This window comes from Pandoraea bronchicola, assembly GCF_902459805.1.
Taxonomy (GTDB): domain Bacteria; phylum Pseudomonadota; class Gammaproteobacteria; order Burkholderiales; family Burkholderiaceae; genus Pandoraea; species Pandoraea bronchicola.
Genome location: NZ_CABPST010000001.1, coordinates 912,256 through 969,926, shown reverse-complemented (window position 1 = coordinate 969,926; position 57,671 = coordinate 912,256). Strand labels below are relative to the sequence as shown.

Sequence of the window (57,671 nt, the reverse complement as noted above, 5' to 3'; positions counted from 1 at the left end):
ACGGTGTCGTAAGCGTAGTGAACGCCATACGGCTGGCACTGATCGTTGGTCAGCGCATCCGAGCCCGCGCCCACGTTGATGTAGACCTTCTTCTTCTCGGCCGAGACCTTGTTCATCGCCAGACCGGTACCCGAGTTGGTACCGCCGATGAGCATGTCCACGCCGCCACGGTCGAACCATTCGCGCGCCTTCGACGCGGCAACGTCCGCCTTGTTCTGGTGATCGGCCGTGACCAGTTCGATCGGCTTGCCGAGGACCTTGCCGCCGAAGTCGGCGATGGCCATCTTGATGGCTTCCGCCCCCCCTTGCCCGTCGATGTCGGTGTACAGGCCCGACATATCGGTAATGAAACCGATCTTCACCGTATTGCCATCGGCATGGGCCTGCGAGGCCATTGCCGCAAAACCGAACGCCGCCGCAACGGCCAACGCCTTCATCCGCATCGTCATCTTCGTCTCCTTCATGGATTTGATCGCCTGGGTCCATCGCCCGGCACGCGTGCGCGCCGGGTAGCTCACCTCATACGCCCAACAACTCGTGCAGCACCGGCATCTTCGTCTCCAGCTCCTGAGCGCCGAAGCGCTCCACGATCTTGCCGTGCTCCATCACATAGAAGCGATCGGCGAGCGGAGCCGCAAAACGGAAATTCTGTTCCACCATCACGATGGTGTAGCCCCGCGCCTTGAGCGTGGTGATCATGCGCGCCAACGTCTGCACGATCACCGGCGCAAGACCTTCGGAGATTTCGTCGAGCAGCAGCAAATTGGCGCCCGTGCGCAGAATGCGCGCCACGGCCAGCATCTGCTGTTCGCCGCCCGACAAACGCGTGCCCTGACTATGGCGCCGCTCCTTCAGGTTCGGGAACATGTCGTAGATCTCGTCGAGCGACATACCGCGCCCGCCGTCATCGCGACGATTGCCGCTCATGCCGATATACGGCGGCAGCAACAGGTTCTCTTCGCACGACAGGCTCGCGAAAATGCCGCGCTCCTCCGGGCAATAGCCCACGCCGTGATGCGCAACTTTGTACGTCGGCAAGTGAATGGTTTCCTCACCGCCGATGCGAATCGATCCCTGACGCTGTCCGGTCAGGCCCATGATGGCGCGCAGTGTCGTGGTGCGTCCGGCGCCGTTGCGCCCGAGCAGCGTGACCACTTCGCCACGGCCCACCGTCAGATCGACGCCATGCAGGATGTGCGACTCGCCGTACCAGGCCTGAAGTCCCTCGACCTCCAGCGCCGGAACGCTCATGCCGCCCTTTCCATTGCTGCTCCCGCCCCCATTTCCGTACATAGCCGTCCTCACCCATGGGCTCCCTGCATTTCACCGTCCGCAGTGCCCATATAGGCTTCCATGACCTGCGGATTTTTCGAGACTTCGTGATACGGACCTTCGGCAAGCACCTCGCCGCGCTGAAGCACGGTGATGGTGTCGGAGATGCCCGCAATCACGTTCATGTTGTGCTCGACCATCAGGATCGTGCGGCCTGCCGACACCTTCTTGATCAGTGCGGTGACGCGATCGACGTCTTCGTGACCCATGCCTTGCGTTGGCTCGTCGAGCAACATTAATTCGGGCTCCATAGCAAGTGTCGTCGCGATTTCGAGCGCGCGCTTGCGGCCGTATGGCAGCTCCACGGTGAGCGTATGGGCGAATTCGGTGAGACCGACCTCGGCGAGCAACTCCATGGCGCGCGCATCGAGCCGGCGCAGTGTGCGGCTGCTGCTCCAGAAGTGAAACGCGGTGCCGAGGTTGCGTTGCAGACCGATGCGCACATTCTCGAGCACGGTGAGGTGCGGGAACACGGCGGAGATCTGGAACGAGCGGATGATGCCGCGCCGCGCAATTTGCGCCGGCGCCTCGCGGGTGATGTCATCACCGTTGAAGGTGATCGTCCCCGCGCTGGGCACCAGGAATTTGGTGAGCAGGTTGAAGCAAGTGGTCTTACCCGCGCCGTTAGGCCCGATAAGCGCATGAATGGTGCCGCGCGCGACACGCAGGTCGACCCCGTTCACGGCAGTGAAGCCGCGGAACTCTTTCGTGAGTCCGCGGGTTTCGAGAATGTAATCGTTGTTCGCCATGTCTCCTGCCACATTCCTGGTTGGCGGTGCGAGGCAGGGAAGCGCCACGGCACCATCGTCTGTGACAACCGCAAGGCAGGCCGATGACACTCTGGTGGGCGTCGTCGGCGAAATGCCTCGCGTCCCGCATGTCGCGCCGAATTCTTGGTTCGGTCGCACATAGGGAATCGTTATTGTGTGTGGTTTGCTGCAACGCGATCATTGGGATTTGCACTTAGCTTCGCACCCCCTGAAACACGCATGCTCACACGCATTGCAGACCGTTCGGTCACACGCCCCATACCTGCCGCCAGCCCTTACGGCACAAGGCTTTTGCGGCACACGCAAATACGCGCCCGATAGCTTTTTGCGATGGGTCGCGGTCGTTCGCGCAACCGACATTAGGTATTACTACGTAAGTTTCAGGGAAGGTATCCGGAAATCCGGAAAAGCGCACGGGTCGCGCCGTCCTCAGGACAGCGGCCCGCGCTTCGTTGCGATCGGGCAATCGCGGGCATGGCGATCGCGCGCCTGGCTCAACGCCCCGCTTTGCGCGCGGCGCGAATCATGTCGCTCGCGCGTTCGGCAATCATGATCGTCGGCGAGTTCGTGTTGCCCGACGTAATCACCGGCATGACAGACGCATCGACCACACGCAGGTTCTGCACGCCGCGCACGCGCAACTGCGCATCGACGACGGCATCGGGATCGTCGGCACGTCCCATGCGGCAGGTGCCGACCGGATGGAAGATCGTCGTGCCGATCTCACCCGCCGCGCGCATCAGGTCTTCGTCGCTCTGGTAGGCGGGTCCGGGCAGATACTCCTTCGGCTCGTAACGCGCAAAGGCGGGTGCGCCCACGATGCGACGCGTCAACTTGATCGCGTCCGCCGCAACGCGCAAGTCGGCTTGTGTCGACAGATAGTGTGGCGCGATGCTCGGCGCGACGCGCGCATCCGGCGATGTCAGATGCACGTTGCCGCGCGAGGTCGGTCGCAGGTTGCACACCGACGCCGTGAACGCATTGAACTTGTGCAACGGCTCGCCGAAGCGGTCCAGCGACAACGGCTGCACGTGATACTCGAGATCGGGGCGCGCCATGTCGTCGCGGCTGCGTGCGAACGCACCCAATTGCGAGGGCGCCATGCTCATCGGCCCGCGCTGCGCGAACGCGTATTGCATGCCGATCTTGAGCTTGCCGAACAGACTGTTGGCGGTGAGATTCAGGGTCGTGACGCCGCGCAGTTTGTACACCGTGCGCAATTGCAGATGGTCCTGAAGGTTCTCGCCCACACCCGGCATATCCGCGACCACGTCAATGCCGAAACCGCGCAGCCGCTCGCCATTGCCGATGCCCGAGACCTCCAGCAGATGCGGCGAATTCACCGCCCCCGCCGCGAGAATCACTTCGGCACGCGCGAGCGCCGTGAAGTCTTCATTGCCACCGCGATAGGCCACACCGGTGCAACGCGTGCCCTCGAACAACAGGCGGCTCACACTGGCCCCCGTGATGATCGTCAGATTCGGCCGCTGCGATGCAGGACGCAAGAAGCCTTTGGCCGCACTCCAGCGCACACCGCGTCGCTGGTTCACTTCGAAATAGCCGATGCCGAAGTTGTCGCCGCGATTGAAGTCGTCCGTCCTGGGAATGCCGATCTGCTCGGCCGCATCGGCAAACGAATCGAGCACACGCCACGACAGGCGCTGCTTCTCGACACGCCACTCGCCCCCGCCACCGTGAAACTCGGTGCTGCCTTTGTAGTGATCCTCACTGCGCTTGAACAGCGGCAACACGTTGTCCCAACGCCAGCCGTCGTCGCCGGTGGCGTCGGCCCACACGTCGTAATCCTCACGCTGACCGCGCATGTAGATCATGCCGTTGATCGACGAACTGCCGCCCAGCACCCGCCCGCGCGGATAGGCGAGCGAACGGCCGCCCAATCCCGCTTCCGCCTGCGTGCGATACAACCAGTCCGTGCGCGGATTGCCGATGCAATAGAGGTAGCCGACGGGGATGTGAATCCAGTGATAGTCGTCCTTGCCGCCCGCTTCGAGCAGCAGCACGTTGACGTCGGGGTCCTGCGTGAGGCGATTGGCCAGCACGCATCCGGCCGAGCCGGCCCCCACGATGATGTAGTCGAAGCTCTCCTGCTTCGCTGCCTGCTTGCTCATTCCCGCATGTCTCCGTCGATGGCGCGGCACTCGCCATGTTGCGGTGCCGGCTCTGGTGCGGCACCCGACTGGGGTGGACTGCCGCCCACCTCATCGGGTTCATTTTGTTGGCGCGGCCGGAATATCAGCATCGCTCATGTACATCGCGCCGATTCCCTCCCGCCCGCGACACGTTCGATGACACGTGCCCCGGCAAGAACCAAGCGTACTGCGGTACAGCGATGCAAGCCAATGAGAAATTATCAAAAGCAATATAAGATCCGCTTATGTTGCCCGGCGACACCCCGCCTCGGGTGCCGCCCCTTAATGGCCGTCCCATGGAACTCGCCCATCTTCGCGCCTTCGTCGCCATCGCCCACGAAGGCAACCTCACCCGCGCCGCCCAGCGGCTGCATCTGACGCAACCGGCGGTCAGCCTGCAGGTCAAAGCGCTCCAGGAAGCGCTGCGTCTGACGCTCTTCACGCGCACGGCACAGGGGTTGACCCTCACGCGCGACGCTCAGGCACTGTTGCCCCTGGCCGAGCGCATGCTCGCCGCACTGGCCGACCTTCAGCAGGCCGCCGGCGCGTTAAGGGAAACGGTGCGCGGACGACTGCGTATCGGCACGATACTCGATCCCGAATTCACCCGGCTGGGGGCGTTTCTCAAGCGTCTGGTCGAGTCGTATCCCCAGATCGAGACAGCCCTGCGCCACGGCATGTCCGGCTCGGTGCTGCAACAGTTGGGACGCGGCGAACTCGACGTCGGCTTCTATCTCGGCCGCCCCGACCCGGAGCGCTATCACGCCATCACCCTCACGCCGTTCTCCTATCAGGTGCTGGCGCCCGCCGGCTGGCGCGAGCGGGTAGCGCGGCGCGGGTGGCGCGAACTCGCCGCGCTGCCCTGGATCTGGACGCCCCCCGAGTCGGCCCACCATCGCCTGTTATCGGAACGGTTTGGCGCGCTCGGGGTGTCGCCCGCCAAGGTCGCGGAAGTGGATCAGGAACCGTCGATGCTCGATCTGGTGAAGTCGGGCATCGGATTGTCGCTCGTGCGCGACTCGATTGCGTTGCGCGAGGCCCGCGCCCACGGCCTGGTGATTGCCGATGCGGTGGCCGTGCCGACCGAGCTCACGTTCGTCGCGCTGGCCTCGCGCCGCGACGAACCGGCTATCGCCGCCGCCTTGCAGTTGGTCTCGGCCGTCTGGGCCTGAGCGGACTCTCGACGGCCCGCCCACGTCGGCATCCGGCCCCCCTGGATCGCTATTCCGGCGCATAATCCATGCCGGCTCAGGCCTTCAGTTCACGACATTCGAAATGGCCGCTCTTCCCGCAATACATTCCCACGTCATGGCACGTCACCCCCTGTGCTGCCATGCCGGATCCTTTCTAAAGCCCTAGAATTTAATTCTCTCTTCGAGGAGTCGATCATGTCTGTGAGAATGGAACGCGATACTTTTGGCGAAATTGCCGTGCCCGCCGATCGCCTGTGGGGTGCCCAAACGCAGCGCTCGCTGCAGAACTTCAAGATTTCCACCGAGAAGATGCCGCGCGAACTCGTGCGCGCGCTCGCTCGCGTGAAACGCGCCGCCGCCGAGGTCAACAAGGACCTGGGCGTGCTCGACGCGAAGAAGGCCGACGCCATCATCAAGGCCGCCGGCGAAGTCGTCGCCGGCCAGCATGACGACGAATTCCCGCTGGCCGTGTGGCAGACCGGCTCGGGCACGCAGTCGAACATGAACATGAACGAAGTGCTCGCGAACCGCGCCAGCGAACTGCTTGGCGGCGTGCGTGGCGAAGAGCGTCTCGTGCACCCCAACGACGACGTGAACAAAGGCCAGTCGTCGAACGACGTGTTCCCCACGGCCATGAGCGTGGCCGCCCTCGACGCGCTCATCAACCATCTCAAGCCCAGCGTCGGCCAACTGCGCGACACGCTCGCCGCCAAGGCCCGCGCCTATGACGACATCGTCAAGATCGGCCGCACCCACCTTCAGGACGCCACGCCGCTCACGCTCGGTCAGGAGATTTCGGGCTGGGTCGCGCAGATTGACCACGGCCTGAAGCACGTGGACGATGCCCTGCCCCACGTCGCGGAACTCGCGCTTGGCGGCACGGCCGTCGGCACGGGCCTGAACGCCCATCCGGAATTCGCGAAGCGGGTGGCCGATGCACTCGCACGCGACACGGGTCTGCCTTTCGTCACCGCCCCGAACAAGTTCGAAGCGCTCGCGGCCAACGACGCCATCGTCAACGCACACGGCACGCTCAAGACACTCGCCGCCAGCCTGATGAAGATCGCCAACGATGTGCGCTGGCTGGCCAGCGGCCCGCGTTGCGGCATTGGCGAGTTGATGATCCCGGAAAACGAACCGGGCAGCTCGATCATGCCGGGCAAGGTCAACCCGACCCAATGCGAAGCGATGACGATGCTGTGTGCTCAGGTGCTGGGCAACGACGTGGCGATCAACATTGGCGGCTCGATGGGCAACTTCGAGCTGAACGTGTTCAAGCCGATGCTCATCCACAACTTCCTGCAAAGCGTGCGCGTGCTCGCCGACGGCTCGGTGAGCTTTAACGACAATTGCGCCATCGGCATCGAACCGAATCGCCCCCGCATCGCCTCGCTGCTCGACGAGTCGCTCATGCTCGTGACCGCGCTCAACCCGCACATCGGTTACGACAAGGCCGCGCAGATCGCCAAGAAGGCGCACAAGGAAGGCACCACGCTCAAAGCGGCTGCGCTCGCCCTCGGCCACGTCACGGACGAGCAGTTCGACGCATGGGTTCGCCCCGAGCAGATGGTCGGCAAGCGCTGATCCCGCATTAGCGTCCCCCTTCGCCCCGTCACCGCGCATGCCCATCTCACCGTTGCCGCCGCTGCATTGCCTGATTGCTTTCGACGCCGCCGTGCGGCACGCGAGCTTCACGCGGGCAGCGGTGGAGCTCAATCTCACGCAAAGCGCCGTGAGCCGGCAGATCGCGCAGCTCGAAGAGTTTCTCGGGCGCGCGCTCTTCACGCGTGAACATCGCACGCTGCGGCTGACGGTGGCCGGGCAACGCTACGCCGAGCAGATTCAGCGCCTGCTCGGCGAGTGCGCCGAAGCCACCGCCGACCTGATGAAGCGGCGCGGCGACCTCGAACTCACCGTGGCTTGCTCGTCGGGCGTGGCCGTGTTGTGGATGACGCCGCAACTCATGCGCTTTCGCGCCGCGCACCCCGATATCAAGATTCGCGTGATCGTGAAAGACGGCATCGCGTCGCTTTCCGCGTCGGAGTTCGATCTCGGCGTGTATTACGTGCGTAACGACCTGCCGCCGGACTTCGCCGGCCGGCGGCTCTTCGACGAGGAAGTCTTCCCCGTCTGCTCCCCCGCCTATCTCAACGGCCGCAAGCTCACGCCCGCCGATCTCGTCAACGAGACGCTGCTGCTCATCGAAGACGGCCAGCGCAAGTGGATGTCCTGGCCCGACTGGTTCGAGCTGCAAGGCGTCAGCGCCCCGAAATTCCCTCGCATGGTGAGCGCCAATTACTATCCGCTGCTCGTTCAGATGGCCATCGAAGGCGGCGGCATGGTGATGGGCTGGCGTCACATGATCGATCCGTGTCTCGACGCAGGCTTGCTCGTGCAGGCGTGCGACGCGACCTCGAGTCTGGGCGGCGGCTACTACCTCGTGTGGCCTGCCGATCGCCACGAGCATGCCGCAGCACGAATTTTCCGCAATTGGATTTATTCGGAAACTCGTTTCCCATCATAGGGGTTACGTGATTTTTTGAAAGTTGCCATGCGCTGAACGCATGGCAACATGCAGAATTATCGTTTGGCCTGTCATTTTGTCTGCACTACTTTGTGTTTCCTCCGCGCACGTTTGTCGAAGCCGTCGGGGCGCATTAGCCCGGCGGCGGCAGACGTGATTCGACAAAAAAGCAGGCGTATTACCGGTATGACGTGAACGCAAGACACGCAACGGGCGCCACCCATCCTCCGGGAGACCCAGATGCAGGCGACCTACGCAGTGCCTCAAGACAACATGGCCCGCCAGCGCCGTCACGCGATCGTGGCGACGGTGATCGGCAACGGTCTTGAATGGTTCGACTTCACCGTCTACAGCTTCTTCGCAGCCATCATCGCGAAGCAGTTCTTCCCCACCGGCGACGATCTGTCGTCGTTTCTGCTCGCTGTGGCGACCTTCGGCGTGGGCTTCTTCATGCGTCCGGTCGGCGGTATCGTGCTCGGTATCTATTCCGACCGCGTGGGCCGCAAAGCAGCGCTCTCGCTCACCATTCTGCTCATGGCCGCCGGCACGGCAATGATCGGCCTGGCTCCGACCTACGATCAGATCGGTCTGGCCGCGCCCCTCATCATCGTGCTGGCGCGTCTGCTGCAAGGCTTCTCGGCTGGCGGTGAAATGGGCGGTGCAACGGCCTTCCTGACCGAATACGCTCCCGCCAATCAGCGCGCCTACTACTCGGCATGGATTCAATCGAGCATCGGCTTCGCCGTGCTGCTTGGCGCCGCCGTGGGCACATTCGTGACGACGGAGCTGGACAAGGCGTCGCTCGAATCGTGGGGCTGGCGTGTGCCGTTCATCGTCGGCATGCTGATCGGCCCGGTCGGCTTCTACATCCGTAACAAGATCGACGAAACGCCGACGTTCCAGACCGCAGAGAAGTCGGATACGCCGTTGCGCGACGTGTTCTCGCTGTATCCGCGCGAGACGCTGGCCAGCTTCTCGATGGTCGTGCTGTGGACGATCTGCACCTACGTGCTGCTGTTCTACATGCCGACGTATGCCCAGCGCGTGCTCAAGCTGCCCGCGTCTTTCGGCTTCACGGCGGGCATGGTCGGCGGCGCGATGATTCTCGTGTTCGCGCCGGTGGTGGGGCGTCTGGCAGATCGCTACGGCCGCCGTCCGTTCCTGTCGGGCTCGGCCCTGCTGATCCTGTTGCTCGCTTGGCCGATGTTCACGTACCTGAACGTAGCGCCGGGTCTGCCATCGCTGCTCACGTTCCAGATCGTCTTCGGCCTGCTCATCGCTTGCTATACCGGCCCGATTCTCGCGGCGTTCGCCGAGCTGTTCCCGGCCAAGGTGCTCTCGACGGGCCTGTCGGTGGCCTACAACTTCGCGGTGACGATCTTCGGCGGCTTCGCTGCGCTCATCATCACGTGGCTGATCGCCCGCACAGGCAGCAACATGGCCCCGGCCATCTACGTGATCATCGCGGCGACCATCAGCCTGATCGGCACGCGCTTCGTGAAGCCGCTGCCCAAGGCCTGAGTTTTCTCTGATCCAGGCGCGCCCTCACCGGCGCGCCTTATGCTTTCTCGCAAGGAACCCCCATGTCCGTTACCCTGCTTCGCGGCGGCAATGTGCTCGATGCGGCCGCCGGCCGTCTGCTCGAGCGTCACGACGTCGCCATCGAGGGCAATCGCATCGTCGCCGTGAGCGCCGCGCCGCTCGACATCGCGGGCGCAACGGTGATCGACGTCACCGGCAAGACCGTCATGCCAGGCATGATCGACTGCCACGTGCACGTGCTCGCCTCGCACCCCAACCTCGGCACGAACGCCAGCCAGCCGAACGTGCTCACCGTGCTCAAGTCGCTGCCGATCATGCAAGGCATGTTGAATCGCGGCTTCACGACCGTGCGCGACGCGGGCGGTGCCGACTGGGCGCTGCAACAAGCCATCGAGCAAGACGTGATCCCCGGCCCGCGTATTTTCCCGTCGGGCAAGGCACTCTCGCAGACAGGCGGTCACGGCGACTTCCGCCCGCGCAGCGATACGCTCGAGCCGTGCTCGTGTGCGTTCCGCGCAGGTGCGATCGGCCGCGTGGTCGATGGCGTCGACCCGATCCGCCTCGCCGTGCGCGAGGAAATCCAGAAGGGCGCCACGCAGATCAAGCTGATGGCCTCGGGTGGCGTGGCATCGCCGGTCGACCCCATCGCCAATACGCAGTACTCGGAAGACGAGATTCGCGCCGCCGTAGCCGAAGCCGAAGCGGCGCAAACCTACGTGATGGCTCACGCCTATACGCCGCGTGCGATCGCGCGCGCCGTGCGTTGCGGTGTGCGCACCATCGAGCACGGCAATCTGTGCGACGCCGAGACGGCGAAGCTCATGGCCGAAAAAGGTGCGTATGTCGTGCCGACGCTGGTCACGTATGACGCACTGGCCAAGGACGGCGCATCGCTGGGGCTGCCGCCGGAGTCCGTCGCCAAAGTGCAGAGCGTGCAGCGCGCCGGACGCGAGTCGCTTTCGATCTATCGCGACGCGGGCGTGAAGATGGGCTTCGGCTCGGATCTGCTCGGCGATATGCACAAGTATCAGTCCGACGAACTGACGATCCGCGCCGACGTGCTGGGCACGGCCGACACGTTGCGCTCGGCGACGGTCATCGGCGCGGAAATTCTCAATCGCGTGGGTGAGCTGGGCGTGATCGCACCGGGCGCACTGGCCGACGTGCTGGTCGTCGATGGGAATCCGCTCGAATCGATCGAGGTACTCACCGGTCAGGGCGAAGGCATCACCTGGGTCTTCAAGGACGGCAAGATCGCCAAGCAACCGTAAGCCACGCTCCCCCGCCGCAACAGCCGCATCGGTCAGCGGCACGGCCCCGCGCGTATGTGCGGCGGCGCGGCGGTTGGATTGGACCGGAAAACGCCGCCATGTCTCGCACATCGCGGCGTTTCTTTTTGTCGCGTATTCAATCGTTGTCCACGCACAGGCGACACCTCGTTTACGACAATCCGGCATTCGAATGAAAAGCATGCGCTGCCGGCGCTGCATAGACTCGGGGGAATATTGCCGAGGGAGGGTCCCCCCCAATGAAGCTCGTTCCGCAAAACTATATGCCGCTTGGCTTCGACGCCGCCGACTCGTGCTGGCCGATCGCCAAGTCCTCTGCCGCGCCTGACTGGAAGCATGTCGTGGTTCGGCAACATGCGCCGATCCTTGGCGCGCTATCGCCGCCCATCGATAGCCTTCCCACCATCGAGACACTCCGTGCGGGCATCCTCGAGAGCTTCGCCACCATCAAGCACGACTGGAATGCCGCAGCGCAAACGGTCGCCCCCGACGCGGTACGTGGAAAATTGTCTGGCGAGTACGACGTCATCGTCCGGCTGTCCGAAACCGTCTCCACTCACCGGGCTTCCGATCTCCTCAGCATCGATGCGCTGGTCGATCAGTTCGAAAACGCCGTCGAGCAAATCTGCAACGCCCGCGATATTTCCCTGACGTCGTTCAAGATCAAGAGCGTCGATGCACAACGATCGATCTCCGACCCCGAGCAACTGATGCCGAAAGCGCGGGCTGCGCTTGAAGCGCTGGGTCACTTGAAAGCAGCGCTCGACACGATGGTGTGCGCGTCATCGGCAAGGCGCCTTCTGGAAGACAAGCGGCAGGCGCTGCACGGTGCCGCCATGACGCCGGAAGCGCTCAAACAAGCCAAGGCGGAGTTGCACAAGGCGTTCGAGGTCACAGGCAACCTGCTCAGCAAGACCGAGCCGCTGATTCATCACTATCTGACGCAAGCGCAGGTCGCCATTCCGGGCGAAAAACGGCGGTGGAAGACGAAAATCGCGATCCTTGTCACGTTTCTCGTCATTACCGTATCGCTGGGTGTGGCATCGATAGCCGTTCCCGCGCTGTTGCCTGCGCTTACGGGCCTGGCCTTCGGGTTGAAGGTCGCCACGACAGGGGTCGGCGTCGCGACCGCACTCAACGGGATCTTCAACGTCTTCGCATACGCACGCAATCGCGGCTGGGGTCAGCTATCGAACGAAATCACCGCGGTGAAGAATCTGAACGACGCCATCAATCGCGGCATAGAAGCCCGGCACGGCATTCATCAATCCGGCGCGACCACGGAGATTCAAGAGCGCCTCGACAAGATCAATCTCGACGTCACACACGCCACGCGCACGCAACACTCACTCAACGAAAAACTCGAGAATCTCAACCGAAACGCCTTGAGCACCCGCCTTTGACGGCAAGTCACGGCGTTCGGAAGCGATCCATTCACCAAGAGGAGATCAAGCCATCATGCTTCCTACCAACAACGCGTTTTTCGCACCGGCGGCGAATCCGGGGCAACACTATCTGGATCTCGCCGCCACAGGCCGGATCAATGACACCATTACCGACGTCGAGAACGGACTGTCGGAACTTCTGCGAATGCAAAACGCCGCACTCGCGCGCATCGACCATCTCATTGCCCAATCGGGAACGCAACCCGCGACGCGTGCATCATCCGCCGACAATCCGCCACCGCAGCACGGAGGCGGATCGTTAAGCAAGGACATGACACGATGCCAGCCGTGCCCCAACGCGGAAACCGTCACCACAGCGCTCTGACACGGCACAAGCCCCGCGCGGCGACAAAAAAAGCAGCCCTTCGGGGCTGCTTTTTGCTTTCCTGAGAACGCCGATACGTCAGTCGGAGCGAACTGACTTCTTCCACCCCGGCGTGACGAACACCGAGCGCACATCGTCGAGCGTTTGCGAGACGGTCTCGCGCGCGCGTTCGGTACCCGCACGCAACATGTCCCACACGAAGTCGGGCTGCTTCGCGAACGCTTCGCGACGCTCACGCATCGGCCGCAACATTTCCTGCAAGCGCTCCTCGAGACGCGCCTTCACCTTCGAGTCGGCCAGGCCGCCGCGCACATAGTGATCCTTGAGCGCCTGCAAGCCTTCCTTGTCCTCGTCGAAAGCGTCGAGATAGGCAAATGCGACGTTGCCTTCGAGGTGCCCCGGATCTTCCACTTTCAGATGCAGCGGGTCCGTATAGCACTTCTTCACGGCCGCGCGGATCTCGTCCGGTGTGGACGAAATATTGATCACGTTGCCGAGCGACTTGCTCATCTTGGCCTTGCCGTCGATGCCCGGCAGACGCCCGATCGGCGGCACCAGCGCCTTCGTTTCGACCAGAATCTCGCGATCGGCCAGACGGTTCAGACGGCGCACGATTTCGTTCGTCTGCTCGATCATTGGCAACTGATCTTCGCCCACCGGCACAAGCGTTGCGCGAAACGCCGTGATATCCGCCGCCTGGCTCACCGGATACGTGAGGAAGCCGGCCGGAATGTCGCGCTCGAAGTTGCGCAGACCGATCTCCTGCTTGACGGTCGGATTGCGCTCCAGACGCGCCACGGTCACGAGGTTCAGATAGTAGAACGTGAGTTCGGTCAGCTCGGGCAGCCACGTCTGCACGCAGATCGTCGTCACGGCCGGATCGATACCGACGGCCAGATAGTCGAGCGCCACTTCTGAGACGTTGCGGTGAACCTTGCCGCGATCGTCCGTGTTGTCGGTCAACGCCTGCGCGTCGGCGACCAGGATGAACTGCTTGTACTCGTGCTGATACGCCACGCGGTTTTTCAGACTGCCGACATAGTGACCCAGGTGCAGCGGACCCGTCGGGCGGTCACCCGTGAGGATCACCTTGCGATCCGCAGGTGCCTTCGAAACACTCATTTTCCTCTCCGTAATCAAACACTTATGGCAATTCCCGATGCCTTGCCGGCGCCCGGCGGCTTCCCGTCGTCGCGCCACCTCCGGCATCCGGTTCACCCTATCGCGTCAACCGTAACCCCCGAATGGTAGCGCGTCGGCCCGATGACGGTGTAGAAACGCACCCGCAACCGTTTGGCACGTCACGCCGCGATGCGTCCACGCGCCCATGAAAAACGGGGGCCGTAGCCCCCGTTCTGTGCGTCAACGCCGGTCCGCAACCGGCACGTCATACCGCGCGACTCAGCGCGACGTGACCACCGGAATGCCCGCCAGCGACTTACCGCTGCTACGGGCGTGCGCGAGCGCTTGCCCGACGGCGTCGCCAGTCGCCGGTGTCACCCCCAGACGCGCGGCAATCGTGGCCTCGACACGCTTGGCCATCGCCAGATTCGCGAGCTTCACGTGACCGTAACCGCGAATCTTCGCCGGGGCTTCCGCCAGTGCGACCACATCGGCCAGCGTGTCAGCCGACAGGCATGCCAAAGCACGTTCCAGCGTCGTGCGATAGTCGGCGATCAACTGACGCTCCATGCGACGCTCCAACGTATAGCCGAAAACGTCGAGTGCACCGCCACGCAACCCGCGCAGCTTCGCCATGCCGCGCAGCACCGGCCACAGCCACGGTCCGATGGTCACCTTCTTCGGCACCGCGCCGTTCTTGCCGCGCGCGATAAGCGGCGGCGCCATATGGAACTCGAGGCGGAAGTCGCGGCCCGGCTTGCCTTCGAAGGTCTCACCGAGCGAATCGGCAAACGCCGTTTGCGCATACAGACGGGCCACTTCGTACTCGTCCTTGTAGGCCATCAGACGCGACAGTTGCTGCGCAACGGCACGCGACAAACGTCCCGGCGCACCCGACACACGCGTTTCCGCGTCGGCCACCTGCTTCACGAAGCCGGCAAACTGCGCCGCATAGGCTGCACTCTGGTACTGCGTGAGCAGATCCACACGGTGTGCGACGAGGGCGTCGAAGGTCATGTCATCGGCGAGCGGTGCGTGCACCGGAGCATGGGCAGCCTTGGCCGTGGTCTCCGTCAACGCCGCCGGGTCGCCAGCCGCCAGCCGCCCGATGGCAAGCGCCAACTGGTTCATCGGCACCGCCACGTTGTTCAGTTCGATGGCGCGTTGGAGTGCTTGCAGCGACACCGGTACCAGACCCAACTGCCATGCGAAGCCGAGCATGATGATGTTCGCGCCCATCGTGTCGCCGAGGAAACGCTGCGCGAGCGCTTGCGCGTCGCAGGCGTCGAGCTTGGCGTTGCCCGCGGCGTGGTGCATCTTCGCGAGCAGTGCGTCGGCGTGGAGATTCGCGTCGGGATTCTGCACGAACGTCGCGTTCGGAATCGCGTGCGTGTTGACGACCACGCGCGTGCGGTCACGACGCACGGTTTGCAGCGCGTCGGCGCTGGCGCCCACGACCATGTCGCAAGCGAGCAGCACGTCGGCTTGCTGCGTATCGATACGCACCTGATTGAGGGCCTGCGGCGTATTCGCGAAACGCACGAACGACAGCACGGCGCCGCCCTTTTGCGCGAAGCCCATGAAGTCGAGCACCGAGGCGCTCTTGCCTTCGAGGTGCGCGGCCATCGTGATGAGCGCGCCGATCGTCACCACACCGGTGCCGCCCACGCCCGTGACCATGATGTCGAACGGCGCATCGCCCGCAAGGGCGGCCGGTTGCGGCAGCGCATTCAGACGCCCTTCAAAAGCCGCCTGATCGAACGCGGCTGCCAACGCCTTCTTCAACTGCGCGCCCTTGACCGACACGAAGCTCGGGCAGAAGCCGTTCACGCAAGAGAAGTCCTTGTTACACGACGATTGATCGATGCGGCGCTTGCGTCCCAGCGCGGTTTCCACCGGCTCGACCGACAGACAGTTCGATGCCACACCGCAATCGCCGCAGCCTTCGCAGACCGCCTCGTTGATGAACAGACGGCGGTCCGGATTCGGAAATTCGTTTTTCTTGCGACGGCGACGCTTCTCGGCCGCGCACGTCTGATCGTAGATCAGCACGGTCGCGCCGGGAATCTCGCGAAGTTCGCGTTGCACGGCGTCGAGTTCGCTGCGGTGATGGAACGTCGTGCCCTTCGGGAACTGGCCTTCGTGACCGATGTACTTTTCAGGCTCGTCGCTCACCACGACAAGTTTCGCAATGCCTTCGGCTTCGACCTGACGCGCGATCTGCGGCACCGAAATCGAGCCGTCGACCGGCTGGCCGCCCGTCATTGCCACGGCATCGTTGTAGAGAATCTTGTAGGTAATGTTCGCCTTGGACGCCACTGCCTGACGAATGGCGAGCAAACCCGAGTGGAAGTACGTGCCGTCGCCCAGATTCTGGAAGACGTGCGGACGTTTGGTGAAGTGCGAATGCGCCGCCCAGTCCACCCCTTCGCCCCCCATCTGGATCAGCCCCGTGGTGTCGCGGTCCATCCACGACGCCATGAAGTGACAGCCGATGCCCGCCTGCGCAATGGAACCTTCAGGCACCTTGGTCGACGTGTTGTGCGGACACCCCGAGCAGAAATACGGCACGCGACGCACGCCGTCGGCCGCATTCGACAGGATCTCGTGCGCAACGAGATCGACCACGCGCTCGCGGCGATCCAGTGCCGGGCGATGCTTTGCCAGCCATTCGGCGAACACCGGCAGCACACGCGACGGACGCAATTCGCCCAGCGCGGAGAGCAAGGCACGGCCCTCGGCGTCGGTTTTGCCGAGCACGATCGGGCGCGTGCCCGTGGTGCGGTTGTAGAGGTACTGCTTGACCTGTTGCTCGACGACCGGGCCCTTCTCCTCGATCACGAGAATTTCCTTCAGCCCGGCGACGAAGGCGTCCAGCCGCGACATGTCGAGCGGAAACGACAGGCCCACCTTGTAAATACGCACACCTGCTGCGGCGAGATCGTCGACGGTGATGTCCAGACGGCGCAGCGTCTCCATGAGATCGAGATGCGCCTTGCCGCACGTCACGATACCGATGTCGGCGTCTGGAGCCGGGGCGATCCACTTGTCGATGCTGTTCACGCGCGAGAACGCACGCACGGCGTCGAGCTTGTCCGCCAGACGCGCTTCCAGTGCGAGGCTCGGCAGATCGGGCCAGCGATTGTGCAGGCCGCCAGCCGGCGCGACGTAATCGAGCGGCTCGGCCCAGTCCGTGCGAATCTTGTCGAGATCGACGGTACCGCGCGATTCGACCGTCTCGGAGATCGCCTTGAGGCCGGCCCACGCGCCCGAGAAGCGCGACAGCGCATAGCCGTAGAGACCGAATTCGACGAGTTCGCCAATGTCGGCCGGATTGAGTACGGGCATGCTCCACGACATCATCGTGAAGTCACTCTGATGTGGCATCGACGACGATACGCAACCGTGATCGTCACCCGCCACCACGAGCACACCGCCGTGGCGCGACGCACCATAGGCATTGCCGTGCTTGAGCGCATCGCCTGCGCGATCCACGCCAGGGCCCTTGCCGTACCACATGCCGAACACGCCTTCGACGGTACGCTCGGGGTCGGCTTCCACGCGCTGCGTGCCCATGACGGCAGTGCCGCCCAGCTCTTCGTTGATCGCCGGCAGGAACTTGACGTTGGCGGCATCGAGCAGCTTCTTCGCTTTCCACAACTGCTGATCGACGCCACCGAGCGGCGAGCCGCGATACCCGCTGATGAAGCCCGCCGTGTTCAGACCGCGCGCGGCGTCGAGCTGGTGTTGCATCAGCAGAATGCGCACGAGCGCCTGCGTGCCGGTCAGGAAAATCTGACCACGGCGCGCCGTGAGCGCGTCGGAGAGCTGGTAATCGGGATGGGCCAGGGGGTTGGCCGTCGGCGTCGCAAGCGCGGCGCGCATGGGGGCATTCATTGGGTATCTCCTGATCCCCGCAGCCTGCACCGGACTAGATGTGACCGGGCGTCGGCCGTGCTTCGGGGGCATTCGTTCTGTTCGTCTCAACGCGCTAGCCGCATAGAGCGGACACGCGTCGGCATGGGAGCAGTGTATGGGGAGGCAGGAGAAAGATTTTTACTATTTCACTCCTTTTGGCGCACAATTAGAAACGTTCATTTCGATAAAGGCGATTTTTGGAAATGGAATTACTCGATAATTTTGCCCGTCAAATCCTGCGTCTGTTGCAGATCGACTCCCGCCGTTCGGCGCAGGAACTGTCCGAAAACGTAGGCCTGTCGGCCACCCCCTGCTGGCGACGCATCAAGGACATGGAGCAAAGCGGCGTGATTCAGCGCTACACGGTGCTGCTCGATCGCGAAAAGCTGGGTCTGCATGTGTGTGCGCTGGCCCATGTGCAACTCACGCGACACACTGAGGGCGGCACGGAACAGTTCGAGCGCGAGATCCGCACGTGCCCGGAAGTGACCGAGTGCTACAGCACCACGGGCGAGGCCGACTACATCCTGAAAATCGTAGCGCCGGACATCAAGGCCTATGACGCATTCCTGCACGAACACATCTTCCGTCTGCCCGCCGTGGCCAACGTGAAGACGAGCGTCGTGCTGCGAGAAATCAAGTTCGATACCAGCCTGCCGATCTGAGCGGCGCAGACGCAGATACGAATCGGAACATTCCCTGTTGCAGGAAATCTGGATTTGCCAGAACCTGTGGCAATCACTCGGCGCACGAGTGCCCATACCGGCCCCCCAAAACATTTCACCTTTGGAGAGGCTGTATGTCGAGCAAAAACGCCACTGTTGCTACCGAGATCACGGACGACACGCCGAGCGAGGAAACAGCCAAAGCCGGTAACGAATTGCCGGACTTTGAAGTCATCCCCGTCGACGGCTGCCTGAGCAGCTTGAACGCCTTCTGACAATGAAAACCGAAGCCCGGCAAACGCCGGGCTTCGTCATTCTGGCCAGAGGGGGATATATGCCGAAAGTTGACTGGCTATCGACGCCGTTGTTCGCGAAATGGTACGTGACGAATCGATGCAATCTGCGATGCTCGCATTGCTATCTGAGCAATTACGAAAACGCCGCAGAGACAGCGCGGATGATCAAAGTCGCCAAGGCCATCGGTGACGCGGGAATCAAGTACGTAGCCATACTGGGTGGAGAGCCGTTAGCGCGAACAGATCTCGAGACCATCCTCGCCACACTCTCAGCTCACGACGTGCGCATCAAGATCGCGACCAATGCAACGATGCTCACCGCTGAGCGTGCTGCACGACTGGTTCGCGCTGGAGCAACAACATTTCAGGTAAGCCTTGAAGGGCATGACAGCGCGACGTCAGACGCCGTGCGTGGCGCCGGCACATTTGCCGCTGCACGTCGAGGCATATCCCACCTGACCCGGCTGGGCGCCAAAGTCAGCATCGCATTTACGTTGCATGCCCGGAACTATCAATACGTTCGCTCGATGCTCCAACTGGCCCGCTCCAGTGGCGCCTCATCGGCTCGCTTCGCGGCCTTCATCCCCATCGGAACCGGCGCACGGCAGTCGCACTTGCAACTCAATCGCGCCATGTGCATCGCCATTGCGGAACAACTATTAAATATCGACGGCGAGGCATCGATCATCGACGTCGATACCGGGCCCTTCGTGCAACGAATCCCGTTCCCATCGAAAGCCGACACAGCCGCATCCTCATTCGGATGCGGCGCAGGGACAACGACGCTGGTCATCAACAGCGACTTGACGCTGTCGGCATGTGACATGCAAACCGAAACCGAACGCGTGGCGCTTACCGATTTCTCTGCATCCAACTTGATTGCCCAATGGGCAAAGGCCGATCTGTTCAATCAATGGAGGGGGCTATCGGATACGGCGCGATATGCAGAAGTCCACCAACACGGATGCCACATTGCCTTCGGCACCTATGGCGAGAATTTATTCAGTGGCGAGGCCAGTCATGCCGAGTGATACACCCTATGCGGCTGAACTCAAACGTTGGCGATTGCTCGCTTATGTCCAAGCTGCAGCGGGCTTCGAAGCCTTCTCAATGGCGACCCTGGTCGTGTTCTTCGTTGAGTACGCGAGTTTCAGTTTCGAGGCCTTCAGCACATTCACAGCGAGCTTGTTCATTCTGCTTTGCCTCTTCGAGATTCCTGCGGGCGCGATGGCAGATCGTTTTGGACGCAAGCTGTGCCTGGTACTCGGCAACGCAATCTATGCCTGCGGCATGGCGGCACTCCTCACCAGCAGAAATACGGCAGCACTGCCATGGATCGCGGTGCTGTACTCGGGGGGAAGCGCCTTAGCGAGCGGAGCCTTTCAGTCGATGATGTTCGATCGGTTCTCGGCCCTCGGCGCTACTGCGCAATTTCACGTGGCCATGGCGAAGGCAACAGGAATTGGGCTATGGGCGTCGGCGATTGCGGCATTCCTGGGCGGCGCAATGGCAGCGGTCTCACTTGCGCTCCCCCTCACCGTAGATGCCCTTCTGCTTACACTGTTGACGTTAGTCCTCTGGTGGAAAGTCCCTTCGGCGCAGGGCGGCGAAAAATATGAGCACCTTACTGCCGGCACGCCAACGCCCCAGGACCATGTGGCGCCTTCCTCCCACAGCTTTCGCGAACTGCTGGGACTCGCGCTGCAATTCTGTGCAAGCTCGCGAGTCTGGTGTTTCCTCGTCCTCACCTCTGCATTGACGTTCGCAGGTATTCGCGCGTCGTTCAACCTGTACCAACCGCTGTTGCGAGACGCGGCCGTAGCCGTGGAATGGTTCGGCGTCATTTTCGGATGTCTGGTGCTTTGCGCAGGCATCTGCTCTCAGCTCTTCAGCAGGATCAAGAAAAGCTGGTTGGACAGAGGGCATATCGAATTGGCGATCATCGCCCTCTTCGTGGTCTCGCTCTCCCTTTTCGTTCTGAATCGGTTCCCCCCCCTTTGGCTAATCGGCTGCATCGCAGCCCACCAGATAGTGCGTGGCCTCTATCCGTCCTACTACAGCTACCGACTCAATCAAGCCATTCCAGCGGCGCACCCGGCACGAACCACCTTGCTGTCAATGGCTCAGTGGGCGCGCGCACTGGTCAGCGCAATCGCCATTTTCTGCATCGGTCTGTTGACAGAAAACTCGGACATGGCAACGAGCTTCATCGTTCTGAACGTGGTCATCGCCATCGGCCTTCTGGCCGCCTACGCACTTCATTACTCAGCGCGCTATGGACACCATTCCACTACCTCCGACGCTTAGCCTGAGCATCACGTCGAAGTGCTCGTCACGTTGTCGTCACTGCTATCTGGTGGAAGGCAACTTGCTTAACAAAGCCTCGCTTACCGCAAGCCAGATTTTCGATGTGCTTGACGATGCTGCAGCGCACGGCGTTTTTATGGTCGTGCTATCCGGCGGCGATCCGGTACTTCACCCACATTTTTCAAAAATTCTGAAGGCGATCGAAAGCCGCTCCATGCTGGCACTGCCCGGTATCTCAGGCAACGTCCTTGACGCGACGCATCTCGCTGGGCTCAAAGACGCCAACGTCCCATGCGTGCAAGTGAGTCTTGATGCCGCACTTCCAGACGCACATGATCGCTTCCGGGGCGCGGGGCATTTCGACGCCATCAGGAGAAATGTCACGAAGCTGCGTGAGGTCGGTATACACGTCAACCTGGCAATTTGCGTTCGCCGCGAAAACCGGGATCAGCTTTTACCACTCATTGGCCTGGCCAGAGATTGGGGCATCTATAGAATCAAAATCGCCTTCTATGAGGTATTCGGCGCAGTTGCAGGCGCCGCATGTCTCGCCCCTCACGAGAGAGTCGAGTGCATACGAGACGTGGCGTCGTTGGCGCAGCATGACGACTTGCCGCCGTCGCTCATAAGCATCCCGGGCTATGACACAGCGACCGGCGCCCCCTTTCGCGATACGCAACGCCCCACAATTCCCATCTCCATCTCCGCGAGCGGGATAGTCGCCGTTGGCGATGGCGGCCCCGTCATCGGACATCTGCATGACACGCGCCCTGTGTCCCAGCAATACAGCGAATGGAAATGCGGCCAACTCGAACACCAGTTGGATATTCTGATCGCTCAACGGGGTGCCGATTTCAGGGTCAAGTCAATCATCGATGTGACGACGCCATTACCCGGGAACGCGCTTGTCTTCCACGAGGAAGAGGGTGCCACCATCATCGCGAACGGCAATCTCCCGTGGGCATTGAACCGCTTCGCAAAACTCCATGAACTGGGGCATCTCGCAACACAGACGTTGCGGCCATCGCCCACACAAACGCCCTCGAACAGAACTAGCGAACGACGCGCGAATCTTTGGGCGCTGGACCAACTTCGTCCATGGCTGACACCTTCCACGCTCAATGACTACGCTCACGCTGCAGCGGATTCTGAGCATGCGATGTATCAGCGCGTGGCCCAACGGCTCGCTCACGACCTATTTGTCGAGAACCTGCGTACGCCCTTTCACCCTCACAAATGACCATGACACCAACATTCCACGTCAACAAAAGCCTCGTGATCCGTTCGTTAGACCGCTGTCTGTTCAATCCCAAGACGTTTACGGTTCTCCGGATGAATGCCAGCGGCTTCGGCATCGTGCAAGCGTTGCAAGGCAAAGACTTCTCACACGCAGAGTTCATGGCCGCTTACCGCATGTCCGGTCGCAGCGACAGTGATGCCGATCGATTTCTCGACAAGTGTCTGAAGCATCAGCTTTTCGTTCCCATGAAGCTGCCGGAGGCGTTAACGGCCAACGCGATGGAAGACGGAAAGCTCTCCTCACCTTCCCATTTGTAGGCATCGCGCGACATCCCCCACTTGACGTACCTACGAATCTCCGTTAAAAATGCAAATGATTCTCATTTAAGTTCTTCGTCCCAAGGCCGACTATCCGCGGCCGGGTGGCACGAGATATTTCGCCAGCCGCGCCTGCCAGCGTGTTCCTCAGCGTCGATTGCGACGCTGCCTACACGCCGATTGGCACGAGCGCTTGCCAGCCAGCAACGGGGTTTTTTTGCACTGGGAGCCAGCAGTGAAGCAGTCGTCGAGCGGCGGGGGCCGCGCCTTTGTCATGTCCATGCGCCGGGAATACGGCGTCAACGGCTCAATTCGCACCATTCGCACCATTCGCACCATTCGCGGCGATGTAAGCCGAGCCGAAGACTCGCGACGCCAACGCGCGTCCGGGCCTCGCCGGCGTCTGCACCCGCTTGCCGGTGCGGTGCTTGCCGCGTTCTGGCTGCCTGCCGCTTTTGCCCAACAGGCCCCGGCCGATGCGCCGGCGCGACCGGCCAAGCCAGCCCAGGCGATTCAGCTCGCGCAGCTAGCGCCTAATGCACCGCTTCAGCTCGCCGAAACCAATCTGCGTGAGGTGAACGTGACAGCGACGCGCACACCGACCGAAGCGGAACGCACACCGGCGTCCATTTCGGTCATCACCGATCAGGATCTCGAAGAGCAGCAGGCGCAGGACATCAAGGAAGCGCTGCGCTACGAGCCCGGCGTCACGGTGCGCCGCGCGCCATACCGTCCCGCGTCGGCCGCTGCCGGCGGCGGCCGCGACGGCAATTCGAGCATCAACATCCGCGGCCTCGAAGGCAATCGGGTGGCGCTCTTCGAGGACGGTATCCGCATGCCCTCCTCCTACTCGTTCGGCCCGCTCGAAGCCGGCCGTGGCGACTACATGAGCATGGACCTGCTGCGCCGCATCGAAATTCTGCGCGGCCCGGCCTCGTCGCTGTACGGCAGCGACGGCCTGACCGGCGTCGTCAACTTCCTCACCAAAGATCCGCAAGACCTGCTCGACGTGTTCGGCAAGTCGACCTACTTTTCGCTGCGTCCATACTACAACTCGATGGACCGCAGCTTCGGTACCACCGCGCAGGCCGCGTGGGGTGGCGAACAGTGGCAGGGCATGGTGATCGTCGACGGCAACAAGGGCCACGAACTCGACGGCAAGGGCACCAACAACTCGGCCAGCACGTCGCGCACGACGGCCAACCCGCAGGACAGCAACGGCGACTCCGTGCTCGGCAAGCTGGTCTTCAAAGCCACGCCCAGCTCGACGTTCAAGTTGACGGGTGAGACCGTGCGCCGCCGTGTGGACTCGAATGTCCTGTCGGCCATCAATCCGCCGACGACACTGGGCCTGAACACGAGCGACCGTCTCGAGCGTAATCGCGTGAGCCTCGATTACGACTTCCACGACGCCTCGCAGGCTTACCTGCAGAACGCTCACGCGCTGCTGTACTTCCAGGATGCGAAGAACAGCCAGTACGCGTACGAGAAGCGCACGGCAGGCGACCGCACGCGCGACAACACGTACAAGGAGCGCACCGTCGGCGGCTCGCTGCAGGCGGAAAGCAACTTCGCGACCGGCCCGCTTTCGCACAAACTCGTGTACGGCACCGATGCCAGCCTCGCGTACATCACCAGCTATCGCAACGGCACGGTGCCGGGCATGGGCGACTCGTTCCCGAACAAGGCATTCCCGGACACCGATTACACGCTCTTCGGCGCGTATCTGCAGGACGAGATCCGCTACGGCGCGCTCACCGTCACGCCGGGCATTCGCTACGACGCCTACTGGCTCTCGCCGAAGCAGAACGATCCACTGTACGTCTCGCAGACAACATCGGGCGCTCGTGTTCAGCCGACGTCGTCGAACGACTCCGCGTTCTCGCCGCGTCTGGCGGTGATGTACGAGATCGCACCGTCGCTGATTCCGTACGTGCAATACGCCCGAGGCTTTCGCACGCCGACCCCGGACCAGGTCAACAACGGCTTCTCGAATCCGATCTTCGGCTACATGTCGATCGCGAATCCGAACCTCAAGCCCGAAACAAGCGACACATTCGAGCTGGGTCTGCGCGGTCGCCTCGCCACCACGCTGGGTCCGCTCACGTACAGCACGGCGGTCTTTGCGGGCAACTATCGCAACTTCATCTCGCAGCAGAACATCAGCGGCTCGGGCCGTCCGAGCGATCCGCTCATCTATCAGTACGTGAACTTCAGCCGCGCGCGCATTCAGGGCTGGGAAGGACGTGCCACGTGGGCGCTCAAGGGCGGCGTGACGTTGCGCACCGCCATGGCCTACACGCATGGCACAACGGAAGACAACGGCGCCGCCAGCCAGCCGCTCAACACCATCAACCCGTTCTCGATGGTGCTCGGCGTGCGCTACGAGCCGAACAGCACATGGTTCGCACAAGCCGACCTGCTCTTCCAGGCCGCCAAGTCGCAAAGCCAGATAGCGAAGACCTGCACGTCGGGCACGCAGCAGAACCAGAACTGCTGGGCACCGCCGTCGTCCATCGTGCTCGATCTGTCGGGCGGCTATCACATCAACAAAAACGCCACGGTCTATGCGGGCGTCTACAACGTGTTCGACCGCAAGTACTGGAACTGGTCGGACGTGCGCAACATTGCCGATAACTCGACCATCAAGGACGCGTATTCGGCACCGGGCCGCAGCGTGGCTGTGAGCCTGAAGCTCCAGTACTGATCCTGCGGATCGATTGTCAGAACCGTGCCGGCGCGCGCGCACTTCGATCGTCTGATCGTTCAGGCCGCCCGTCGGCACATGCCAGCCACTGCCAGCAAACTCGCCACCAAGGAATCGTCATGATGAACGCTCAAAACGCCACTTCCGCCGCCCGCCCGGCATTCCCCGCGCTCGCCGATGTCACTCGTCTGCGTAGCGAATTCCAACGTGTGAAGACCGAACAGCATCTGCGCGATCGCGACGCCGCTGCGGCACTGGGCGTGTCCGAAGGCGAGACGGTCGCCGCTTTCGTGGGCGAGCACGTCGTGCGTCTGCGCCCTGAATTCACCGAGATCATCGAAGCGCTGCCGGCCCTGGGTCGCGTCATGGCGCTCACGCGTAACAACGCCGCGGTGCACGAAAAGGATGGTCAGTACGAGAAGCTCTCGCACACGGGCACCGTCGGCCTCGGTCTCGGCAAAGACCTCGACCTTCGCATCTTCTATCACCAGTGGGCCTTCGGTTACGCCGTCGAGACACCTGCGGAAAACGGTCCGCGACGCTCGCTCCAGTTCTTCGACAAGGCAGGCACGGCCGTCCACAAGATGTTCCTGCGCGATCACAGCGATGTCGCCGCGTTCGAAGCGCTGGTGGCCCGCTTCCGCGCCGGCGACCAGACGCCCGGCCAGCACGTGGTCGCCGCAGAGGCGCCGAAGGCCGAAACGCCCGACGCCGACATCGACGTGGCGGCCTTCCAGCGCGACTGGCTGGCCATGACCGACACGCACCAGTTCTTCGACATGCTCAAGCGTCACGGCGTGTCGCGTGCGCAGGCCTTGCGTCTGGCGCCTGAAGGCCATGCACGGCGTGTGCCCGCCGCATCGGTGCGCACACTGCTCGAAGACGCCGCCGGCACCGATCTGCCGATCATGGTGTTCGTCGGCAATGCAGGCATGATCCAGATTCACACCGGCCCCGTGAAGAACATTCGCGTGATGGGTCCGTGGGTCAATGTGCTCGATCCGGGCTTCAACCTGCATCTGCGCGAAGACCTCGTCGACACGGCGTGGGTCGTGCGCAAGCCGACGTCCGACGGCATCGTCTCGTCGCTCGAATTACTCGACGCCTCGGGTATGGTCATCGCCATGTTCTTCGGTGAGCGCAAACCGGGGCAGGCCGAGCGCGAAGACTGGCGTGCCACGCTGGTGCGCATGGAGGGTGCCGCAGGATCGCAAGGGACCACGGGGGCATCGGCGTGAACCGGCGAGTCAACGGGCAAATCGACGCGCGCGGCGCCTCGCGTCGCGCGTTGCTGAGCGGGGGCGCTGCGCTGGGCGCTGGCGCGTGGCTGGGCACGTTGTTGCCTGCAACGCTCGCCAGCGCGGCCTCGCCCGCCGCTCCGGAGAAAGACGGCAAGGACGGGCCGAAGCGTGTCGTGGTCGCCGGCGGCGCGCTCACCGAGATCGTCTACGCACTCGGTGCGCAAGATCGCGTGATCGCCAACGACCTGACCAGCCTGTATCCGGAGGCGGCCACCAAGCTACCCAAGATCGGCTATCTGCGCTCGCTCTCGGCGGAGGGCGTGCTCTCGCTGCATCCCGACCTGCTGCTCGCAGGTGCGGAAGCCGGCCCGCCCAATGTGCTGTCACAGATCGCGGCGGCAGGGGTGCCGGTCAAACGTTTCACGCACGGCTATACCGCCGACCTCGTGCGCGAGCACATTCGCGGCGTTGCCGGGGCCCTGCGGATGAACGACGAGGGAGCTCGCTTGGCGAACCGCTTCACGTCAGACTGGCTGCGCATTCGTGATCAGGTCGAACAGCGGTATGGCATTCAGCGACGCCCGCGCGTGCTCTTCATCCTCGGTCACATGGGCAATCAAGTGATGGTGGCGGGGCAAGACACCGCCGCCGACGCCATGCTCGCGTATGCCGGTGCCGAGAATGCGCTGCGCGGCTTCAACGGGTATCGGCCGCTCACCGCCGAAGCGGCCGTGGCAGCGCAGCCCGACGTGCTGCTCACGACCACCACCGGACCATCGCCCGCCGATCCTGCGGCAACACTGCTCGCCCAGCCTGGGCTGGCGAACACGCCCGCCGGACGCGCCAAACGTGTGGTGAGCTTCGACGCGTTGTATCTGCTCGGCTTCGGCCCGCGCCTGCCTCAGGCGGTCGCCGATCTCGCGCAACGCGTGCATACCGCTTGAATGTGTCCCGGCGCGCTATTTGATGCCGCTTGATGCCGCTTGGTGCCGCTTGATACCGATTGTCGCTGTCGCGCGTCGGCACGCTCCGGGGCCATCCAGAAACCCGCCTTTCGCCAGTGAACGAAGACATGTCAGCCGCCCCTCCGATTCCGAAGTCGTTGCCGTCCAGCCGCGCTGAGACGGCCCACGCCACGACCACTGCCTCGGGCCAATCCGGCGCCGCGCGCCGCCGTCCTCCGCGCTGGATCGTCATGACGGTGCTCGTCGGATTGCTCGCGGCCGCCGTGCTCGCCGCGCTGTGCGGCGGGGCCTATCGCATTGCGCCGGGCGAAGCCATGGCCGCGTTGTTCCGAGGGGCCACGGGCGAGTTCGCACAGGATCAGGCGCGCAACGTCATGCTACAGATCCGGCTGCCGCGCATCGTGCTCGGCATACTGGTCGGTGCCGGATTCGGTGCCGCAGGCGCCGCGTTGCAAGCCCTCTTTCGCAATCCGCTCGCCGACCCCGGCCTGATCGGTGTCGCCAGCGGCGCGGCGCTGGGCGCAGCCGGTGTCATCGTGCTGGGCGGTGTCGTGTTGCCCGCAGCGCTCGCAGCGTCACTCGGCCTGTGGTTGCTGCCTGTCGCGGCGTTCGTTGGCGCGCTCGGTGTCACAGCACTCGTCTACCGGCTGGCAGCGGGACGTGGACGTCTCGCGTTGCCGTTGCTACTACTCGCAGGCATTGCCATCAATGCCGTTTCGGGCGCCGCCATCGGTCTGCTCACCTACCTCGCCAACGATACGCAGTTGCGCACGCTCACGTTCTGGACACTCGGCAGTCTCGGCGGCGCGCAATGGTCGATGCTCGCCGTGATCGTGTGGCCCGTCGCGCTGGGTGTCGCCGCGTTGGCCACGCAGTGCCGTTCGCTCAACGCGTTGTTGCTGGGCGAAGCGGAGGCACTGCATCTCGGTGTTGCCGTGCAGTCGGTCAAGCGGCGTGTGATGGTAGCGTGCGCGCTTTGCGTCGGCGCGCTTGTTGCATCGAGCGGCATGATCGGTTTTATCGGCCTGATTGCGCCGCATATCGTGCGTCTGGTGGTCGGTCCCGACCCGCGCGCCGTGCTGCCGGCGGCGGCGCTCTTTGGCGCGATCCTGACGTTGCTCGCCGATCTCGTCGCGCGTACGTGGGTGGCGCCAGCCGAGTTGCCGCTGGGCATTCTTACGGCATTACTCGGCGCCCCGTTCTTCCTCATGCTCCTGTGGCGACGCCGCGGGCAGTTCGGGCTGTGACGGAACCGGACTGACAACACAGGACATCGCTATGCTCAGTGCACACGACCTCACGATTGCTCACACCGATTCGCCCGTGCTCGACGGATTGTCGCTCGACATCCGTCCCGGCGAACTGCTGGTGCTGCTCGGCCGGAATGGTGCGGGCAAGAGCACGTTGCTCAAGGCGCTCGCGGGTGAGCCACAACCGCCGCGCACCCATCTGAGCGGTGCCATCACGCTCAATGGCGCGCTGCTCTCGCAATACACCACGGCGGCGCTGGCCCGTCTGCGCGCGGTGCTGCCGCAAACGGCACAGCTGTCGTTCCCGTTCAGTGCCCTCGAAGTCGTGACGATGGGGCGACTGCCCTTCCCGAGATCGCGCGGACGTGGCGATGCCGACAAGACCGCAAAGAGCGACACCCAGATCGCTACGCTCGCGCTGGAGCGTGCTGGCGCACTGCCGTTATTGCATCGTGACGTGATGACCCTGTCGGGCGGCGAATGGGCGCGCGTGCAATTTGCGCGCGTACTGGCGCAACTTTGGCCGGACGGCGATGCGTTTGCGCCATCGGTGCCGCGTTATCTGTTGCTCGACGAACCGACGGCGGCGCTGGACCTGGCCCATCAGCATCACCTGCTCTCGCTCACGCGCGAACTTGCCAGAACGTGGGGGTTCGGTGCGATGGCCATCGTGCATGACATCAACCTCGCGGCGCGTCATGCAGACCGCATGGCATTACTCGCCAACGGACGCATTCTCGCCACGGGCGCACCACGCGACGTGATGCGCGCCGATCTCATCGAGACGACGCTGGGATTGCCCGTGCATGTGATTACGCCGCAGACGTCACCGGGCTTCCCGATGCCCGCAGGTGCCTGTGCAGACGTGCCCTTCGCGCTACCGGCCTGAGCATGTCGAGGCGATCGCGCGCGGGCGCGATCCGCGTGCCGTCATCGCATCGCCGCTTCGCGTGTGCGTCCTCTCACGATGCAGGCACACCGTCCTTCGCGAGATTGGCGCGCGCGCATAGCACAGCGGCCAGATCCCATAGCGCGTAACCCACGCTTTTGAAAAGCACAGGCCCGCTCGAGCGGAAACGATCGGGCGTAATGATCGCATCGAGAAGCGGCGCGGCGCGGCCCCAGTCGATGGCCGCATGCAGCAAATCCCCGGCTTCGTGCTTGACCTCCCAGGTGTCGACGACGAGCGTGCCGCGCACGGCCGCATCGCGGCACAACTGCGGCGGCAACTCACGCATGTCCGGGCGAAACGCCCCGACCCCCGCAACGAAGATGTCATCCCGCCAGCGATGCACATCGCTATCCGGCAGTACCGGCTCGCTGCTGGTTGTCGCGGTAATCACGATGCTTACGGTGCTCAGCACCGGTTCGATGGCGTCGACCACGGTAGCTTCCACGCCGAGGGTAGCGGCGTGATCGGCGAGCGCATGGGCGCGCTCGGGGCTACGCGAGAAGATCATGAAGTGACGCGTTCCCATTCCGGCGGCAAACGCCTCGAGATGCGCGCGTGCTTGCACGCCTGCGCCAACGATCAGCACAGGCCCCTTCGGACGCGGTGCAAATTTACGCGCGGCGAACAATGTCACGGCGGCCGTGCGGCGACCGGTAACGGTCGGCCCGTCGAGCAACATGAGACGCTCGCCCGTGTGCGGGTCGAACACCATCACCTCACCGATGATGGACGGTTTGCCCACGCGGCAATTCTCTGGATGCACGGTGATGTGCTTGGTCATGGCCACCTCTCGATTGGTGGCCGGCATCACCAGCAGCACGCCACCACGGCGGCCGCGTTCAGGTTCGGTCAGGGAGAAATGCAGACGCTCAGGTGCGCGCGCGGTTCCCGAGCGCATCTCCATGAGCATGGCCTCGATACCGTCGGCCAACTGGGGATAAGGCAGCAACTGCGCGGTTTGGCGCGCGTCCAGCGTGATCATCGATATGTCTCCGCTCCGGGGCGTGCGCCATTTGCGGCAGGGTTTGCACTCGTCGCCGTCACATCGCGTCACGCATTGCCAAGTCTGAATTCAGTGTAGCGCGCATCGCGTGAACGCGTCTGCTACATCAAAAATTATTCGTGGCAACTCGTGTGGAGCGCACATGCGCTCAGCGACTCGCATTGCGCATGCGCTTGCCATCGGTGAGTGTCGCACCGCGTACCTCGAAGCGCACGCTGTCGCGCACGGCACCGGCCGCGTCGACGAGTTCGAGCGTATGACGCCCGGGCCACGGCAACCAGCCCACGCGCGCACTACCGGCAAGAGGCTTGCCGTCCAGCCGCCAGGCCGCGCCTCTTGGCCAGGCGGCCGCCACCTGAAACCATAGTCGCTGGTTGGCGGGCGGGATGTCCGGGTCCAGTGCGACGATGGTGCCGTCGGCGGGCCCGGCAATTCGCCAGAGCGGCCCGCTGGGCGCTTTGGTGGCAAGCGCCGAAAGCGCGATCGTACTTTGCGACGTACCGGGGAGAAACCACTCCTCGCGAGCGGGTTCCACATGTTCCGCATACTGCACTGCGACATGCTCGATCCCCGGCGGAGGCGCCGGCGGAAGACTCGCGGTCCGACGATGCAGGTAGTCCATCACGCGGTGCCAGATCGGCGCTGCGCCGGACACGCCCGAGACGTCCCACATCGGCGCACCGTCGGCATTGCCGACCCAGACACCGACCGTATAGCGCCGCGAATAGCCGACAGCCCAGTTGTCACGCATGTCCTTGCTGGTACCGGTTTTCACGGCGGTCCAGTATCGCGTCGAGAGCGGACTGTCGAGGCCGAATGTGCGGGTGCGCGCCTGCCGGTCGGCGATCATGTCAGAGACGATGAAACTCACCTGCGGTGAAAAGACGGTCGTGCTCGCATCGGTTCGCGCACTTCCTTTGGCTTTGTCGGCGATACGCGGGCGGGCCGCCTCGGGCATACGCTCATTCACACGGCTGGCCGCCCCGCCGTTGGCCAGCGCGCGATACGCGTTCGTCAGCGAAAGCAGCGTAACGTCGGCACTGCCGAGCGCGAGGCTGAAACCGTAGTAATCACCGCTCTGCGTGAGCGGGAGGCCCAACGCGACGAGCGTCTGAGCAAACTGCCTCGGGGTGACCATCACGAGCGTGCGCACAGCGGGCACGTTCAGCGACGAGCCCAGCGCAGTCCGTGCGCTGACCCATCCCTTGAAATGACGGTCGTAGTTCTGCGGAATGTACAGCCCGCCCCCCGTAGGCAGATCGATGGGCGAATCGTCGAGGAGCGACGCGGCCGTCAGACGCTGCTCGGCAATCGCCTGGGCGTAGAGAAACGGTTTGAGTGTCGAGCCGGCCTGGCGCAACGACGTCACCCCATCCACCTGCGCCGCCGACGACAAGGCGCCCGACGATCCCACCCAAGCGAGAATGTCACCGCTCGCGTTATCGATGACGACAATTGCCCCGTCCTGCACGTTGCGCGAACGCCCCGGCGTGCCTAGTTCGCGCAGGGTCTGCTGCAACGTGGTGACGGCCATTCGCTGGAGATTCGCATCGAGCGTGCTGGTGATTCGCGTGCCCGCAGGCGGACGGCTCGCACTGAAGACGCGGCGCGCGAAATGCGGTGCGAGGCTCACGGCATCGCGCGTCGTCATCACGCTTGCCGGTCTCGAAAACACGAGTTGCGCGTAACCGTCCAGACCGTTGCAGCCGGTGGCCTGCCCCATGTCGCGCAAGATGCCGCAAGCCCGCTGCGCCACTCGCGTGGCGGCCGCATTCGGCGCACGCAGCAACGCGACAGCCAGCGCCGCCTCACGCGCATCGAGCCCGATGGGTAGCTTGCCGAAGAGCGTCTGCGAGACGGCCGAGATGCCGACGAGCTCGCCGCGAAACGGCACGAGGTTCAGATAGGCCTCGAGAATCTGATCCTTGCGCCAGCGCTGTTCGAGCCACACCGCAGTGGCGGCCTGCCCGATCTTTTGCGCGACGGAACGATTGCGCGCACTCGGGCGCAGATCGTCGTCAAGCAGCCCCGCCAACTGCATCGTCAGCGTGGACGCACCGCGCGTGCGCGAGTGCCACAGATTGCCCCATGCGGCGGCGGCCACTCCCCGCCAGTCGACGCCGCTGTGCTCATAGAAGCGCTTGTCTTCAGAGACGATCAACGCCTGGCGGAAGGCTGGCGATACCTCGGCGAGCGTCACCCAGTCGCCCCGTTGCGCCTGCATGTCGGCCCGCAGGCGTTGCAGCGGTTCGCCGCGGCGATCCAGCAGAATCCAGTCCGACGCGCGCCAGTCCTGGCGCACCTCGTCAAACGACGGTACCGCGTGCGCAGGCGCCGATGCCCGGAGCAACCCAAGCGCCAGCGCAACGCCGAGCACGACGCGGCGCGAAATACGCCAACGATGCACTTCAGGCACTGCGCACATGCACCTCGCCCTCTTGTGGCAGACGCGGCGTGCGCACCGCCATGATGCCGGCAGTCAGCAGCAACTGCGCGAGCGCGTAGAGAATCCAGATGGCGTATTCCTGCGCCGGAATCGTACCGACAAAGCGTGTGGCGCCGATGAGGGCGTCCGAGATCGTGAAGAGCAGCGCGCCGACGGCGGCCCATTCTCCGCGCACGTCGGCAAGCAGCGCCGCCGACGCCATCATCGCCAGCACAATGACGTAACACGCCACGGGCACCTTGAGCTCCCCCATGCCAGGCCAGTACAAAGCGTACGCGAGCGCCGCCGTCACCCACACCAGCACGATCGCGACGCGATGCCAGCCGGGCACCTGCGCCCAGGCGCGCCGCAAACGCCAGAACAACACGAAGTATGCGAGGTGAGCCAGCAGGAAAGCACCCAGTCCCAACACGAAGCCCTGCGTCAACGCTGGCAAAGCAAGGAAAACATCGCCTGCGCCCGAAAAGATCACGGCGGCGCACAACCACACCCGCTCGCGCGGCACGCGGTGATACAACACCGCGAACAGCAGCGACGCGCACAACAACACCTTGGCGACGGCCTGATCGGCATACGGGGCGCCGCGCAACGATAGCGCATAGGCCGCTGCCGCGGCGGCAGCCAGCCACCAGAAGCGGCGTGCCTCACGGGGCAGCGCTGCCGCGGGTGCAAAGAAGTTAGACATCATGTCCGTCCGGCTCCCGTTCGTCATGGCTTCGCGGGGACCACTTGCACGGGCGCATTCGGGGTCTCGCCGTACATCGCAGGCTCGTACATCGCTTCGACACGCGTTGGCGGCGTTGCGAACTTGCCGACGTTGTTCAGACGCACCGTGTACTCGATCCGATGCTGGCCCTTGGGCAAGTAGTCGTAGTAGGCACGATAAGCGTCCTGCGCCCGCTCCTCAAAGGCGGGCATGGCCCCTTCGCTCTTTTCTCCCTGCGTGGCAATGACCGAATCGCGTCCCAGCCCGCCGCCCAGTACCGTCGCCCCGCCCGGCAGCGGATCGCTCACCACGACCCAGCGCATGTCGGCCTGCGCATCGATATCCAGACGTACACGCAATATGGCACCCCGCACGAAGCTGTCCCCCGAGCGATCCGCAGCGTCTTGCACCTGAACGCTGCGCGTCACGCGATAGCCTGCCGCGAACGGCGCCTTGAGCGCAACCGCAGCCAGACTCTGGATCGTCGCCCACGGCTTGCCCGCCCCCGCCTGCTCGAGACGTAACACATCGCGCGCGCTGTCCGTTCCGGCAGCCGCATGGCTCAACCACGGCAGCGAGACGGCTGGCGGCACGGTGCCGGCCTTGAGTTTGTCCCAGTCGACGGTTTGCACGGTACCGCTCGTCTGGTTGTCGCGCTGCCACTGAATGGCGGTTTGCCCCGTCGGCGTGTCGCGCTCGAATCGTGCGGAGAAGCGATCCACTGCCAGTCCCCCCCACACGTTGGCCGTGGTCGTCGACCAGGCGCCGCGCGATTGCAGCCCCAGCAGCCCAATCACCAGACGCGGCATCTCGTCCTTCCAGGCCGGGTTCGCGTTCATCAGCAACGCCAGGCGTGCGGCGTTGGTTTCGGGGCCGACCATCAGCCACCAGAGCCCATCGCTTGCCTGCGTCGAGAAGCCCACGCGCGTGCCCTGATACGACAGTCGCGCTCGCAGTATCTGCTCGGCCTGCGCCAAACGCTCTGCACGCTGCGGTGCGTCGGGCAATCGTTGCAGGATTGCATACCAGTCGATGACCGCTGACGTTGGCCAATCGTTCGGTGCGATGGTGAGCGAACCGAGCATGCGTGCGCTTGCCCGGCCATACCGTGACAACGCTTCGATCGCGGTGAGCTTGCGCAACGTCAGATCGTCGCGCGGTGCCCAGAAGCGGCGCGTGAGACGTCCTTCCACGAACGCCGTCAGGCCATCCTCCATACGAGCCAGCGCGTCGTCCGGCAGGACATACGCCGGGTCGAGCGCTTTCGCTTCGCTGCTTACGGCCAGCAGATAAGCGGTGAGCGTATCGCTGCCCTGATTGGCGAAGCCCTCTTGCGGCGGGAAGTAGCTCGCCAGACCGTCTTCATCGAGATATGACGGCAGCATGCCCGTTACCCGCTTCCACTGCGCGACGTCACGCAAGCCGAGCGCCTTCGACGCCTGCTGCTCCAGACAGGCGTACGGATACAGCTCGAACCAGCGTTTCACGCCCGGTAATCCCTGCGACAGACGCGGTTGCATGCTGATGCGCACCCCGCCGCGCAGCTTCCCGGTACTGTCCGCCACTGCGCCCGCAGGCGGTGCCATCGGCAACGTCAGACTGCCCTCGACCTGCGTGAGTACCGATTGCTGGACGCTCGCCGGCAGCGACGGCTGAATGTCCTGCCCCACCTTGATCGAGTCGCTCGCCGCCCGTGCGCCGCTCGCGGCCGGGGCCTGAGCGCTGACCTCCCACAACAGCCGTTGGGCACGCGTATCGGCCAGCCCGGCAGGCGCGATCACGTCCCATGCCACTTCGCGCGACTCACCGGCCGGCACGTCGACGCGCTGCGGTGCCAGCGTCAGTTGGGTCGCCCGTGCGGTCAACTGCACCTGCATGGCGTGCTGGGTCGTATTGCGCACGGTGAACTGGGCGCGATAGTGATCGCCTTCGCGCACCAGCGGCGGCAACCCCGAGATCAGTTGCAGATCCTGCGTGGTGCGAATGACCGCTGTCCCCGTGCCGAACCAGCCAAGCGCCTGCGCGCCGGGCCTGCCATCATCGGCAACCGCCACGATGCGGAAACTCGAGAGCGAGTCGTTGAGCGGAACATCCACGCTCGCCTCGCCCTTGTCATCGAGCACAACACGCGGCTGCCAGAGCAATAGCGTGTCGAACAGCTCGCGCGTCGGACTCTTGCCCCCGCCGCCACCGGCCGGTACCGCCTTGCGGCCGTAATGCCGGCGCCCGATGATCTCCATCTGTGCCGTGGCAGTCGTCACACTGTAACTGCGGCGCTGCCACATGGCGTCGAGCAGACTCCAACTCGTGTTGGGCGCCAGTTCGAGCAGTGCCTCGTCAACGGCCGCAACGGCAACCTCCGATCCCGCCGCAACGGGCTTGCCATCGGGCTGCGTGACCTTGATACGCACCTTGGCATGGCCTCGCACCGGATACGTTGCCGCATCAGGCTTCACCTCCACCCCCAGACGCTGTCCGGCCGTGCCGACGCGCAACTCGGTCAACCCGAAGCGATAGGCGGGTTTGCCAAGATCCACCAGCCCCGTCGGCGCCTGATACTCCCGGCCTTCGTACCAGAAAGCCCGGAACCACTCCATCGGCTGCTTCCAACCCCATTGGAAGAATGAATACCAGGGCACCTCGTGGATGCGACCGCGCACCGCCAATACCGACACGTAGACGTTCGGTCCCCAGGACGGATCGACCTTGAGGGAAATATTCGGTTCTTTGCCCGAGATCTCCATCGTGCGCGTCTCCATCACCCCTTCGCGCTCGATCGCCACGAGCGCCGTGGCTGAGCGAAACGGCATGCGTACCTGCAGCTTGGCCGTCTCGCCCGGTTCATAGGCACGTCGCTCCGGCAACACGTCCATCCGATCGGTATTGTCACCGCCAAACCAGACCTCACCGCGTCCCGTCACCCATACGCTCGTTGTCGAGGTGCTGAGATTGCCCTTGTCGTCCTTGGCCTGCGCAACGAGCGTGATTTCACCCGGCTGCGAAAGCGACACGTCGCACGACAGCAAACCACGCTCGTCCGTCTTGCCGCTGCATACGTTTCCGAGATCCTTGACCTCGGTTCGGTTGTCGTAGGCGTAGAAGCCCCCCACCATCCGCTTGCGGCTGCTGGTGGTAATGCGCGCCTCGGCACGCACATCCATCGCAACCCCGGCCTTCGGCTTGCCCTGCAGATCGAGCGCGAGTGCCTTCACTGGCAGCTTGTTCGTCACCGATACCCAACTCTCGCTGCGCACACCGGTAATGAGATTCGCGGGCCAAAGCGTGGCGTTGCCGCGAAGCGTCTGAATCTCGCCGTTCGGGTCCGCAAAGCTCGCTTCAAGCACCAGATCGCTCGGACGATCGACCTTCGGCAAGTCCTTAAGCGTCAGACTGCCCGCACCGTTTCGGTCCAGCACAAGCCGTTGCTTGTCGGCGACCAGCTTCTGATCGCTCGACCCCGAACTCTCGTCATTGCCCTGATCATCGTCATCGGCGCCCGACTGCGCCGACGGCGGACGATAGGGCGTGAAGCTGAAATCGTCGTAGCCGTCGAACGTGAGATCGCGCACGCGCAACAACGCCGAGACACGCACCGGCAAATTACCCGCAGGTCCACCCGCCACGTAATTCACCTGCACGCTAATCGGCGCTTCCGTTTTGTTGATGAGCGGTGCCTTCACGGCGTCACGCACGCCAATTGATCCGGCCAATACCGGCAACCGGAAAGCCTCCACGCGGAAGTGCCCCGCGTCGAGCGACGACGGGTATGTCTTCGGGCGCGAATCGTTATCCGTGTAATCGAGCGTTACCGAATAGTCGCCGAGCTTCGCACCTTGCGGAATCTGGAAGGTGTTCTCGGCCAACCGCCCGTTACGCCACTGGATGGGTTGCGTGTAAGTTTGCCCCGACCCTTGATGCGTGATCGTCAGTTGCGATGGCAGACTCGCAGGCAATGCCAGCCCCTGCATGGTTTCCTGACGGATGAAGTGTTTCATCGACACCGTCTCACCGACGCGGAACAGCATGCGGTCGAAGACCGTTTGCGCGCGGACGGTCGGGCTGCTGCCGCCATCGGTCGGCACATGGAAACGCCACGGCTCGATGCCGCGATCCCAGTCGGACGATACGAACGCCATGTCCGGATCGTTGCCCTGCGTGCGCGCGACAACAAAGTAACCCGAGCGCATCGTCTTCTCGCAATACCGGTATCGCTCGAGCGACTTGTCGATCTTCGCCACGCCCGTCTTGTCCGTCACCGCGCTGGCGACCTCCGTACCGTCGCAATCGAGCACCCGCACCTTGGCATTGGCGACCGGCTGACCTTTGTCGAGCGTTGTCACCCATGCCACGGCGTTCTCGCGTCCCATCTTGAAATGCACACCGAGATTCGTGACAAGCACCGTGGTACGCACATACATCGGCAGCGACTTCCCGAGCAGCGCCGCCCCAAGCGACGGTGAGGCCAGTTCCACGACATAGAAGCCGGGCTTCTGGAACGGAATACCGACCACCTCGAAAGGACGCGGGTCCTTTTCCTTGGGCACAGGCAAGGTCAACGCCTGCACCCCCTGCAACCCCGATAACAACGACAGGCTGCGCGTGTCATAACGCGTGACCTTGTCCTCGACGATCACCGCAGCATTCGGCCCAAACGTGTCCTTCGCCGCGGGTGCGGTCAGAATCGACGGCATCTCCTGCGCAATCTGCTTGCGCGTCATCGTCGTCTCATCGAAGCGACGCACACGCGACATCCAGTTCATGACCTCGGCATCGTCGTCCACCCGCAACTGCAAGGTGCGGCCACTCCCGCCTGACTTGGCCGCCTCGCCGGCCACACCAAGTCCGTTGATTTGCAATGCCGGCTCGACCTTGCGCAGCGTGACCGGTAACATCGGCGGCATGCCGGGCTCGGCAAAGCGCTCCACGATCCCGAACGGTGCGGCCGCGAACTTGGCGAGCGGCGGCATCGTCGCGGTCTTCGTCTTCAAGGGGAATTCGCTCGCATTGTCGAGCGCTCGGCCACTGTCGTCCGTGAACCCCTTCGGGAGCGTAACGATCAGCTCGGCTTTCTCAGGGAACGGCGCATCGAACGTGACATCGCTCACGCTTGAGGCGCGATCCGCATCGCTGAACTTCGGCGAGCGCTCCGCCCCCGCGCCTTGCACGCGGATCTTGGCAGCCATGTCGCGCGCGACCGGCGAATTGAACGTCAGACGCAGCGGGCGCAGCGGCGTACACGGGGCGTTCGCATTCTCACGCTCGCAACTGAAGCTGGCAGTAAACGGCTCGCGCACGTCGTATTCGAAACGCCGCGCCTGCTTGGTCGGTACTCCCGACGGCGTGCTGATGCCCGCCCCCCAGACCAAGTGCATCTTCGCGCCAGCCGCCAGCGTGCGGTTGCATTGCAGCATGACCACACGCGCAGCCTGCTTGTCGAGATTGAAACGCTTGATCAGCGCCGTGCGCGTATCGCCCTCGATCCACTTCACGCCAATGCGCTCGCCCACGCCCTCCGTCTCGCACCAGGCGTTCTGACGCACGCTGGCGGGGGTCGCCGCGCCGTTCAGCGTGAGGATGAATATCTGGTTTTCGTCGATGGCACCGTACGACGGGCGGATCGATGTGACGGCTGGCCCCCCCGTGTTGAACGCGTAACGAGTCGTGCCCGACAGCGCCGTGCCCGAGACTGCGGAGAGCCCGCTGCGCATCTCCACCGAGCACTTTGCGCCCGGCGGCAGCGGTTGCCTGAAATCGTAGACCCAGATCTTCGGTTCGAGCCAGTGGCCGTCGCCAGTGAGCGAGGTGTCGGAGCACCTCACGGCGGCCGGCGCCTGAGCACGCGGATCGCCCGCCGGCACGATGGCTTCGTCGAATTTGACGACCACCTGGTCTACGCTGGCGACTTCTCCCTGCGGACTCACACTCGTCACACGTGCCGCGTGCGCGGGCGACGTGACGAACATTCCAAGACACAGCGCCGCCCACGCCATCGGCGCGGCCAGCCAGACGCGTTGCGTTCGGCTATGCATGCCGGACTCCTCCCGAATTCTGGTGAGGCGATTCTAACCCGCGATCTTTGGCAATTCGAATCGTTTCCCTTCATATCTGCACTGGGCACGATATTTAGGAATGGCAGCGTCGTCGTGCCGGATTCGTCCGCGTTAGATTCGCGAAGCCGCCTATGTCACACTGGCATCTTTCCCGTGTTCGCATCGTACGCGCCTCATGTCCATCGCCTTTCTCCATCCGAAAAAGAACGCGCTGGTCTATCTGATCAAGATTCTCAGCGGGTCGCTGATTGTCTGGTTCGGCCTGCGAGCTGCGGGCTTTCCCGAGCCTTACTGGGCGATGATTTCGCTCATCATCGTGACCGAACCGGATCCGCTGCAGGCACGCAGCAATTTCAAGGCGCGCTCGATCAACACGATTACCGGGGCCGTCGTGGCTTGCATCGTCTTGCTGCTCATGGGACCGGGATTGGCAGCGATGCTCGTGGGCATCACTATCGCCACACTGGCCGCGATGCTGGTGCAGAACTATCCGGCGAATTGGCGTTTGGGCCCGGCGACGGTGGTGATTCTGATGTCGGCGGCGTTGAGCGGACAGGGGCAAGGGCTACATGAGGAACTGAGCCTCGCCATGCTGCGCGTCATTGAGGTGTTGGTCGGCTCCACCGTCGCGCTGATCCAGTCGTTGATCTACGGACGCTACGTGAAACCCTGGCTGATGCCCGCCGATTGATTCGGAGGGACCGGGGCAAGCCAAAGCGCTGCTCTCCCGCCGTGCATTTGCATCGTCCGGGCAATGCGGGGCCATGCCGGCAAGCCGGGCCAATCCGGTGGGCGTGACGAAGCGAGGCGGCGCAACGCCGCGCCCGCTCAACGTTGCGTTTGCTTGGGCACCACGTAGTGCAGCGGCAGCGCATTGCTGCGCTTGAACGCGCTCAGCACGATGTTCGAGCGCACATTTTCCACACCAGGCACTTGCATGAGCCGTTTCATCACGAATGTCGACAGGGCGTTCAGATCCGGCACGACGATGCGCAGCAGGTAGTCGGCCTCGCCGACCACCGCGTGGCACTCGAGCACTTCGGGCAATAGATCTATCTGCTCCTGAAATTTCTCGATGGCGTGATCGCCATGATGTTTCAGACGCAGTGACGTGAACGCCGTCACCGTCAACCCCAACGCCTCGGGGCGCAGTACCACGCGATACCCCTCGATGATCCCGTCCGACTCAAGCTTTTGCAGCCGACGACCGATCTGCGACGGCGAGAGCGCCACGCGCTCCGCCAACTGGTGATGCGTTTCCCGACCGTTCCTCTGCAGCTCGTTCAGAAGAGCCAAATCGAATTGATCCAGATCAAGCATGACGAATCTCCGCAACAAAGTATATTTTTATGCGAAATTTATGCAAACGACTTTCACCACAGGCGCATTATGCGCCCATTTCGCACGCGATGCGCACTACACTTTTAATCACTGTCACCGCTTGATTGAGTCGTTCGTATCATGCCCATTACCGCCATGCTCCAGGAGCAATTCGATGCCGGCCTCACGGTCCGGCCCGACTTCACCATCGATCAGCCCGTCGAACAATACGGCGCGGTCGATCATGCGGTGTGGCAACAACTTTACGAACGCCAAACGGCCATGCTGCCGGGCCGTGTCTGCGATGCCTTCATGGACGGCATTCACGCCCTCGACATGGACGCGCGTCGCGTGCCTGAGTTCGCACGCCTGAACGAAAAACTGATGGCGGCAACCCAATGGCAAGTCGTGGCCGTGCCCGGCCTCGTGCCGGACGATGTCTTCTTCGACCATCTCGCCAATCGCCGTTTCCCGGCCACATGGTGGATGCGCCGTCCCGATCAACTCGATTACCTGCAAGAACCCGACTGCTTCCATGACGTCTTCGGCCACGTGCCGTTACTCGCCAATCCGGTGTTCGCCGACTTCATGCAAGCCTACGGCAAAGCCGGCAAGCTCGCGCAATCGCTGGGGGCCCTGCCGTTGCTCGCGCGACTGTACTGGTACACGGTCGAATTCGGCCTGATGCGCGACGGCGACGGCCTGCGCATCTACGGCGCCGGCATTGTCTCGAGCCGCGGCGAAACCGAGTTCTCGCTAACCTCGCGCGAGCCGAATCGCATCGGGTTTTCGCTTGAACGGGTGCTTCGCACGCAATACCGCATCGACACCTTCCAACAGACGTACTTCGTGATCGACGACTTCGCCCAACTGTTCGACGCCATGCTCGCCGACCTGCCGACGCTGTTCAAGACATTCGCCGAGCAACAGACGTTCGAGGCCAACGCCCGTCGTCCCGAAGACACGCCGATCCTGTTGCCGGCATGATGGCATGGCCCGGATCGTCCCGGGCCGTGTCTTGCCTTTCGCCCGCCACTGACCTGACTTCCCGAAACGCGTCTCAGGCGCTTCGCGTTTTCAGATATGGCTCACGCACACTCAACGCCAGCCTGTGGAACAATAGCCCGAATGAGGCGGCAACCCTGCCGATTCATGGGCGCTGCGCCCGGCTCAGCCGACAATCTTCCTGACGCCGTACGCAGTCATCTCTGACGCCGAGCCGGCGCCAGTGGACTCGAATCTGCCCGATTTGCACTGAACGCTTTGAAAGGAATGCCATGACAACACGACTCTCATCCGAGGCACGCGCCAGCCTGACCGAAGTGCTGCCCGAGTGGCACCAGGTGGTCGGACGCGACGCGATCCAGCGCAGCTTCACGTTTCACGACTTCAACGAGGCCTTTGGCTTCATGGCACAGGTCGCGCTCAAGGCCGAGAAGATGAACCATCATCCGGAGTGGTTCAACGTCTACAACCGCGTGGACATCACCCTCTCGACACACGACGCCGACGGATTGACCCAACGCGACGTCGATCTGGCGCTGGCCATCGATCAGTTCGCAGGCGATCGCGCCTCGAGCTGACCCGCCTGCCCTCTGCCCGCCCCCAGTCACCGAATTCGGGGCATTTCCCTCAGCATCGGACGGTATCGCGGCCAGAACCCTCACCACGGCCCGATCCGCACCGATGCCGCCAAGCATCCTCCGACCTGCTCCGCGTTCTGTGCCGCCAGTGATTCCCGACGCGCTCAGCGTTTCGGCGCGAGCATCGTGCCGCGGCATGCCTTGCTGCCACAGTGGCAGGCGTATTCGCGTTTGAGTTTTGCCGTGTAGCGGGCGTCGATCACCAGACCGTAATCGTAGAAAAGCTCTTCGCCCGGCTCGATCTCGCGCATGGCGTAGATGTAGACATGCTCGCCTTCTTCGCGCGCTTCGCAGTTCGGCGAACAGGCATGATTGATCCAGCGGGCATTGTTGCCGTCGACCTTACCGTCGATGCAGCGCCCGTCTTCCAGACTGAAATAGAAGGTGTGTGTCGGGTGCTCTGGATCATGAGGATGGCGGCGCAACGCCTCGCGCCACGAAATGATCTCGCCCTTGTACTCGATCAGGCGATCTCCTTTCTTGAGACGCTTGACCGCGTACACCCCCTTACCGTGGACGCCGGACTTCCTGACTTCGATTCTGCGCTTGGCTGCCATCTCTATGCGACGAGGTTTCGTGGATACAAAAAAGCGCAGTGTACAGGCACGCGGCGGTCATGTGCGTGACAAGCGACGACGAAAAAAAAACGTCACCCGGTACTGGATGACGTTCTCCCCCCTCGCTCGCGCCGCTTGTGCGTGACGATTACCGGTCTGCTGCTCAGGTTTTGCTGTACAGCTTCCAGACCTTGCGTTGCGTTGCGATGTCGGCGTCCTCGTGCGCGTTGCAGTCGAGCGGCAGACGCGAATCGTCATACGTCGCATTGAAGTGATTGCAGTGATATTGACCTTTACCGCGCGCCGATACCTCGAAGTGGCTGCACGTCAGGCACATACGCTGCGGCGGCATGTCGCCCCGCTCCTGCATCGTGAAGATCAGCTTGACGAGCGAGCGGTAGAGCTGCGCGCATTCTTTATCGCCGAGCGAGTCCGACGCTGCGGTCAGGAAGTTCGGCCATTGCGATGCCTTTTTGGCCGCCGTCTTGCCGCGCGCCGTCAGGCGCAGGGCTAGGGCACGACCGTCGTTGGCATCACGCCGTTTCTCGACAAGCCCTTTGCTTTCCAACGTGCTCACGGCCTCGCTGACCGTGGCCGATGTGAGTGCGGCATCCTCCGCAATCTCGCCTAATCGCATCGGCACGCCGCGCGTGAGCAAGAGCGTAAGAATCTCGCCCTGCGTCGGCGTCAATCCAGCCATTGCCGCGCCCTCCCAGGCGTGGCTCCGTAACGCGGTTCCCATGCGCAACAAACCTGCTGTCACGCGCTTGGATAGCGCTTCATCTAGTGGGGTCGGAGTAGCCATGATTTTCGTTAGGATTTCTAAAAACTATACGTCAGTAAAACAGCTTGTCAAATGAACTCACGGGCGGTGCATCACACGTCTCAATATTGCTTTCCCTTCATTTCGGCGCCCCGCCCGGGGGAAACCCTAAGCCACTTCCGTGTCGATACGCGACGGCAAGTCGCTGTTGAACTCGCCGCCCCACCACGATTCCATTGTGTGTTCTGAGTTTAATTTTGGCGTATCAGTTCTTGTACTGATCTCCCAAATCCTACTCACGATGTTTACAAAATATTGGTGTCCTGCGCACTCGTGGTGCGAAGCGTCTTCTGTCTAAAAACATTTCGCATCCCATGCGAATTTCATCAACCGCTGAATAGACGTAACACTCAGCCGTCTCCCGCACCCTGTCGCACCCCGCATCATTTTCGTCACGCCTCGCAAAGCCTCGCCAGCTATGGCTCGCAGACCATAGCGTTGCGCTACGCGTGTCTCGGCTTCGGGTCGTGTGCGACGGAAAGTTCTCCCGAAATTCGAGATGTCTCTGCACGCGACAGGCTCACCACGCACGCGAACCCGCCGTACCTCGTTTCGGACAGAACGCAAATTATTTGAAACACAACCGTCAGTCGTCTGTCGCCGGAGACGGAGTTCTGCAAAAAAGTGGGGAAATAACGATTCGGCGTATCCGCAGGTGAGGCCTTCGGGACACACGAATTGAGGAATTTGACGGTACCGGCGATTTCGCTCGTTACCGCCAGCAAAACCAGCATCAATCACTTCTTACACCACGCGCGGCAAGTCAAAAAACAGAGTGGCGAGATTGTAGCCGCGAACCGGCCGGCCAGAGTAAGAACGTCAAAATTATCCACAAAACCCCGTTTTCGGGGGTGCTTTGCACAATATTTAGGCGCCTGTGGATAACTTTCTGGATAAGTTATCGGACTAGATGTGCATGGGTTCGGGATAACTTGCGAATCTTTCCACAGGGGGCAAAAACTGTTCAGAGTTGTTCTTGGGATACCCGCTGTTTTTCCATCCAGTTCTCATTCGGGCAACTTCCTGTTTACTCGACGTTAACTGTGGTTATCCACAGGAGTGGGCTGCCTTTGTTAACTACTACTATGTATACATACAGTAAACCTATTAAAACCTTAAAACCTGGCTACGAGCGACGCGAAAACCGCAAAACCCGTTCCGCCTGAACAGTGGAAAACGCAGCGCTCGCGATGCGTGATTCAAGCCTTGTCGAGAGGTTTGGCCCCATTGGCGGCACGAACCCGTTGCGTTTCCCGCCAGATGCCGCACAACCCCCGTGCTGCAAACCCTGTAGGCAAGAAAAAACCCCGCCAAGGCGGGGTTTCATTACACCGATCGCATAACGACCGGTACTGCCGAAGGCAAACGAACCGGAACCGGCCCCGTTTGCGGCAGCGTCAGGTCATGCGGCCCATCTCAAGCATTGCTGGCGAACCATTTCGTTAAGCGACTTCGCCTCGGCATGGACATCGCGCAGCCAGACAGCGTCGTTCTTGCCCGAGGCAACCAGTTGACGGATCTCCTCACAGGCGGCTTCAGCCTCCAGCGCCGCTGCGTGAGGCTTGATGACCTCAAGCGTATGTGCGACGTGCTGCCCCAACGTGGTGCGTTCCCCCGTCTGCGGATCGACATAAGCCCCCTCCAGACCGAATCGGCAGGCTTCAAAGCGGTTGAACGTGTAGACGAGGTAATCGTCCTCGCTCAGCACGAACGGGCGCTCCTCGAGCAGATAACGGGCCAGAGACTGGATGTAACAGGCGATAGCGGCCGCGCGGTCGACCGATAAGGGGGTATCCATCACTCGGACTTCAATCGTCCCAAAACCCGGCTTAGGACGAATATCCCAGTAGAAGTCCTTCATGCTCTCGACGACGCCGGTTTTCACCATCTTGTCGAAGTACGTTTCAAAGTCTTCCCACTTCAGGACGAACGGCGCACGTCCCGAGAGCGGGAACGCGAACACCGAGTTCAGACGCGCGGAATGAAAACCCGTGTCGACCCCCTGCACATACGGCGACGAGGCCGACAGTGCAATGAAGTGCGGGATGTAACGGGACATCGCGTGAAGCAAATACAGCGCGCTGTCGGGGTCCGGACAGCCAATGTGGACGTGCTGACCAAAGACCGTGAATTGCTTGGCGAGGTAGCCGTAAAGCTCGGAGAGGAAGTGAAAACGAGGCGAATCGTAGATCGTGCGTTCGCTCCAGCGCTGGAAAGCGTGGGTGCCGCCGCCGCACAAACCGACATTGAGCTGTTCGCTCGCGGCCACCAGCACGTCGCGAACCCGGCGTAGCTGCGTGACGGCATCGCTGTGGCGATGGCAGATATCCGTCGACAACTCGATCATGCTTTCGGTCATTTCGGGCTTGATCTCGCCCGGATGCGTCTCCTTGGCAACGAGCCGCATCAGATCGGCCGCCGCCTTAGTCAGATCGTAATCGTGACGATTCACGAGCTGCATCTCCAGCTCCACGCCAAAAGTACACGGCTTCGAGGGAATGAATTCTTCTAATGACATGGCTTAATCCTTCCGTTCACCGACAAGGGCCAACGCCCAATAGACCACCAGCGGCCCGACCAGTTGCAGCACTGCAATGGCACACATCACCACGGCCTTGAGCATCGGATCGAACTGCGGGTAGATGTCGTACGTATCGGCAACGAGTACGAACGCGAGACTGGCCATCGGGCACAACGACAACCCGAGCGCGACGGCCTGCTTGTAACTGATCCCTGCCTGATGGGCGACCGCGACCGTACCCACCACCTTGGCGATCGAGCGCACGACGATGATCGCCAGCGCCGCCAACCCGCCGATCAAGAGGTATTCCCACTGGAACGCCAGCGACGTCAGCACGAACAACACGACCGCGAGCAGCCACCCCGCCGTGCCGAAGTACGCCGGCCAAAGCTGCGGACGCTCCTCGACATTCCGGAAAATGATCCCGGCGAGAAGCAGTGTGAGCGAGTTCGGCAGCTTGAGCATGTGCACCAGCGCGACCATCAGCATGATCAGACCGATGAGCACCACGAATGCGTGATGGTCCTGACTGCCGAACTTGCGGAAGACCAGGTTGCAGGCCTTCGCCAGCACAAATGCCAGCACAATCGAACCGATGAGCAGGTACAACGGGTGAAACAGCACGACCCAGAAGCTCGAGTGGTAGGCCTGATGCATCCAGCCATAAACAAGCTTCACCGCGACGACCGCGTACACGCTGTTGAGCGCCGCCAGGGCGAGCAAACGTTCCGTGACCTGACCCTCGGCACGCAGTTCGTTCTTGAGCTGGATCACCACGGCGGGCGATGTCGCCATGCTGATGGAGGCGATGAGAACGGCCGTCAGCGGCGACACGCTGAATACGCGCAGCACGGCATAGACGGCCACGAAGGTAAGCAAGGCTTCCAGGGCACTGGTAACAATGATCCAGGGGTTCGCCCGCATCCATTTCAGGTTGAGGCGGCTGCCCAGTTCGAACAACAGCAGGCCCAGCGCCAGATCGATCAGCAGCCGGATGGCCGCACTGGTCTGCGCGTCCAGCATCGAGGAAAGACCCAGGGTGCCACCGACCAGCCCGACCACCGCATAACCGGTAATGCGCGGCAGGCGCAATTTCCGGAAGCAGATCTCCCCGGCGAGTCCGGCAAATACCAATGCCAGCCCGGCGAAGAAAACAGGATCGGGCGCCGGCGGCCAGCCCGGAAAAAGGGACAGTTCCGACGTCATTAATGCTCGCTTTGCGCCGCTTGACGGCGCATCAAGTGGTGAAAAGGAAAAGAAGTCGCGCGCGGGGTTGCAGATGAAGGACAAATGCGCGACGAACCCGAAGGGTTGGGTTCATTTTGCCACACTCGGTTTCAGGCGATTTCAAACGGCCGTCACGATGGCGGTACGGCCGCCGCGTAGGGAGACCGGCGCAGTCGAGGTTCTCCGCGCTGCCGGACATGCGGGATGGGAGGCGCTGGGCGCCAAATACCGGGCGACGGCCGGAACGTACGGGGGCAAGCGCCTCGGGCGCGTCGCACCCCGCCTGAGGCGGGCTTTTGACCCCTATAGGGTCAGATTCGAATTATTGAGGCGTCGCTTATTTTCGGAGAACGACGGCATGCGCGCATCCCCACGGAGATGCGGGAGACGCGAATAACGGCCGTGGTGAGTGTTGGCTGGCGATCCGGAATGCCGGGCGACGAGCGGGACGCGGGGCGAAGCCCGCGCCGTCAGCCTTTGCGTAGCGCGTGCATCAGGTAGCGGGCGGGATCGATGGCATCGGCCAGATCGGCGCCGATTGGCCACGGCTCGCCTTCGATCTGGCTGGCGACCAGTTCCGCGCACAACGATGCGAACACCAGTCCCCGAGAACCGAACGCAAAGCTCGCGTACAGGCCTTCCAGGCGCGGCAGGTCCCGCAGGTGCCCCCCGGTCAACCGTCGTCGCTGCGGCTCGATGGCGGCCATGTCGGGCAGTTGCCCGGCCATTGGAAGACGGTCGGGCATCAACGTGCGGAATGCCGTGCGTCCCCCAAGCTCGGCGGCGGCGCTTTCGCTGGCCAGTCCCGCGTCGCCGAAGCGATCGGCGTGCGCCGGCAGTAGCGCGGCAAGACGGCGCAAATTGGCTTGATGGTCGGTGACACGCACATCCTCTGCCGGATCGTCGAAGCCGTACGTCGCGCCGGTGATCGGCCCGGCACCGCCCAACGGCGACGGTGCGACATAGCCGTCGCCGCAGACCGGTACGCGCAAGCCGGGCAACGTGTCGGGCGGCAGAAAGGTCAACTGGCCGCGCACTCGTTTGACGGGCAAGAACGCTGGCGTGAGATGCGGGGCGAGCAATTTTTGTGAGACGTCGGCGGCCGTCACGACCGCGACGTCGGCCTCGGCGAGCACCCGGCCAGCCTCATCGAGCGCGGCCCAGCGGCCATCGCGTTGTTCGAGCCGCTCCACGGCAACGCCATAGCGCGCGTCGAGCGACGGGCCCGCAGCCACCAGTTCAGCGCGGCACAGCATAGCCGGTGCGAGCCAGCCGCCTTCCGGATACCAGATGCCGCCATGCGCGAGCGTTTCCCCGGCCAGAGCGGACGCCTGGGTCTCGTCGACCCACTTCGCATACGTTTCCGGGTACTCGTGCGTGGCGACAAGCTCCTGCATGTCTTGCGCTTGCGCAGCGGTCATGGCGACTTGCAGCAAGCCGTCGGCACGTCCGGGCAGTCCGCCTGGCAGCGTTCTCCACTGCGCGAGCGCGTACAGAAACCCCGCGCGCGTGAGGCGCGACAAGACGTTGTCGTCCGCGGAGAGTTGCGGGTGGAAGACACCCGCCGGATTACCCGACGCCGCGGTTCCCGGCGCCTGCGCCCGCTCGAAGAGACGCACACGCCAGCCGCGAGCGATGAGCCGCCGTGCCATCGCCGTGCCCGCCATCCCGGCGCCGACGACAATGGCTTCACGGGCGCGCGGCGGCGGCGCGGCGGGCGGATCGTAGCGTCGCATGCGGTATGGCGGCGCGTAATGGCCCGCAAGCATGTGCCGCTTATAGCCATAACCGGGCCGGCGTGCCGTCGCAAAGCCGGCGGCGATGAGATCGCGCCGCACCTGTCCGGCCGAGGTATAGGTGGATAGCGTCGCCCCGTCGCGCGCCAGACGGCTGAGCGTCTTGAAGACGTTCGGCGTCCACATGTCCGGATTCTTGGCCGGGGAGAAGCCGTCGAGATAGAAGGCATCTGCGCCGGCCCGCAGCGAGGGCATCAAATCGAAAAAATCGCCGAACCCGACGCTCAGGACCACGCCGGGCGCCACCTCCAGCCGGTGCCAACCCGCCACCGGAGACGGCCACAGGTCGCACAGGCGCTGCACTAGCGGGGCCAGCTCGGTCATGCCAGGCAACACGAGCATCGACGCGAGGACACGCCGCAGATCCTGCGCACGGAACGGAAACTTCTCCACCGACACGAAATGCAACCGCGCCGGACGCTGCGGATCGTCGCGCCACGCGGCCCATGTCGCGAGGAAATTCAGGCCCAGACCGAAGCCGGTTTCGACGATCACGAATTGCTCGCGCCCGCGCCAGCGCTCGGGAAGATCGTTGCCGCCGAGAAAGACGTGCCGCGCCTGACCGAGTGCCCCGTTCGTGCTGTGATAGACGTCGTCGAACACCGTCGAGTAGGGTGTGCCATCCGTAGCGCTTGCCGGCGCTGCCGGCTGAATGGGGCTCGGACCCGGACGATGACTCATTCGCCCCCTCGCGCTTTGGTCACGATCTCGATGAGTGCCGGCAGCGAGACGACGCCCAGCCACTTGCCTTGTGCATCTGCCACGGGTACCCAGTCGGCGTGCATCGTGCCGGCGGCGCGCAGCGCGCTGACCAGCGCCATCTCGCCATCGAGCGCTTTGTGCGCCGTAATGACTTCCGTCCACAGTTCCGGCTTGCCGGTGGCCTGACGTTGCCACCAGTTCGCGGCGTCGAGGGTTCCGATGAGGCGTCCGTCCGGCGCACGCACCACGAGGTTGCGATAACCGGTCTCGATGAAGCGTTCCCCGATGGCTTCCGAGGTATCGGCGGCGCTCACTACGGCGTCGTTGTCCACTGCCAGCGACGACAGGCGCATTTCGCTGCCCTCGCCCGTCATCGACAACCAATGGCCGGCAACCTGATTGCGCCGCAGCGACTTCGCGTACACCGAGTCGGCGCGCAGTGTCTGAGCGGTGAGATAGGCCGTCACGCACGCCAGCATCAGGGGCAGCACTACCTGATAACTCAGCGTCATCTCGAAGATCATCAGAATCGACATCAGCGGCGCGTACGTCGTTGCCGCCAGAAATGCGCCCATACCGACCACCGCGTAGCTGCTGGCCACCGAGGCGGTCGCCGGGGCGAGTGCGTTCATCGCCAGACCATAAAGGCTGCCAAGCGCAGCGCCGACGAAGAGCGTCGGTGTGAACACGCCGCCCACGGCGCCGGAGCCGGCCGACGAAGCGGTCGCCAGCACCTTGAACACCAGCACCATCGCGAGCGCCTGCCAGGCCCAGTGGGTGTGCAGGATCGAGTTGACCACGCTGTATCCGTTGCCCCAGACCTGCGGCACTTGCAGCGACAGCACGCCCACCACGAGTCCGCCTGTCGCCAAACGCAGGAACAGCGGCACAGGCAGCTCGCCGAAGCGCTGTTTGGCGGTGTCGAGCAGTCGCAGGAATAACGGCGCGAGCACGCCCGCGAGAATGCCGAGGCCCACGTAGAAGAAGACTTCCCAGCCGGAAACGAAGTCGAAACGCGGCATCTGATAGACCGCCTCGTAGCCGAGGAACTGGCGAATGACGATGTTCGCGATGACCGAAGCTACGATCAGCGGGCCGAGCGTTGCCGTGGAAATCGAGCCGTAGACGATTTCCGAGATAAACAGCGCACCCGCAATCGGCGCGTTATAGGCTGACGTGATCCCTGCTGTCGCCCCGCAAGCCACGAGCAGACGCAGGCGCTCCGGCGGGAACGCCAGCGTGCGGCCGACGAGCGACGCAAACATCGCGGCGAGCTGCACCATCGGCCCTTCCCGGCCGATCGACGCACCCGAGGCCACCGAGCACAGCGACGACAGGCTTTTGACGAGCGTCTGGCGCAGGCTGAGTACACCGGTGCCGATGGCAATGGCTTCCATGTAGTCGTCGGCGCCCTTCTTGGGCACCCACAACGTGGCGTATTGCAGAATCAGTCCGGCGATCAGGCCGCCCGCTGTCGGCAGCAGCAACCGCTGCCACCAGTTCAGGTTCTGTGCCAGCTCGACCATGCCGCTGCGGTGTCCGGCGAGCAGGAATTGCAGCCCGGAGAGCGCTTCGCGAAACGCCACGGTCGCCAACGCCCCCAGCAGACCGACGATGCCGGCAAGCAGCAACGTGATTTGCAGGGTGTTCGGTGCGAATTGGCGCCGCACCCACACAACGACAGGCGATTTAGCCCAAGCGGACACTGCTGACACGGATAGAAGACGGTCGTGATCGAAATTGGGTCTCATGGTATCGACCGGCGCCTTATTTTGAAAGCAGGCGACCCGGCGGATGATTGGCAACTCAAAAACTGAGGAAAGCTCAGATAACGTATTTTTGACCGTGAGTTTCTGGTCGAAGCGACGACGCGGCAACGGGCACCGACGGAATCGAACACGAAGGGCCGTTTGACGATGCGAATCCGAAGACGCCACATCGTCGGCCAGGATTCAGCCTTGGCCTTGGCGTAACTCCCCAAACGCCGCCAACGCCGTCCATATCATTCGAAAAACTGAGGCGTGCTCAGATAAGGTGATTTACTGGGCCAATGACAGCGGTCCGGCCACGCGATTCGACGGTTTGCGGCGCGGCCAGCGTTTTACCCCACCCAGCGTTTTCGTCACATCAGGTTTTGGCGGCAGCCGTCACCGAAGGCATTTTCTGAACGTTATTCAGATAAAGGTAAATTTCGGGGGCCGGGCACCATGTCAGCACAGTATTCCCAGCCGTTTTTGCGGGCGAGCCGGGCTATCGGGAATGATCTCGTCCACCGATGGCCGTTCGTCCCGAACGATCCGCCCTGCCCCTTAGCGCCGGCTGTCTCTGCCCCAATGCGTCGTTTCGTGCAGTGCGCCCAGCCCGTGTCGCCTTCCCTCGAAATATCTTGTCCCGCGAGTCCTGCCATCCGTCCATTGAACTGGTCACATTCCACGCGGTGAAATAGAATGACGCGCAATCGAACTGGAATTGAAAAGTAATACCCGAATGGCAGTAAGCAAAAAAGCCGCACAAAAATCGCCCGTGCGTCTAGAAGAGCAGTTGGGTTTCGCGTTGTACTCTGCATCGCTTGCGATGACAAAAGCACACAAGCCGATGCTCGACAGACTCGGACTGACGTACTCGCAGTATCTTGCGATGGTCGTGCTTTGGGAGCAGGACGACATCGCTGTCAATCAGCTTGGCGCACGCCTCGGACTCGATTCCGGCACGCTCACGCCATTGCTGAAAAGACTGGAAACCATGGGGCTTTTGACGCGTCGTCGTGGCGAAGCGGACGAACGTCAGGTGTTCATCGACTTGACCTCGCGGGGGGTGAACCTGCGTCGAGAGGCGCGTCAGGTGCCTGCGCAAGTGCAGGCCATCACCGGGCAATCCGATGCCGCGCAAAAGACCTTGCGCACGCTGCTCCTCCAGCTTCGCGACACCCTCAACGAGACGTGATCCAAAGCAAGACGCGCGCGCCCTTACGGATACGCGCGCGTCATTGAGTGGTGCGCAATCGATTGCGCCAGCTGCTGAAGATCAATGTGCCGGGACGAGCATGTCGAAGCCATCGATCTTCTGAACCGAGTAGCCGGCATCTCGCCAGGCGTCGAGGCCGCCAAGCAGCGGACGCACGTCGGTGAAGCCCTGTTGCCGCAGTTGTTGCGCCAGGCGGGCAGCCGTCACTTCGTTCGGACAGGCGCAAAACACCACGACCCGGCGATCGCGGGGAATGTCTCGCAACTTTTCTGCGATTTCGTCCGGTTCGATCGCGAGCGAGCCGGGAATCGTGAACGGATCGACCGCCCGGCGAGCGGCCGAGCGCACGTCGATCACGACCGGCGTCACTTCGTCCTTCATCCATGCTTCCAGCGTCTGAACGCCGATACGCGCCATGCGCAGCGAACGCAGCAGGCGGTAACGATTGAGCCACCGGTTGAGCAGATACAGCACGAAGACAAGCGCGACCAGCCACAGCACCCCCCGGCCGAGCGTATCGAAGGCGTCGAGCACGGCCACGATGTGCGACGCGAAGCCGAACCCGAGCGCCACGGCGACACCGGACCAGAGCACCGCACCCATGGCGTCGTACATCAGGAACGTGCGCCAGGACACCCCGAGCGCACCTGCCATCGGCACCGACACGGCCGAGAGTCCCGGCACGAAGCGCGCAAACATCAGCACTCGCACGCCATAACGGCCCATCGAGCCTTCCGTGCGGCTCACGCACGTATCGGGCGAGATCGACAGGCGGCACATCAGCCGAAGGATATGGTGGCCGTAGCGTCGTCCGGCGAGAAACCAGAGGACGTCACCCAGCAGCGCGGCGAACACCGCGAGGCCGACGATCGCCACCGCCGGGAAAAGCGACGTCGACGCCGTGACAATGAGCGTGGGATATGCCGGCAACGGCAACCCCAGCGCCTGTCCGAAGATATTCAGAAAGACAAGCCAGAGCCCGTAGCGGGCGATCAGATCGAACAGCATGCCGGGCCCCTGTTGGCGAATTAGCGCAATACGGCATGGTAGCTCCCGGCTGTGACGACCAGAAGCCTGAAAGCCGAAAAGTATTGTTGCTTTTCTGGAACGATCGTCTCGGCCGGCCGGGGAACGCGGGCGTCAGTGGCCAACTGCGGCCTTGGCGCCACGCTTGGGCTTGGTCAGCCAGACGAGTGCCGCCATGGCAAGAAAGACATATCCCGACAGGTGAAAGACGTCGTTCGTGGCCAGCATGAAGGACTGGCGTGTGACAAGGTCGTTGAGTACGCCAAAGTCCGCACCATTCGCGAGGCCCAGTCCCTGACGCAACTGGTCGAGGTAGCTGGTCGTAGCGTCGGAATAGGGGGTGAGGTTCTCGGCGAGCCGCGCGTGATGGTAGATCGCACGGTCTTCCCACATCGTTGTACTGACGGCGGTGCCGATGGCGCCCGAAAGCGTGCGGAAGAAGTTCGACAGACCGGAGGCCGCCGCGAGGCGATCGTCCGAAATGCTGGAGAGCGTGATGGTGGTCACGGGCACGAAAAAGCACGCGATACCGATGCCCTGAATGAGCCGGGGCTCGATGACCTTCGCGAACGAGAGATTCAGCGCGAAGTGCGAATTCCAGAACGACACCCCGGCGAACACGAAAAACGCGAACGAGGCCACCGCGCGCAGGTTCAGCCGGTCCATGTTCTGCCCGATGAGCGGTGAGAGTACGAGCGCCAACAGACCGACCGGGGCGGTCGCCAACCCGGCTTTGCCCGCCGTGTAATCCATCACCGTTTGCAGCCACAGGGGGAAGATGACCACCGAGGCGAAGAACGTCATGAAGCCGAACGAAATCACCACGACACCCAACGCGAAGTTGCGGTCCCTGAACAGCGTCAGGTCGACGATGGGTTTATCCGATGTCAGCTCCCACAGGATCAGGAACGACAGGCAGATCGCGGCGGTGAGCGCCAGCGTGACGATCAGGCTGTTGTTGAACCAGTCGCGATCTTTGCCGAGGTCGAGCATCATCTGCAAGGACCCCACGCCGATGGCCAGCAGCGCCAGACCGATGAGATCGATGGACAGCTTTTGTGTCTTCGTTTCGTGTCCGCGCAACAAGAGGAAACAGGACACCGCCGAGAAGATCCCGACGGGCACATTGATGTAGAAGATCCACGGCCATGTGTAGTTATCCGTAATCCATCCCCCTACGACGGGGCCGAAGATCGGCGCGACGATCACGGTCATGGCCCACAGCCCGAGCGCGAGACCGCGTTTTTTCTCGGGAAAGCTTCGCAGCAGAATGGTTTGCGAGAGCGGCACCATCGGGCCCGACACCAGACCCTGCAGCAAGCGGAAGAAGACGAGCGCTTCCATGTTGGGCGCCAGGCCGCAGAGCATCGACGCCACCGTGAATGCCGTGACCGAAGACACGAACAATTTCGCTTCGCCAACGCGTCGTGCCAGCCATCCCGTGAGCGGCACAGCGATGGCTGCGGCCACCGCATACGAGCTGATGACCCACGTGCCCTGACTATTCGACACCCCCACGCTTCCCGCGATGGTTGGCACCGCAACGTTGGCGATGGATGTGTCCAGCACCTCCATGAAGGTGCCCAGTGCGAGGCCTATCGTGAGAATCGCCAGTCGCGCACCGGTCAGCGGCGCCCCCTGCGGCGCGGCGGTGGCGTTTGCAGTGGCGGCGTCAGCCATGTGCATCGTCTCCCTGAAATGACGGCCGGGTCGCGCTGGACGGGGGCCGAAGTCTTTCCCCGGATGGTGCCGCAGAACGACGACCGTGTGCGACGCGGGTTTGGAATTCGGGCTCTAAAACGTCAGGAAACGATCCGATCGGCCTCTCGTATCGGCCGAGGTTGCGCGAATCACGCGTCCTGCAAGGGGTTTCGACGGAGCACTTTCATCGCGCGTAGCCGGTGTGCGGCAAATCATCGTCGTCTTGCGAACGTCAGACGCTTTTGCCCCTTGACGCGAGTGGGCAGGCGAGATTGAATCGCCGCTGACGCCCGACGTGTGCGATGCCACGTCGCTGTCCCCTGGGCGTAGTCGTGCAGGCTCAATAAAGTTCTCTCGTCAGCGCTTGCGGCGCCTCGGCGATAGCGAAATCACAGGATAAGCCCATGCAGCCAGGTAGCGTCATTCCCCTTCAATACAGTGAGTTTCTTGTTCTGCTTTCCTTCGTGATATCGGCGCTGGGGGCCTATGTCGCGTTGGTGGCCGCATCACGCATTCGCGATGACGACGGACGCATCAGCCCGGGTTATCTCGTGGTGTCGGCGCTCGCGCTGGGGGGCATCGGCATCTGGGGCATGCATTTCATTGGCATGGCCGCGCAACGCATGCCCTTTCCCGTGTCGTATTCCCTCTGGCCTACGCTCGGCAGTCTGCTGCTGGCGGTGGTGGTCTCGGGGGCGGCGCTTTGGTATGTCGCCCGTGCACCGTATCGCAATGTCCTGCAATGCACGATTGCCGGCGTGGCGGGTGGGTTGGGCGTGGCAGGCATGCACTACCTTGGCATGAGCGCCATGCGCACGCAGGCGTATTTCGAATGGGACACGACGATCGTTGCCCTGTCGGTGCTCATCGCGATCGTGGCAGCGAGCGTGGCGCTCTGGCTGGCGTTCCATCTGCAAACCACGCTGCAACGCGCGCTGGCGTCGTTGGTGATGGCGGTGGCCGTTTGCGGCATGCACTACACGGGCATGCGTGCGGGCACGATCATCTGCACGGCCGAGACGCGTGCGCAAATCAGCATGCGCCTGCATGGCGATACGCTGCCGTATGGCGTCTTCCTGATCGCGTGTGTGGTGTTGCTTGCCATGGGCGTGTTGCTGTATCGCACGTCGCGCAAACGGCGCGAGCGGATGGCGGCGCGACTCGACGCGCTCATGCGCCAGCGCGCGGGGCAGGTCTGATATCTGCTGCGTTGTTTCCGTCTGAAAAGCGAAACGCCGGCCTATCGAAAGACAGGCCGGCGTTTTTTATCTGAGCGCCTTTCGGCGCGGCACACTGTTCAGTGCAGGATGGGGCTTCCCCCGACAGGCATCACATCGCCCGTTTCGATCAGGTCGACAATGAAGAACGGTTCGGTGTTGAGTTGTTTCGATGCACCGGGCTGGCCGGAGTACCAGCACACCATCGCCATGTCGCCCAGCATACGGGTGACGATTCCCATGGCACCACGTGGCACTGCGATGTGATTGGATTTGACGATCGATCCGACTTGCACTTGAGCCTCCTGCGAATGACGAAAAACCGATGCGCCAACCCGTCGGCGCATCGTCATCCGACTATACCGTATTGCGTTGTGGCTATCGCCGATTTCTCCGTCGACGTCGAGAAAATTCCATCG

The 57,671-nt window shown here is 63.0% G+C and carries 44 protein-coding genes (2 of these 44 only partly in view); 23 read left to right on the top strand and 21 right to left on the bottom strand.

Translation table 11 applies throughout. The features are described from left to right. The 4 genes from PBR20603_RS04280 to PBR20603_RS04265 form a co-directional block, all read right to left on the bottom strand. Window positions 1-443 carry the 5' end (the start) of an ABC transporter substrate-binding protein gene (locus PBR20603_RS04280; RefSeq protein WP_150558341.1) on the bottom strand. The gene continues 754 nt to the left of window position 1, outside the view, so only the first 443 of its 1,197 coding nucleotides appear in the window; its start codon is at window positions 441-443; its stop codon lies off the left edge, out of view. A gap of 76 nt (window positions 444-519) precedes the next feature. Then, on the bottom strand, window positions 520-1,293 hold the full coding sequence (locus PBR20603_RS04275; RefSeq protein ID WP_150558244.1) for an ABC transporter ATP-binding protein: 774 nt from the start codon (window positions 1,291-1,293) through the stop codon (window positions 520-522). A gap of 8 nt (window positions 1,294-1,301) precedes the next feature. Further along, the gene (locus PBR20603_RS04270; RefSeq protein ID WP_150558243.1) at window positions 1,302-2,081 is read right to left on the bottom strand and encodes an ABC transporter ATP-binding protein; all 780 of its coding nucleotides are present in this window, start codon (window positions 2,079-2,081) and stop codon (window positions 1,302-1,304) included. A 515-nt stretch (window positions 2,082-2,596) separates the two neighbouring features. Further along, window positions 2,597-4,231, bottom strand: coding sequence for a GMC family oxidoreductase (locus PBR20603_RS04265; protein ID WP_150558242.1), 1,635 nt, complete (start codon window positions 4,229-4,231; stop codon window positions 2,597-2,599). A gap of 317 nt (window positions 4,232-4,548) precedes the next feature. Here PBR20603_RS04265 and PBR20603_RS04260 point away from each other — a divergent pair, with 317 nt between their 5' ends. From PBR20603_RS04260 to PBR20603_RS04230, 7 genes are all read left to right on the top strand, one after another. After that, on the top strand, window positions 4,549-5,424 hold the full coding sequence (locus tag PBR20603_RS04260) for a LysR family transcriptional regulator (RefSeq protein WP_150558241.1): 876 nt from the start codon (window positions 4,549-4,551) through the stop codon (window positions 5,422-5,424). A 216-nt stretch (window positions 5,425-5,640) separates the two neighbouring features. Further along, the gene (fumC, locus tag PBR20603_RS04255; RefSeq protein ID WP_150558240.1) at window positions 5,641-7,029 is read left to right on the top strand and encodes a class II fumarate hydratase; all 1,389 of its coding nucleotides are present in this window, start codon (window positions 5,641-5,643) and stop codon (window positions 7,027-7,029) included. Between the two features lie 37 nt (window positions 7,030-7,066). Beyond that, window positions 7,067-7,969: a LysR substrate-binding domain-containing protein gene (locus PBR20603_RS04250; protein WP_150558239.1), complete on the top strand. Its 903-nt coding sequence runs from the start codon at window positions 7,067-7,069 to the stop codon at window positions 7,967-7,969. A 240-nt stretch (window positions 7,970-8,209) separates the two neighbouring features. Further along, window positions 8,210-9,490 carry an MFS transporter gene (locus tag PBR20603_RS04245; protein WP_150558238.1) on the top strand — a complete coding sequence of 427 codons (1,281 nt, stop codon included), beginning with the start codon at window positions 8,210-8,212 and terminating at the stop codon, window positions 9,488-9,490. Window positions 9,491-9,552: 62 nt separating this feature from the next. Further along, window positions 9,553-10,782 (top strand): metal-dependent hydrolase family protein, encoded by a 1,230-nt coding sequence (locus PBR20603_RS04240; RefSeq protein WP_150558237.1) that lies wholly within the window; start codon window positions 9,553-9,555, stop codon window positions 10,780-10,782. Between the two features lie 257 nt (window positions 10,783-11,039). Beyond that, the gene (locus PBR20603_RS04235; RefSeq protein WP_150558236.1) at window positions 11,040-12,203 is read left to right on the top strand and encodes a hypothetical protein; all 1,164 of its coding nucleotides are present in this window, start codon (window positions 11,040-11,042) and stop codon (window positions 12,201-12,203) included. Between the two features lie 55 nt (window positions 12,204-12,258). Beyond that, complete coding sequence (locus PBR20603_RS04230) at window positions 12,259-12,570, top strand: hypothetical protein (RefSeq protein WP_150558235.1); 312 nt, start codon at window positions 12,259-12,261, stop codon at window positions 12,568-12,570. 78 nt (window positions 12,571-12,648) lie between these two features. On the opposite strand, the gene trpS is transcribed toward PBR20603_RS04230, so the two are convergent. Further along, window positions 12,649-13,692, bottom strand: coding sequence for a tryptophan--tRNA ligase (gene trpS, locus PBR20603_RS04225; protein ID WP_150558234.1), 1,044 nt, complete (start codon window positions 13,690-13,692; stop codon window positions 12,649-12,651). Window positions 13,693-13,971: 279 nt separating this feature from the next. Next, window positions 13,972-17,589, bottom strand: coding sequence for an indolepyruvate ferredoxin oxidoreductase family protein (locus tag PBR20603_RS04220; protein WP_150558233.1), 3,618 nt, complete (start codon window positions 17,587-17,589; stop codon window positions 13,972-13,974). Between the two features lie 224 nt (window positions 17,590-17,813). On the opposite strand from PBR20603_RS04220, the gene PBR20603_RS04215 reads away from it, so the two are divergent. The 11 genes from PBR20603_RS04215 (at window position 17,814) to PBR20603_RS04170 (ending at window position 29,487) form a co-directional block, all read left to right on the top strand. Then, on the top strand, window positions 17,814-18,275 hold the full coding sequence (locus tag PBR20603_RS04215) for an Lrp/AsnC family transcriptional regulator (RefSeq protein WP_010806630.1): 462 nt from the start codon (window positions 17,814-17,816) through the stop codon (window positions 18,273-18,275). A 134-nt stretch (window positions 18,276-18,409) separates the two neighbouring features. Beyond that, window positions 18,410-18,550 (top strand): hypothetical protein, encoded by a 141-nt coding sequence (locus tag PBR20603_RS24060; RefSeq protein ID WP_174977768.1) that lies wholly within the window; start codon window positions 18,410-18,412, stop codon window positions 18,548-18,550. A gap of 2 nt (window positions 18,551-18,552) precedes the next feature. Further along, entirely contained in the window at window positions 18,553-19,602 is a 1,050-nt protein-coding gene (locus PBR20603_RS04210; RefSeq protein WP_150558232.1) for a radical SAM protein, read from the top strand. Continuing rightward, window positions 19,592-20,878: an MFS transporter gene (locus tag PBR20603_RS04205; RefSeq protein WP_174977767.1), complete on the top strand. Its 1,287-nt coding sequence runs from the start codon at window positions 19,592-19,594 to the stop codon at window positions 20,876-20,878. The genes PBR20603_RS04210 and PBR20603_RS04205 overlap by 11 nt, the downstream gene beginning before the upstream one ends. Further along, window positions 20,847-22,118 carry a radical SAM protein gene (locus PBR20603_RS04200; protein ID WP_150558230.1) on the top strand — a complete coding sequence of 424 codons (1,272 nt, stop codon included), beginning with the start codon at window positions 20,847-20,849 and terminating at the stop codon, window positions 22,116-22,118. The genes PBR20603_RS04205 and PBR20603_RS04200 overlap by 32 nt, the downstream gene beginning before the upstream one ends. A 2-nt stretch (window positions 22,119-22,120) precedes the next feature. Then, on the top strand, window positions 22,121-22,435 hold the full coding sequence (locus PBR20603_RS04195; RefSeq protein ID WP_150558229.1) for a hypothetical protein: 315 nt from the start codon (window positions 22,121-22,123) through the stop codon (window positions 22,433-22,435). Window positions 22,436-22,709: 274 nt separating this feature from the next. Then, window positions 22,710-25,142: a TonB-dependent hemoglobin/transferrin/lactoferrin family receptor gene (locus PBR20603_RS04190; RefSeq protein WP_150558340.1), complete on the top strand. Its 2,433-nt coding sequence runs from the start codon at window positions 22,710-22,712 to the stop codon at window positions 25,140-25,142. A gap of 119 nt (window positions 25,143-25,261) precedes the next feature. After that, window positions 25,262-26,380 carry a hemin-degrading factor gene (locus tag PBR20603_RS04185; RefSeq protein WP_150558228.1) on the top strand — a complete coding sequence of 373 codons (1,119 nt, stop codon included), beginning with the start codon at window positions 25,262-25,264 and terminating at the stop codon, window positions 26,378-26,380. Further along, window positions 26,377-27,327, top strand: a complete 951-nt coding sequence (locus PBR20603_RS04180) for a heme/hemin ABC transporter substrate-binding protein (protein WP_150558227.1) — start codon at window positions 26,377-26,379, stop codon at window positions 27,325-27,327. The genes PBR20603_RS04185 and PBR20603_RS04180 overlap by 4 nt, the downstream gene beginning before the upstream one ends. Before the next feature lie 128 nt (window positions 27,328-27,455). Next, complete coding sequence (locus PBR20603_RS04175) at window positions 27,456-28,595, top strand: FecCD family ABC transporter permease (RefSeq protein WP_246174364.1); 1,140 nt, start codon at window positions 27,456-27,458, stop codon at window positions 28,593-28,595. A gap of 31 nt (window positions 28,596-28,626) precedes the next feature. Beyond that, a complete protein-coding gene (locus PBR20603_RS04170) occupies window positions 28,627-29,487 on the top strand; it encodes a heme ABC transporter ATP-binding protein (protein WP_150558226.1) in 861 nt (286 codons plus the stop codon). Between the two features lie 73 nt (window positions 29,488-29,560). Here the strand turns inward: PBR20603_RS04170 and PBR20603_RS04165 are convergent, their stop codons facing one another. The 4 genes from PBR20603_RS04165 to PBR20603_RS04150 form a co-directional block, all read right to left on the bottom strand. Beyond that, window positions 29,561-30,532: a delta(1)-pyrroline-2-carboxylate reductase family protein gene (locus tag PBR20603_RS04165; RefSeq protein ID WP_150558225.1), complete on the bottom strand. Its 972-nt coding sequence runs from the start codon at window positions 30,530-30,532 to the stop codon at window positions 29,561-29,563. Window positions 30,533-30,701: 169 nt separating this feature from the next. After that, complete coding sequence (pbpC, locus tag PBR20603_RS04160; protein ID WP_150558224.1) at window positions 30,702-32,978, bottom strand: penicillin-binding protein 1C; 2,277 nt, start codon at window positions 32,976-32,978, stop codon at window positions 30,702-30,704. Next, window positions 32,962-33,687 (bottom strand): lysoplasmalogenase, encoded by a 726-nt coding sequence (locus PBR20603_RS04155; protein WP_246174363.1) that lies wholly within the window; start codon window positions 33,685-33,687, stop codon window positions 32,962-32,964. Before PBR20603_RS04155 ends, pbpC begins: the two co-directional genes overlap by 17 nt. A gap of 20 nt (window positions 33,688-33,707) precedes the next feature. Next, the gene (locus PBR20603_RS04150; protein ID WP_150558223.1) at window positions 33,708-39,734 is read right to left on the bottom strand and encodes an alpha-2-macroglobulin family protein; all 6,027 of its coding nucleotides are present in this window, start codon (window positions 39,732-39,734) and stop codon (window positions 33,708-33,710) included. 196 nt (window positions 39,735-39,930) lie between these two features. Between PBR20603_RS04150 and PBR20603_RS04145 the strand changes: the two genes are divergently transcribed. Continuing rightward, window positions 39,931-40,446, top strand: a complete 516-nt coding sequence (locus tag PBR20603_RS04145) for an FUSC family protein (RefSeq protein ID WP_150558222.1) — start codon at window positions 39,931-39,933, stop codon at window positions 40,444-40,446. A gap of 137 nt (window positions 40,447-40,583) precedes the next feature. Here the strand turns inward: PBR20603_RS04145 and PBR20603_RS04140 are convergent, their stop codons facing one another. Beyond that, on the bottom strand, window positions 40,584-41,075 hold the full coding sequence (locus tag PBR20603_RS04140; protein ID WP_150558221.1) for an Lrp/AsnC family transcriptional regulator: 492 nt from the start codon (window positions 41,073-41,075) through the stop codon (window positions 40,584-40,586). A gap of 141 nt (window positions 41,076-41,216) precedes the next feature. Between PBR20603_RS04140 and phhA the strand changes: the two genes are divergently transcribed. Next, window positions 41,217-42,062, top strand: a complete 846-nt coding sequence (gene phhA / locus PBR20603_RS04135) for a phenylalanine 4-monooxygenase (RefSeq protein WP_246174362.1) — start codon at window positions 41,217-41,219, stop codon at window positions 42,060-42,062. A gap of 290 nt (window positions 42,063-42,352) precedes the next feature. Beyond that, a complete protein-coding gene (locus PBR20603_RS04130) occupies window positions 42,353-42,658 on the top strand; it encodes a 4a-hydroxytetrahydrobiopterin dehydratase (RefSeq protein ID WP_010806643.1) in 306 nt (101 codons plus the stop codon). Between the two features lie 164 nt (window positions 42,659-42,822). Here the strand turns inward: PBR20603_RS04130 and PBR20603_RS04125 are convergent, their stop codons facing one another. The 6 genes from PBR20603_RS04125 to PBR20603_RS04100 all read right to left on the bottom strand — a co-directional run bounded on the left by PBR20603_RS04125 (window position 42,823) and on the right by PBR20603_RS04100 (window position 52,095). Further along, entirely contained in the window at window positions 42,823-43,275 is a 453-nt protein-coding gene (locus PBR20603_RS04125) for an SET domain-containing protein (protein WP_150558220.1), read from the bottom strand. 163 nt (window positions 43,276-43,438) lie between these two features. Beyond that, window positions 43,439-44,080 carry a MarR family winged helix-turn-helix transcriptional regulator gene (locus PBR20603_RS04120; RefSeq protein WP_174977766.1) on the bottom strand — a complete coding sequence of 214 codons (642 nt, stop codon included), beginning with the start codon at window positions 44,078-44,080 and terminating at the stop codon, window positions 43,439-43,441. A gap of 1,420 nt (window positions 44,081-45,500) precedes the next feature. Continuing rightward, window positions 45,501-46,616 (bottom strand): YbdK family carboxylate-amine ligase, encoded by a 1,116-nt coding sequence (locus tag PBR20603_RS04115; RefSeq protein WP_150558219.1) that lies wholly within the window; start codon window positions 46,614-46,616, stop codon window positions 45,501-45,503. Window positions 46,617-46,619: 3 nt separating this feature from the next. Then, on the bottom strand, window positions 46,620-47,825 hold the full coding sequence (locus PBR20603_RS04110) for a cation:proton antiporter (protein WP_150558218.1): 1,206 nt from the start codon (window positions 47,823-47,825) through the stop codon (window positions 46,620-46,622). A 491-nt stretch (window positions 47,826-48,316) separates the two neighbouring features. Then, window positions 48,317-50,323 carry a bifunctional tRNA (5-methylaminomethyl-2-thiouridine)(34)-methyltransferase MnmC2/FAD-dependent 5-carboxymethylaminomethyl-2-thiouridine(34) oxidoreductase MnmC1 gene (gene mnmC / locus PBR20603_RS04105; RefSeq protein ID WP_150558217.1) on the bottom strand — a complete coding sequence of 669 codons (2,007 nt, stop codon included), beginning with the start codon at window positions 50,321-50,323 and terminating at the stop codon, window positions 48,317-48,319. After that, on the bottom strand, window positions 50,320-52,095 hold the full coding sequence (locus PBR20603_RS04100) for a ClcB-like voltage-gated chloride channel protein (RefSeq protein ID WP_425495779.1): 1,776 nt from the start codon (window positions 52,093-52,095) through the stop codon (window positions 50,320-50,322). The genes mnmC and PBR20603_RS04100 overlap by 4 nt, the downstream gene beginning before the upstream one ends. Before the next feature lie 736 nt (window positions 52,096-52,831). Between PBR20603_RS04100 and PBR20603_RS04095 the strand changes: the two genes are divergently transcribed. Beyond that, window positions 52,832-53,287, top strand: a complete 456-nt coding sequence (locus PBR20603_RS04095; RefSeq protein ID WP_150558216.1) for a MarR family winged helix-turn-helix transcriptional regulator — start codon at window positions 52,832-52,834, stop codon at window positions 53,285-53,287. Between the two features lie 81 nt (window positions 53,288-53,368). Here the strand turns inward: PBR20603_RS04095 and PBR20603_RS04090 are convergent, their stop codons facing one another. Both PBR20603_RS04090 and PBR20603_RS04085 read right to left on the bottom strand, forming a co-directional pair. Beyond that, window positions 53,369-54,316, bottom strand: a complete 948-nt coding sequence (locus PBR20603_RS04090; RefSeq protein ID WP_150558215.1) for a DedA family protein/thiosulfate sulfurtransferase GlpE — start codon at window positions 54,314-54,316, stop codon at window positions 53,369-53,371. Between the two features lie 132 nt (window positions 54,317-54,448). Next, window positions 54,449-56,014, bottom strand: a complete 1,566-nt coding sequence (locus PBR20603_RS04085; RefSeq protein ID WP_150558214.1) for a DHA2 family efflux MFS transporter permease subunit — start codon at window positions 56,012-56,014, stop codon at window positions 54,449-54,451. 425 nt (window positions 56,015-56,439) lie between these two features. On the opposite strand from PBR20603_RS04085, the gene PBR20603_RS04080 reads away from it, so the two are divergent. Next, a complete protein-coding gene (locus tag PBR20603_RS04080; RefSeq protein ID WP_150558213.1) occupies window positions 56,440-57,234 on the top strand; it encodes an MHYT domain-containing protein in 795 nt (264 codons plus the stop codon). A gap of 98 nt (window positions 57,235-57,332) precedes the next feature. On the opposite strand, the gene PBR20603_RS04075 is transcribed toward PBR20603_RS04080, so the two are convergent. Together PBR20603_RS04075 and thpR are read right to left on the bottom strand one after the other, a co-directional pair. Next, window positions 57,333-57,548, bottom strand: coding sequence for a hypothetical protein (locus tag PBR20603_RS04075; protein ID WP_150558212.1), 216 nt, complete (start codon window positions 57,546-57,548; stop codon window positions 57,333-57,335). A gap of 53 nt (window positions 57,549-57,601) precedes the next feature. Next, window positions 57,602-57,671, bottom strand: the end of a protein-coding gene (gene thpR / locus PBR20603_RS24055; protein ID WP_174977765.1) for an RNA 2',3'-cyclic phosphodiesterase. 515 nt of this gene lie beyond the right edge of the window; 70 of the gene's 585 nt are visible here — the last part of the coding sequence; the start codon falls outside the window, past its right edge; its stop codon occupies window positions 57,602-57,604.

Bases quoted from the DNA above. Each gene is read 5' to 3' on its own strand.
- phhA (WP_246174362.1), top strand. From the start codon at position 41,217: ATGCCCATTACCGCCATGCTCCAGGAGCAATTCGATGCCGGCCTCACG.
- PBR20603_RS04235 (WP_150558236.1), top strand. From the start codon at position 11,040: ATGAAGCTCGTTCCGCAAAACTATATGCCGCTTGGCTTCGACGCCGCC.
- PBR20603_RS04220 (WP_150558233.1), bottom strand. From the start codon at position 17,589: ATGAATGCCCCCATGCGCGCCGCGCTTGCGACGCCGACGGCCAACCCC.
- PBR20603_RS04275 (WP_150558244.1), bottom strand. From the start codon at position 1,293: ATGTACGGAAATGGGGGCGGGAGCAGCAATGGAAAGGGCGGCATGAGC.
- PBR20603_RS24060 (WP_174977768.1), top strand. From the start codon at position 18,410: ATGTCGAGCAAAAACGCCACTGTTGCTACCGAGATCACGGACGACACG.
- PBR20603_RS04175 (WP_246174364.1), top strand. From the start codon at position 27,456: ATGTCAGCCGCCCCTCCGATTCCGAAGTCGTTGCCGTCCAGCCGCGCT.
- PBR20603_RS04250 (WP_150558239.1), top strand. From the start codon at position 7,067: ATGCCCATCTCACCGTTGCCGCCGCTGCATTGCCTGATTGCTTTCGAC.
- PBR20603_RS04240 (WP_150558237.1), top strand. From the start codon at position 9,553: ATGTCCGTTACCCTGCTTCGCGGCGGCAATGTGCTCGATGCGGCCGCC.
- PBR20603_RS04085 (WP_150558214.1), bottom strand. From the start codon at position 56,014: ATGGCTGACGCCGCCACTGCAAACGCCACCGCCGCGCCGCAGGGGGCG.
- PBR20603_RS04095 (WP_150558216.1), top strand. From the start codon at position 52,832: ATGGCAGTAAGCAAAAAAGCCGCACAAAAATCGCCCGTGCGTCTAGAA.
- PBR20603_RS04145 (WP_150558222.1), top strand. From the start codon at position 39,931: ATGTCCATCGCCTTTCTCCATCCGAAAAAGAACGCGCTGGTCTATCTG.
- PBR20603_RS04150 (WP_150558223.1), bottom strand. From the start codon at position 39,734: ATGCATAGCCGAACGCAACGCGTCTGGCTGGCCGCGCCGATGGCGTGG.
- PBR20603_RS04185 (WP_150558228.1), top strand. From the start codon at position 25,262: ATGATGAACGCTCAAAACGCCACTTCCGCCGCCCGCCCGGCATTCCCC.
- PBR20603_RS04170 (WP_150558226.1), top strand. From the start codon at position 28,627: ATGCTCAGTGCACACGACCTCACGATTGCTCACACCGATTCGCCCGTG.
- PBR20603_RS04125 (WP_150558220.1), bottom strand. From the start codon at position 43,275: ATGGCAGCCAAGCGCAGAATCGAAGTCAGGAAGTCCGGCGTCCACGGT.
- mnmC (WP_150558217.1), bottom strand. From the start codon at position 50,323: ATGAGTCATCGTCCGGGTCCGAGCCCCATTCAGCCGGCAGCGCCGGCA.
- PBR20603_RS04115 (WP_150558219.1), bottom strand. From the start codon at position 46,616: ATGTCATTAGAAGAATTCATTCCCTCGAAGCCGTGTACTTTTGGCGTG.
- PBR20603_RS04120 (WP_174977766.1), bottom strand. From the start codon at position 44,080: ATGGCTACTCCGACCCCACTAGATGAAGCGCTATCCAAGCGCGTGACA.
- PBR20603_RS04195 (WP_150558229.1), top strand. From the start codon at position 22,121: ATGACACCAACATTCCACGTCAACAAAAGCCTCGTGATCCGTTCGTTA.
- fumC (WP_150558240.1), top strand. From the start codon at position 5,641: ATGTCTGTGAGAATGGAACGCGATACTTTTGGCGAAATTGCCGTGCCC.
- PBR20603_RS04245 (WP_150558238.1), top strand. From the start codon at position 8,210: ATGCAGGCGACCTACGCAGTGCCTCAAGACAACATGGCCCGCCAGCGC.
- PBR20603_RS04140 (WP_150558221.1), bottom strand. From the start codon at position 41,075: ATGCTTGATCTGGATCAATTCGATTTGGCTCTTCTGAACGAGCTGCAG.
- PBR20603_RS04190 (WP_150558340.1), top strand. From the start codon at position 22,710: ATGTCCATGCGCCGGGAATACGGCGTCAACGGCTCAATTCGCACCATT.
- PBR20603_RS04270 (WP_150558243.1), bottom strand. From the start codon at position 2,081: ATGGCGAACAACGATTACATTCTCGAAACCCGCGGACTCACGAAAGAG.
- pbpC (WP_150558224.1), bottom strand. From the start codon at position 32,978: ATGTGCGCAGTGCCTGAAGTGCATCGTTGGCGTATTTCGCGCCGCGTC.
- PBR20603_RS04100 (WP_425495779.1), bottom strand. From the start codon at position 52,095: ATGAGACCCAATTTCGATCACGACCGTCTTCTATCCGTGTCAGCAGTG.
- PBR20603_RS04205 (WP_174977767.1), top strand. From the start codon at position 19,592: ATGCCGAGTGATACACCCTATGCGGCTGAACTCAAACGTTGGCGATTG.
- PBR20603_RS04265 (WP_150558242.1), bottom strand. From the start codon at position 4,231: ATGAGCAAGCAGGCAGCGAAGCAGGAGAGCTTCGACTACATCATCGTG.
- PBR20603_RS04165 (WP_150558225.1), bottom strand. From the start codon at position 30,532: ATGATCACGCTGGACGCGCGCCAAACCGCGCAGTTGCTGCCTTATCCC.
- PBR20603_RS04210 (WP_150558232.1), top strand. From the start codon at position 18,553: ATGAAAACCGAAGCCCGGCAAACGCCGGGCTTCGTCATTCTGGCCAGA.
- PBR20603_RS04130 (WP_010806643.1), top strand. From the start codon at position 42,353: ATGACAACACGACTCTCATCCGAGGCACGCGCCAGCCTGACCGAAGTG.
- PBR20603_RS04110 (WP_150558218.1), bottom strand. From the start codon at position 47,825: ATGACGTCGGAACTGTCCCTTTTTCCGGGCTGGCCGCCGGCGCCCGAT.
- PBR20603_RS04200 (WP_150558230.1), top strand. From the start codon at position 20,847: ATGGACACCATTCCACTACCTCCGACGCTTAGCCTGAGCATCACGTCG.
- PBR20603_RS04230 (WP_150558235.1), top strand. From the start codon at position 12,259: ATGCTTCCTACCAACAACGCGTTTTTCGCACCGGCGGCGAATCCGGGG.
- PBR20603_RS04090 (WP_150558215.1), bottom strand. From the start codon at position 54,316: ATGCTGTTCGATCTGATCGCCCGCTACGGGCTCTGGCTTGTCTTTCTG.
- PBR20603_RS04080 (WP_150558213.1), top strand. From the start codon at position 56,440: ATGCAGCCAGGTAGCGTCATTCCCCTTCAATACAGTGAGTTTCTTGTT.
- trpS (WP_150558234.1), bottom strand. From the start codon at position 13,692: ATGAGTGTTTCGAAGGCACCTGCGGATCGCAAGGTGATCCTCACGGGT.
- PBR20603_RS04155 (WP_246174363.1), bottom strand. From the start codon at position 33,687: ATGATGTCTAACTTCTTTGCACCCGCGGCAGCGCTGCCCCGTGAGGCA.
- PBR20603_RS04260 (WP_150558241.1), top strand. From the start codon at position 4,549: ATGGAACTCGCCCATCTTCGCGCCTTCGTCGCCATCGCCCACGAAGGC.
- PBR20603_RS04215 (WP_010806630.1), top strand. From the start codon at position 17,814: ATGGAATTACTCGATAATTTTGCCCGTCAAATCCTGCGTCTGTTGCAG.